The organism is Rhizobium sp. BR 249 (assembly GCF_047445895.1).
In the GTDB taxonomy this organism is placed as follows: domain Bacteria; phylum Pseudomonadota; class Alphaproteobacteria; order Rhizobiales; family Rhizobiaceae; genus Rhizobium.
Genome location: NZ_JARWKX010000007.1, coordinates 1 through 55429, shown reverse-complemented (window position 1 = coordinate 55429; position 55429 = coordinate 1). Strand labels below are relative to the sequence as shown.

The following is a 55429-nucleotide window of genomic DNA, read 5'->3' as shown; positions in this document are numbered from 1 at the left end:
GCGGTCATAGGCTTCGAAAAGCAGCCGTTCGAAGTTGGACGAAATCTGGATGTCCATCGAGGGCGACGTCGTCGCCTTGACCGCCTTCATGTCGTAGCGGCCGGTCTTCAGCGTCCGCGTCAGGATGTCGTTCTCGTTGGTGGCGATGACGAGCCGGTCGATCGGCAGGCCCATGCGCTTGGCGCAGTAACCGGCGAAGATGTCGCCGAAGTTGCCTGTGGGCACCGTGAACGAGATCTTCCGGTCCGGTCCGCCGAGCGCTACCGCCGTTGTGAAATAATAGACGATCTGGGCCATGATGCGCGCCCAGTTGATCGAGTTGACGCCGGAGAGACGGACCTTGTCGCGGAAGGTCGCGTCGTTGAACATCGCCTTCACCAGGTTCTGGCAATCGTCGAAATTGCCCTCGACGGCAAGCGCATGCACATTCGAGGACGTTGAGGTCGTCATCTGCCGCTGCTGCACCGGCGAGACCTTGCCGTGCGGGAAGAGGATGAAGATGTCGGTGCGCTCGCGTCCGGCGAATGCGTCGATGGCCGCGCCCCCGGTGTCGCCCGAGGTTGCGCCGACGATCGTCGCCCGCTCGCCGCGCTTTTCCAAAGCATAATCCATCAGCCGCGCGAGCAGCTGCATCGCCACGTCCTTGAAGGCGAGCGTCGTGCCGTGGAAGAGTTCCATGACGAAGCTGTTCGGCCCGGTCTGGACGAGCGGCGCGATCGCCGGATGGCGGAAGGTGCCGTAGGCCTCGTCGATCATTGCCCGGAAGGTTTCATCGGGGATTTCGCCATTGGTGAAGGGCGAAAGGATGGTGAAGGCGATCTCCTGATAGGTCTTCCCCCGCAGGACGCGGATTTCCTTCTTGGAGAAGCTCGGCCATTTGCGTGGAACATAGAGCCCGCCGTCGCGCGCCAGCCCTGTCAGCAGGGCGTCGCAAAAGCCGAGGGAAGGGGCCTCGCCGCGGGTCGAGATATAGTCCACGTTTGTTATCCTTGATCTATCGCTGGAAGAAATTCGGCCGGGAGCGACCATGGCCGGGGTCTACAGGAAATCGGGAAGGGGCCGCCTTCGAGACGCACGTCGCAGGTATGTTGTTGAAGTTGCCCGCGGCCGGCGTCGAAAAGTGCATCAAAACGGTGCTTACCCAATCGATTTTTCTTTGCGCCGCTGATATAGACCATCGCAAACTGTCATGAAAGGCCCTGCGAAAAAGACATGGGGCCTCCAAGAAACCAGTGCAAAGGGTGGAATATCGTGCTTGGCAAGGTCTCGCGTCTCATCGTCTCCGCTTCTTTTCTTGCCCTGCTCGCTGGTTGCAACTCGCTCGGCATAGGCGGGGACAGCAAGCCGGAACCGGCGCCGGCCCAGCCGAACGGCAACGCCCAGATCATGCCGTTGGCGCCGGCCAACCCGTCGTCGAACAATCCTTCGATCGGTACGGCCACCACGGCGCAAGGCGCGACTGCCCCGGTCGTCCAGGGCGCCTGCCCGCAGATCTTCATGCGTGACCAGGATGCCATCTTCCGCACCTATGCCAAGGGCAAGAAGGATGATCCGCAGCAGATCGTCTTCCAGGCCTCCTTCGGCGATTACACGCGCCAATGCATGCTGAACGACACGAACCTGACGATGACTGTCGTCGCTCAGCTTCGCCTCATCACCGGCCCGGCCGGCGCGCCTGGCCCGGTGACGCTGCCGGTCCGCATCTCCGTCGTCGACGGCGACACGGTGCTCTATTCCGAAGTCACCAAGTTCCCGACCGAGATCCCGCAGGGCTCGCCGGGCACGCAGGTCATCTTCCGCAAGGACGGCATCAAGCTGCCGGTCGGCTCCGGCGCGCTGGTGCGCGTCAACATCGGCTTCGACACGCAGCCGGCCAAGAGCAAGAAGAGCAGCTAAACCTCCAGCAAGCTTCGCTGTTGGATAGTGCCGGCCACCTGCGCTTTGACGCGGGAGGTTCACTGTGATGCAGTGCCTGGGCGCCCCTGGTTCAGCCTCCGGTCGAGTTCGTTTGTGCGGGATTTGGACAGCCCTGCTTTCTCAGCAAAGAGTGGCCACTGCTCGATCGATGTCCGAACCTCATCGATGATATCCTTAGCGTCCGGATCAGGGATCGACGCCTCCCTGGAGATGGTCAGCAGGTGCTGCATGCCGGGCTCTCTTCCTTCGCCTGCCACATCTGCGCTGTGTTCCCCTCCCGGCCCGGAAGAGAAGGTAAGGTCGTAAGCGGGAGAAAGCGTCCATCGCCCATCTCCCGTCATGAGGAAGGCGTGGTTCTTCGCATGGTCGTCTCGGTTGCGAGAATAGACGTTGAAGACCATGCGCCGAAACATCCTGAGAACTTCGGAACTGTCACGGGTCATCATGAGCGTCAGCTTGTGGAGCTGTCCGTAGTTCAACGACGCCTCGCGATGGCTGGCATTGAGGATGCCGCTGGCAGTATGCATATGCAGCCGGCCGGCCGGCGTTCGGTCAAATCGCTTGGTGGCGAAGAGACGGTTTCCCTTCTTTGTGTCGAATAGCCGTGTCTCGGCCATATCCAATCCTGCGGCGCGCGCCATCAGGGCATAGGCCTGCTCCTCGGCCCCTATGTCGACGGGGTCGCCAAGTCCGCGCGCCTTTATCATCCACTGCTCGAAACCAGGCTCCATGGCCTGGCCATAGTCCAGAACGAATGTATTTTGGGCCTTGCTGAAGCCGATCATGATTTTGGGACGCGCGCCCGCAGAGCCGCCCTGTGCGCCTTGCAGGGTGTCGATGTCGGCGATATCCATCTCGGATTTGACCAGATCGACCTGCTCGACGAACCAATCCAAATCGATGTCGCCGGCAAGCTTCGTTTCATCGTTGGTGAGTTCCGGAATATAGGCCAGCGCGCCCATTCCCGTCTTCCCGATCGCAGAAAGGCGATCCAGCGGAGTGAGGAGATTGTGGTCTATGCCCGCCCGTTGAAGACGGCGGTCAAGCAGGAGCCGCCCCCATCCGTCGGGCAGGCTGTCGTTGAACAAACCATGGAGCCCATCGAACGGATCGCGCGGCGCTGCAATCAGGCCAGGATTTGTTTTGACGTTGAAGGGGGACATCGGCAGGGGCGCGACGATGAATTCCGCCGAGTACTCGAAATAGGCCCGACGTTCGTCGCTGCTCCATGCAAGGGTTCCCAGATTTCTCGGCTTTCCCTCGAGATCGAGAACGACGCTCATTTTTCGGACCGGCTTGAATTTCATTTCTTGCGCACCCTCTGCCGGACGGGTCGGCCAACGACATCGTCGATCGTCTTGGGTGGGCGAGGCGGAAACAAGTGTCCGAACTCGGCTTCCGCTTCCAGAACGAATGCAATCTTCACAAGAGCTTCCAGGGAAATCTTTCCCGTCTCTTCGAACAATCGTAGAGATCCATAGGAAACGCCAGCCCTTGCGGCCAGATCTCTTTGAGTGAGGCCGGCATCGATGCGACGTCGCTTCATCTTTTCCGACAGGTCGCTGATCACCTCGGCGGGAGATGCCATACTAAATGCGAACATGGTAGCATTTATCTCGATTTTTGAGCTTAATTGCTAATATAATGGCAATTATACGAGATTTCAATGAGGGAATCAGGTGGCTCGAAACCGAGCAGCGGCTCCGGACGGGAATGCGCCAAATCAATTCACAGGAATTGCGTAAAATCAGCCAGATGGCGCATTTTGCCGACGACAGGAGACCACAGTACGTCATGCCCCGCGACGCGGGCTCAGGCTGTAAGGTGCGTCAGAGCACGCCTTCCCAGGCCGCGAGGGCGGCAACGACGCCCGGCAGGTCGTTCATGCGGGAAATCACCGTCTCGGCGCCGGCATCGGTCAATTTGTCGGCATGGGCGGGATAGCTGTGCGAGGCGCCGGTGAAGCCGATGACGCGCATGCCGGCGGCGCGCGCCGCATGTACGCCGTGCACGGAATCTTCGACCACGACGGTCTTGTCGGGCGAGACCCCCATATGGCTTGCGCCATGCAGGAAGATGTCGGGTTTCGGCTTGACGCGATCGGGGCCGAGATCTTTGGCGGAGAAAATATTGGGCGCAAACAGCGCCTTGAGGCCCACCTTGGTCAGCATCATATCGAGCCGTTTCGTGCTCGAATTCGAGCAGATGCAGCGCTTCATCGGCAGCCGGGAGATGGCGAATTCGACGCCGGGTATGGCCTTGACGTCATGCGCCAGCCTGGCATCTAGCAGCTTTTCCGACTTGTCCAGCAGCGAGGCCGAAAGCGGGATGCTTGCCTCGCGCTCGATCTGGAGCAGGATGTTGTGCCAAGTCATGCCGGCGAAGCGCTCGCCCATTTCTTCGGCGCCGATCGGATAGCCGGCCTCCGTCAGAAGTTCGGATTCGACTTCCGCCGCGATGATTTCCGAATCGACCAGAACGCCGTCACAGTCGAAGATGATGAGGTCGAAACCGTTCATATGTTCACGCCTTGCTGGAAGTCTGGGCCTTGTCCGGGAATGCTGCGGCTTTACACGATGGCCGCCCAAAGCTCAACCTGATCTCCGGCATGGCTGGGATGCGGCAGGCGATCGGCTCCGTCGCCGCTGCAGAATTGGACCGCCATTCCGGCCTCGACAAGCAGCGACCCGCTCGCTACTGAACGTACATGGCTAGGGAACCGGAAGATACAATCGCAAGCCGCATCAGCCGGGTGCTCGCGGAGCGCATCGTGCGCGGCGAGCTGCCGCCGGGCGCGCGTCTGCGGCAGGATCATATCGCCGAGGAGTTCCAGACCAGTCACGTGCCGGTACGGGAAGCCTTCCGCCGGCTGGAGGCGCAGGGGCTGGCGATCAGCGAGCCGCGCCGCGGCGTGCGCGTTGCCTCCTTCGATCTCGCCGAAGTGCGTGAAGTCGCCGAAATGCGCGCCGCTCTCGAAGTGCTGGCGTTGAAGCACGCCGTCCGGCACATGACCCCCGCCATCCTCGATGCCGCAGAAGCGGCGACGCGCGACGGCGATGCCGCCGCCGACGTCCATGCCTGGGAAGAAGCCAACCGCCGCTTCCATCGGCTGATCCTTTCCCCTTGCGCCATGCCGCGCCTGCTCGCCGCCATCGACGACCTGCATGCGGCGAGCGCCCGTTTCCTCTTTTCCGCCTGGCGTTCAGGCTGGGAGAGGCGGACGGACCACGACCATCGTGCCATCCTCGCCGCCCTTCGCCAGGGCAAGGCGGAAGAGGCTGCCGCCATCCTGCAGAAACACGTGCAATGGATCGGTCAGGCTCCGCGCGCCGCTCAAAAGGGTGGTGACGGAGAAGCCTTCGCTATCGTCGGCTGAATTTCAAAAAATTATAGATAATTTTTGAAGATAAAAATATAGAATGTAAAACAATGCTTTAAGGGCAAGTTATGCCCGCGGACTCGGGCTGGTTGATGTCGATTTGGCGTCAAAAATTGCTGAGGGCCTGCCTCTCGGGCTTGCGCTTGCGAAGAATCTTTCCCATAAAATAGATGATATGAAAAATTATCTATAATTTGAGAGGAAAGCCTCATGTCCATGTCTGAACCTTCCCACAGCCTCATCTTCGACCCTCTCCGTCTTTCCAGTCGGTCGCTGCCGATGAAGGCGGCTTTCGTCCTCTCAGGCACGTTCGTGCTGGCGCTCGCCTCGCAGATCGCCGTGCCGATGGTGCCGGTTCCCATCACCATGCAGACCTTCGCCGTCACCATGATCGGCGCGCTTTACGGCTGGCGTTTGGGCGCGCTGACCGTGCTTGCCTGGCTCGGCGAAGCCATGTTCGGTTTGCCCGTTCTCGCCAACGGCAGCGGCGGCCTGGCGCCCTTCGCCGGTCCGACTGCGGGCTACCTTGCCTCCTTCCCGGTCATCGCCGCTCTCGTCGGCTGGCTTTCCGAGCGCGGCTGGACAGGAGACCGGGTGGTGGCGAGCTTCCTGGCGCATTTTTCAGCCAATCTTCTTTGCCTTGCCATGGGCGGCCTCTACCTTGCCTCTCTGCTCGGCACGGAAAAGGCATGGGCTCTCGGCGTCGCTCCCTTCATCCTCGGCGCCGTGCTGAAATCCGCTCTCGCCGCCGCAGTGCTGAAGGGCATACGCATCTATGGCGGCCGGACGCGGCTCGATTGACCGTCCGGCTTCGCGCCCACCATCTGCTCTGCATGCTGACCTTTGTCGGTGAAGGCTATACACCTGCCTTCATCGCCAATTACCATCGCATCGCCGCGCGTCTTTCGGCCGGAGAGGAGATCGAAATCGTCTCCGGCCCCGACGATATCTGCGCGCCGCTTCTGGAAGATCCGTCGGCCCATTGTCGCAGTCCCGGTCCCGCACGCCGGGATGAGGCTGCGGCCGAAGCCATCGGCCGCCTGCTTCGCATCGCCGTAGGGCAGGGGACGCGGATTTCGCCTGACGAAAAGCTTTTGCGCCGCCTTCGCCTGCGCTTCGCCATGGAAGACATCCGCGGCGCCTGCGAAGGCTGCGAATGGAGCGAATTTTGCAGCGACGTCGCCGGCGGCGGCTTCCGAGACGTGCTCGTTGCGCCTTGTTAGCTTTCCAGCGGAAATAGCCTCAAAAACTGCCTGTCGCCTTCCGGGGAGAAGATGATGGAGCGGCTTTCGGCCGTCCGCCGCGCCCAGCCTTTGTCGAGGAAGCTTGAAAGCAAGGCCTTGCCGAGGCTGCCGGCAAGATGTGCCCGCCTTTCGCTCCAGTCGAGGCAGGAGCGGCAGAGTGGCCGCCGCGACGATTTGAGCGCGCCGACGTCGACGCCGATGCATTTGAGGTCGCTTTCGCCCTTTTCCGTCAGCGCGAGGCCCTCTCCGATAGCGTCGATCGATCCGGAGGAAATGAGGCTGTCGAGCATGCGCACGCCGTAATCGCCGGCAAGATGATCGTAGCAGATGCGCGCCTTGCGCAGCGCCGGCTCCTTCGGTCCCGGTCGGTGACGCAGATGGCCGCGTCCGGCCGCAAAGCCCATCATGCTTTCGATCAGCCGCGCGGCCGCCTCGTCGGCAAGCGTGAAATACCGATGCCGCCCTTGTTTGCGCTGGGAAAGCAGCCCGCCGGCTTCGAGCTTGGCAAGATGCGTGCTCGCCGTCTGCACGGTGATGCCGCCGACGCCGGCAAGCTCGGTCGCCGTCAGCGCCCGGCCGCCGGTCAGCGCCGCCAGCATGTTGGCGCGGGCGGGATCGCCGATGAGCGCGCCGATCTGCGCAATGTCAGGTCCTTCTTTCATACTTCGATCGTAACCGAAGCATCGCCGTCAGGCAATGTGCGAAAACGGATGGAGCGCAAAGGAGAAACCGATGATCACCTGCTTCATCCGATATGAGATCGATCCCTTCAAGAAGGAGGCCTTCGCGGAATATGCCCGCAACTGGGGCCAGGCGATCCCTCGCAACGGCGCCGACCTGATCGGCTATTTCGGCCCGCATGAGGGATCGGCAACGACGGCCTACGGCGTTTACAACATCGAAAGCCTGGCTGCCTACGAGGCCTACCGCACCCGACTCGCCGCCGACCCTCTCGGCCGCGAGAATTACGAATTTTCCAGACGCGAGCGCTTCATCCTGAAGGAGGACCGCATCTTCCTGAAGAACGTCTCCGCTCCTCACGCCAAGCTGGTGCTGTCATGATCGCCGTCATCTTCGAAGTCGTGCCCTATATGGGGGAACGCCACAAATATCTGGATCTGGCGGGCGAACTGCGCGCCGAGCTCGAAAAGATCGACGGCTTCATCTCGATCGAGCGTTTCGAGAGCCTGACGAACCGCGGCAAGCTGCTGTCGCTCTCCTTCTTCCGCGACGAGGAGGCGGTCAAGGAATGGCGCAACCGTGAAGCCCATCGGGCCGCCCAGCAGGCCGGCCGCGGCGGCATCTTCGCCGATTACCGTCTGCGGATCGCCAATGTCGTGCGCGATTACGGCATGTTCGAACGCCACGAGGCACCGGCCGACAGCCGCAAGGTTCACGATGCAGCGTGAGGATGGGAGGGTGGCCGCCACAATAAAATCCCGAAATCGGCCACCGCTTCAGGCTTTGGTAACTAAGTTGCGTAACCATAACGGAGAGTTAAGCGTAGAGCGTATGAGTGAGTATCAGAATGGCATCAGTTTTTCCGCTTGCCGACCTCAAGGCTTCCGTCAAGGCGGACTCCTGGGTTGACACGATCATCAAGGGCGACTGCGTCAGCGCCCTTGAAGCCTTGCCCAACCACTCCGTCGACGTGATCTTCGCCGACCCGCCTTATAATCTCCAGCTCGGCGGAACGCTGCATCGTCCCGACCAGTCGCTGGTCGATGCGGTCGATGACGAATGGGATCAGTTCGCCTCCTTCGAGGCCTATGACGCCTTCACCCGCGCCTGGCTGCTGGCCTGCCGCCGCGTTCTGAAGCCGACTGGCTCGATCTGGGTGATCGGCTCCTATCATAATATCTTCCGTGTCGGCGCCACGCTGCAGGATCTGAATTTCTGGATCTTGAACGACATCATCTGGCGCAAGACCAACCCGATGCCGAATTTCAAGGGCCGCCGTTTCCAGAACGCCCACGAGACGATGATCTGGGCAAGCCCGAATGCCAAGGCCAAGGGCTATACCTTCAACTACGATGCGATGAAGGCTGCCAATGACGATGTGCAGATGCGCTCCGACTGGCTCTTCCCGATCTGCAACGGTACGGAGCGTCTGAAGGGCGAGGACGGCAAGAAGGTGCATCCGACGCAGAAGCCGGAAGCGCTGCTTGCCCGCGTCATCATGGCCTCGACCAAGCCGGGCGATATCGTGCTCGATCCCTTCTTCGGCTCGGGAACGACGGGCGCCGTCGCCAAACGCCTCGGCCGCCACTTCGTCGGCATCGAGCGCGAGCAGGATTATATCGATGCGGCCTCGGCCCGCATCGCTGCCGTCGAGCCGCTCGGCAAGGCGGAACTGACCGTTATGACCGGCAAGAAGGCTGAGGTCCGCGTCGCCTTCAACGTGCTTGTCGAAAGCGGGCTGATCAAGCCCGGCCAGGTGCTGACCGATGCGAAGCGCCGCTACAGCGCCATCGTCCGCGCTGACGGCACAGTGGCCTCCGGCGGCGAGGCCGGCTCCATTCATCGTCTCGGCGCCAAGGTGCAGGGTCTCGATGCTTGCAACGGATGGACCTTCTGGCATTTCGAAGACGGGCAGTCCCTGCGCCCGATCGACGATCTCAGGTCCGTCATCCGCAGTGATCTGGCAAAGGTGGATTGAGCAGCGCCTTCGCGGGATCGAGATACCTTCTTCCGGTTTCCTCCAGTTGCGGGAGAAGGCCAAGGCGCCCGGGGCTTGAACCCCGGGCGTCTTCTATTTCTGAGGTGCTGTTTCAGAAATCCTTGTAATCGGTGACCTCGACGCGCCTGATGCGGCCGTCTTCATCGAAGGTGATGGTCTCCTCGCCCTCGCGTACCAGCGGCTTGCCTGTCTGGCTGTGGGTGGCGCGGAGCGACCAGACGGCGCGGCCGGAAAGCGGCGTCAGCCGCTCCACCAGCGAATTATCCGCCGTCTGATCGGGATAGTCGTCGAAATAGCGCCGGAAGGCGGCCATGATCTCCGCCCGCCCGGCAAGGCTGCCGACCCCGTTCGAGACATAGGTCGCATCCTCGGCGAAGTAGCCCTCGATAACGGGAAAATCGAGGGCGTTGATCGCGGCATGAAAGCGTTCGATTTCCTCTGCCGGGTCGAAGACCATGGGTCTCAGACCGTCAGGCCGTAAGCGGCGAGATCGCTGCGCAGTTTCTCCGCGCCTGAAAACAGCACCGCATTCCAGCCGAAGGCCTTGGCGCCTTCGACATTGGCCGGCGCGTCGTCGATGAAGATCGTCGCAGCCGGATCGAGGCCGAACGTTTTCGTATGGATCTCGTAGATCGCGATATCGGGTTTGATCAGGCCGACATCGCCGGAAACGGTGACGCCGCGCGGCAGGTTGAGGAAGGGAAAGCGCACTTGCGCTTCGCGGAAAGTGTCGGAAGCGAAATTGGTGAGCATCGTCACGTCGCGTCCTTCGGCGATCAGACCTTCCATGATCGCGACGCTGTCGTCATAGGCATGCGGCACCATCTCGTGCCAATATTTGCGGAAGGCGCGAATATGCTCCTCGCGGGCAGGGTGCTCCGCGATCAGCAGCGCTTCGGCATCCGCCCAGGTGCGGCCGCGGTCTTGCTCGACGTTCCAATCGTGGGTGCAGATATTGGCGAAAAACCAGTTGCGCTCGGTCTCATCAGGAATGAGGCGGCTGAAGGGAAGATGCGGATCGTAATGAATAAGGACTTTGCCGATATCGAAAACGATATGCTTTATGTCGGTGGTCATGGTCATCCTTTGGATGTTTTGAACGCGAGAGGAATAGCCGCTGCGATCGCTTTTTTCATGACGGTCGGCAAGGCCTGGGCTTCAAGATTTGTAACCGGCTCCCACCATCCGTCATTCGTGCCGACCCTGGCCACAACCGCCGTGCGGTAGATCGAAAGCCTGAGCTCGAAATGGGTGAAGACGTGGATGACGGTACCGCAGGCCTGCCAGGCGGCGTCGAAGGGAGCGGCTGAGGCCGAGGTCTCGCCGTCGATGCGCGCCGTCCAAGCCGTCGTCGGCACCTCGGTCATGCCGCCGAGCAGGCCGCTTTCGCCGCGCCGCCGCAATAGGATCTCACCCTCATCAGTCACCGCGATGAAGGCCGCCCCGTTTCGTACCGGCTTCTCCTTCTTCGCCGCCTTGACGGGAAAGAATTCGGGATCGGAAAGCCTGAGCGCTTCGCACGATCCCCTGAAGGGACAGAGCGAGCAGGCCGGCCGCTTCGGAGTGCAGATCGTGGCGCCGAGATCCATCATCGCCTGCGCAAAATCGCCGGGCCGATCGGCTGGCGTCATCATCGCCACCTTCTCCTTCATCAGCGGCTTGGCGGCTGGAAGCGCCGTCGTGATCGCATAAAGCCTGGAGATCACCCGCTCGACGTTGCCGTCCATGACAGCCGCCTGCCGGTTGAAGGCGATGGCCGCGACGGCCGCTGCCGTATAATCGCCGATGCCGGGCAGGGATTTGAGGCCTTCTTCGGTGTCGGGAAAGACGCCGCCATGCTGACGGGCTACGGCCTCGGCGCATTTCTTCAGGTTGCGGGCGCGTGCGTAATAGCCGAGCCCGGCCCAGGCGGCCATCACCTCGTCGTTTTCGGCTTCGGCAAGACCGATAACCGTGGGCCAGCGCTGGAGAAAACGCGCGAAATAGGGTTTCACCGCCTGCACGGTCGTCTGTTGCAGCATCACCTCCGAAAGCCAGACGTGATAGGGATCGGCCTTGACGCCGCGGGTCGCCATGCCGGGCGAGATGCGCCAGGGCAGGTCGCGGTGGTGCCGGTCGTACCATTCGAGGAGGGGCTTTGCCGAGGGCGTGTCGAGTGTCTTGGTCGTCATGATTTGCCGCAATGGGGGGAAGGCTCTATGCTTGGCGAAGCAACGCCGCGGGATCAAGCCGGTCGTGCGAATTGGCGGCGGCGCCTGAAGGTTTCGATGAGTTATCCACGCAAAGATGTGAAGCAGATTTCCGAGCTGGCGAACGGGCTGATCGATCCCGTCCTTGCGCGCCGCGCCGGCATCAACACGGCGCTGCTCGGCTCGTGGAGCGAAATCGCCGGCGAGGATTTCGCCGATTGTACCCGGCCGGAAAAGATCGCCTGGGCGCGCGGCGGCGATGAGGGCAGCTTCCGCCCCGGCGTTCTGACGATCGCCTGCGAAGGCGCGCGCGCTCTCTTCCTCACCCATGCCCAGGGCGAGCTCATCCAGCGCATCAACAGCTTCTTCGGCTTCGCCGCCGTCCACCAGATCCGCATCGTCCAGAAGCCGGTCTCCCAGGCCGTGCGCCGCTCCCGCGCCCCCGCGCCGCTGAAAGGCGAGGCCGCCCGCAAGCTTGAGGGTATGATGGAGGGCATCGAAGGCGACAAGCTGCGGCAGGCGATCCAGCGTTTGGGGACTGCGGTGATGGGGAAGCGGGGAAATCAACGCTAGCGTTTCATTTGCCTGCGGCGGGCCACTGGTGATCGAAGCTTCTGAGTGCTATATTTGTATAGCAAATAGGAGAAGATCATGCTGGCCTTGCGGTTGCCGCCAGAAATCGAAGCACGGCTCGATGAGCTTGCCAAGCGCACAGGTCGTAGTAAGAGCTTTTATGCGCGTCAAGCCATTCTCGAACATCTCGATGATCTCGAAGATATCTATCTCGCCGAAAAGAGGCTCGAAGAGCTTCGTCGGGGTGAGAGTGACACTGTCTCGCTGGCCGAACTGATGGCGCGTCATGGCATGGAAAATTGAGTTTCACCGAGCCGCCGAACGTGAGCTTGAGAAACTTGGACATGAGGCGGTTCGCCGGATACTCCGATTTCTCAACGATCGTGTTGCAAAGCTGGACGACCCCAGGTCCATCGGAGAGGCGCTTAAGGGGTCTGAACTCGGTGATTTCTGGAAATATCGCGTCGGGGACTATCGGGTAATCGCCAGTATCGACGATGGAGCTGTGCGAATCTTCATCGTGAGGATTGGTAACCGCCGCGATGTCTACCGATGAAATCCGCAAGCGGATCGATCGTGATTTTGTCTGGTTGTCTTCCCAAGGTCACAATTCTTTGAAGGAAGTTGGCGAACCGTGGCTTGTGGGCGGCCGCCAGCCGTTATATCGCACAGTCATGCCGCCACTCTCATTACTTATGGGGAACCCATGCAGATGTCCGAAATGCAACTGACGAAACGCCGCCTCCTGGGTGGGATCGCCATCGCCGCAGCTGCCGCAGCGCTTGCCGCCTGCAATGACAGCAAGGACGCTGCCGATGCTTCGTCCTCCGGCAAGACCATGGCCGACGGCACCAATGTCGACACCATCCAGACGGCTGCCACTTCGGGCACCGAAATCCCGCAGCCGGATGGCGATGTCGATATGGCTGAGGTGCTGAAGCCGGGTGCGCTGCCGGAAATGGCGCTGGGTAAGGCCGACGCCCCGGTCAAGATCGTCGAATACATGTCGATGACTTGCCCGCATTGCGCTCACTTCCACAACACCACTTTCGACACGATCAAGCAGAAATATGTCGACAGCGGCAAGGTGCAGTTCATCATTCGTGAATTCCCCTTCGACCCGCGTGCGGCCGCCGCCTTCATGCTCGCCCGCTGCAGCGCTTCCAATCCCGAGCAGTTGAGCACGCCGGAGCAGTATTTCCCGATGGTTTCCATGCTGTTCAAGCAGCAGCAGGTATGGGCCGCCGCCGACGATGGCCGCGCCGCACTGCTGCAGATGTCGAAGCTCGCCGGATTTACTGAGGATAGCTTCACGAAATGCTTGACGAACCAGAAGCTTCTGGATGAAGTGAACGCCACGCGGGAAAGAGGTTCCAAGGATTTCGGCGTCAACGCCACGCCGACTTTCCTCATCAATGGCAAGCGCTACTCTGGAGACATGCCGGTTGACACCATGTCGGCGCTCATCGACAGCCTCATCTGAAGCGGACCGTTTCGACATGACGGGCGACGGCGAAAGCCGTGCGCCCGTTTTTCGTTTTCAGCGCAGTTTGCGGATGAGGGGGCTTCCTGCCGTGGATATTTCCGCATGAAGTTCAACAAGCTGCGCCTGGTCGGCTTCAAATCCTTCGTCGAGCCGACGGAATTCATCATCGAGCGCGGTCTGACCGGCGTCGTCGGGCCGAACGGCTGCGGCAAGTCCAATCTCGTCGAAGCCCTGCGCTGGGTGATGGGCGAGAATTCCTATAAGAACATGCGCGCCTCCGGCATGGACGACGTGATCTTTTCCGGTTCGGGCAACCGTCCGGCGCGCAACACCGCCGAAGTAGCGCTCTATCTCGACAATTCGACGCGGACCGCACCCGCCGCCTTCAACGACAGCGACGAGATCCAGGTGACCCGCCGCATCGAGCGCGAGCAGGGCTCGCTCTATCGCATCAACGGCAAGGAAAGCCGCGCCAAGGATGTGCAGCTGCTCTTTGCCGATGCCTCCACCGGTGCGCGCTCGCCCTCGATGGTCGGGCAGGGCCGTATCGGCGAGCTGATCGCCGCAAAGCCGCAGGCCCGCCGCCAGCTACTGGAAGAGGCGGCCGGCATATCGGGCCTGCATTCCCGCCGCCACGAGGCTGAGCTTCGCCTGCGCGCCGCCGAGAGCAATCTGGAGCGTCTCGATGACGTCACCTCGCAGCTCGAAAGCCAGATCGAGAGCCTGAAACGCCAGGCCCGCCAGGCCAACCGCTTCAAGACGCTGTCGGCCGATATTCGCGCCCGCGAGGCGATGCTCCTGCATATCCGCTGGGTGCAGGCGAAAGAGGCCGAGGCCGAGGCCGACAGCGCGCTGAACCAGGCGACATCAGTCGTCGCCGAGAAGGCGCAGATCCAGATGGAGGCGGCGAAGCAGCAGGGTATCGCCAGCCTGAAGCTGCCGGAACTGCGCGAGGGCGAGGCCCGCGCCGCCGCCGCCCTGCAGCGCCTGCAGATCGCCAGAAGCCAGCTGGAGGAAGACGCCGGCCGCATCCTGCGCCGCCGCGACGAACTGACCCGCCGTCTCGCCCAGCTTGCCGAGGATATCCGCCGTGAGGAACGGCTGGTGGCCGACAATGCCGTCATCCTCGCCAGGCTCGATGCCGAAGAGGCTGAGATCGTGGAGATACTCGCCGATTCCGGTCGTTATGCCGAGGAAACCCGCGAGGCCTTCGAGGGGACGGCGGCAAAACTCGCGGACAGCGAGCGCATCTTCACTGCGCTGACCGCCGAGCGTGCCGAAGCCGCTGCCGGCCGCAACCAGCTGGAGCGCGCCATCCGCGATCTCGCCGACCGCCGGATGCGCCTCGAACGCCAGATGGACGAAGCGAACCAGGAATTATCGGCCATCAGCGAGAAGATATCAGGCCTGCCCGATCCCGAGGAGAAGCGTGCAATGGTCGAGGCCGGTGAAATCGCCGTTGCCGACGCCGAGGCTGCAGTCCAGGCGGTCGAACAGACGCTTGCTGCTGCCCGCCAGGCCGAGGCGCTGTCGCGCACGCCGGTCGAGCAGGCCCGTTCCGGTTTGAATGCGCTGGAAACCGAAGCGAAGACCATCACCCGCATGCTCGCTGCCGGTGCGGCGGCCGGGAAATTTCCGCCCGTCGCCGAAGAGCTGAAGGTCGACCGCGGCTTCGAAACCGCGCTCGGCGCAGCACTCGGCGACGATCTGGAATCGCCGCTCGATGCCGAGGCACCCGCCCATTGGTCTGAGAACGGCGACGGCGCCGCCGATCCCTCCCTTCCATCAGGCGTCACGCCGCTGCTCGACCATGTTCGCGCCCCCGCGGCGCTGACCCGCCGCCTGCGCCAGATCGGCCTCGTCACCCCAGGCGATGCGCAGCCGTTGATGGCGGCGCTGAAGCCCGGACAGCGGCTGGTGACGAAAGAGGGCGCTGTCTATCGCTGGGACGGCCATGTGACGGGAGCGGATGCCCCGAGCGCTGCGGCATTGCGCTTGGCCCAGAAGAACCGCCTGGCCGAACTCGAAGGCGAGGTGGCGCTTGCCCGGGACGTGCTTGTGGAAGCCGAGGAACGGCAGGCCGCCGCCGCCGAAGCGATCCGCGAACAGGAGCGGAAGCTTGCCGAAGCGCGCGACATGAGCCGTCTTTCGGTGCGCCATCTCGGCGAAGCGCGCGAAGCGCTGGCCGCGGCCGAGCGCGCCTCCGGGGACCTCATCCGCCGCCGTGACGTCGTCAGCGAGGCGGCCAGCCAGCTGCGGTCGCAGTTGGAGGAGATCGCCGTTCAGGAGGAAAATGCCCGCATCGAGTTGGAAGACGCGCCTGATCTCACGATGATCGACGAGCGGCTGCGCTTCCAGCAGGCGGAAGTCGCGACCGATCGCGGCGCGCTGGCCGAGGCGCGCGCCCGCCATGAAAGTCTTGCCAGGGAAAATGAGGCCAGGCAGCGCCGTATCGTCGCGATCGGGCAGGAGCGCGAGACCTGGCGCCAGCGGGCGGCAAGCGGCGAAGATCATGTCGCGACACTGCGCGAGCGTGAGGAAGAGGCGCGCGAAGAGGCGGCCGAGCTCGAAATGGCGCCTGATGAATTCGACGACAAGCGCCGCGCCTTGCTCACCGAATTGCAAAAGGCCGAGGAGGCGCGCCGCAACGCCGGCGATCTTCTGGCCGAAGCCGAACGTATTCAGCGCGAGGCCGACCACAAGGCTGCGACCGCGTTGTCCGAGCTTGCCGAATGCCGGGAACGGCGCGGCCGCGCCGAGGAGCGCCTCGTTTCCGCCCGTGAGAAGCGGCAGGAAAGCGAAAGCCGCATTCGCGAAGTCCTGAACGTGCCCCCGCACGAGGCGCTGCGTCTGACCGGCCGGCCGGCCATGCAGGCTCTTCCCGATTCACACGAAGTCGAGCGCGAGCTCGAACGCCTGAGGATCGAGCGCGAACGCCTCGGCGCCGTCAACCTGCGCGCCGACGAGGAGCAGAAGGAGCTGAGCGAGAAGCTCGAAGCCCTGATCAAGGAGCGTGACGACGTCATCGATGCGATCCGCAAGCTGCGCGGCGCCATCCAGAGCCTCAACCGCGAGGGCCGCGAGCGCCTGATCGCCGCCTTCGACGTCGTCAACGCTCAGTTCCAGCGGCTGTTCACCCATCTTTTCGGCGGCGGCACGGCCGAACTGCAATTGATCGAATCCGATGATCCGCTCGAAGCCGGCCTCGAAATCCTGGCACGGCCGCCCGGCAAGAAGCCCCAGACCATGACACTGCTGTCAGGCGGCGAGCAGGCGCTGACGGCGATGGCGCTGATCTTCGCCGTCTTCCTCACCAATCCGGCGCCGATCTGCGTGCTCGACGAGGTGGACGCGCCGCTGGACGACCACAATGTCGAGCGCTATTGCAACCTGATGGACGAAATGGCGGCCTCCACCGAAACCCGCTTCGTCATCATCACGCACAATCCCATTACCATGGCTCGCATGAATCGTCTTTTCGGCGTCACCATGGCCGAGCAGGGCGTCTCCCAACTCGTCTCCGTCGATCTGCAGACGGCCGAGCGCTTGCGTGAGATCGCCTGAGCAGGGCAGGCAAGCAAGTCGCGTCTTCCGCCGGAAATGGGCGAGCGACGGACGCAATTTCAGCAAACATCCGAGCGGTTTTGCGCCCGGAAATTGCGCAAAATCAAATGCCAAGCAATAAACACCAAAAAAGGTCGGCTCTCTTGCCCTCTGTACCCCATTTGGGTGATGCTCTTTTCGCTGACTTGCATTAGAAGTTGTTTCAACGCAACCTAATTACTTTGCTGGGAAGCAGGCAATCAAACGTTGCGCACTGTCGAATTTGCATGCGGTTTTCAGGGCGAGGGCAAGGCCGAAAACCGAAAGATAAGGTCAGGGCGGTTTCCATGAACCGCTTATGGGTTGAGGGACCCCCCGTCCGGTTTTCCTGGCCGGACGGAAACAAGGCTTTGCGGGACATGTTGCAGTCCCGCAAAGCTTTTTTTATGCCTTGCCATGTTTCAATCGTTTCGACCGTTCGCTGCACCCACATTTATTGTGCGTCGCAACATTTTGCCGCATTTGTCGATTTTCATTTCAACACCAAGGGATTAAGTTAACCCCGGTTTGGTGTTGGGGGGAAGATGACCAAGTGGGTCTATACGTTCGGCGACGGGCAGGCTGAGGGCCGGGCGCGCGACCAGGAGATTCTGGGCGGCAAGGGTGCCAATCTCGCGGAGATGTGCAGCCTCGGGCTTCCGGTGCCGCCGGGGCTGACGATCGTCAGCGATGCCTGTCACACCTATTACAAGAACGGCCGGCATATCGATGACGGCCTGAAGCAGCAGGTGCGTGCCGGCATATCAGGGATCGAGGCGATCACCGGCCGCCATTTCGGCTCCACCAGCCAGCCGCTCTTGCTTTCGGTGCGCTCCGGCGCTCGCGTTTCGATGCCCGGCATGATGGACACGGTGCTCAATCTCGGCCTCAATGACGAGACGGTGCAGGCGCTCGGCCACGATGCCGGCGACGCCCGCTTCGCTTGGGACAGCTACCGTCGCTTCATCCAGATGTATGCCGATGTCGTCATGGGCCTCGGCAACGACGCCTTCGAGGAGATCCTGGAAGACGAGAAGGCCAAGCTCGGCTACGAATTCGATACCGAACTCAGCGCCTCCGAATGGCAGCATATCGTCTCGCTCTACAAGAGGCTGATCGAGGAGGAACTAGAGCAGGAATTCCCGCAGGATCCCGAGGTCCAGCTCTGGGGCGCCGTTGGCGCCGTCTTTTCCAGCTGGATGAGCGCGCGCGCCGTCACCTACCGCCACCTGCACAATATTCCGGAAGGCTGGGGCACGGCCGTCAATATCCAGGCGATGGTCTTCGGCAATCTCGGCAATGCTTCGGCCACAGGCGTGGCCTTCACCCGCAATCCATCGACCGGGGAGAGGGCGCTTTACGGCGAATTCCTCGTCAATGCCCAGGGTGAGGATGTCGTGGCCGGCATCCGCACGCCGCACAGCATCACCGAGGAGGGGCGGCTGTCGTCCGGCTCCGACAAGCCCTCGATGGAAAAGCTGATGCCGGAGGCGTTCCGCGAACTTGGCCGTATCTGCACCGAGCTCGAGATCCATTACCGCGACATGCAGGATATCGAATTCACCATAGAACGCGGCAGGCTGTGGATGCTGCAGACCCGCGCTGGCAAGCGCTCGACCCGCGCGGCGATGAAGATCGCCGTCGATATGGTCGATGAGAAAGTGATCACCGAGGAGGAGGCGGTGCTGCGCATCGAGCCTTCGAGCCTCGACCAGCTCCTGCATCCGACGATCGATCCGCGCGTCAACCGCCAGGTGATCGGCACCGGGCTGCCGGCTTCGCCGGGTGCCGCGACCGGCGCTATCGTCTTCACCGCGGAAGAGGCGGTGGAGGCGGAAGCCGAGGGCCGCAAGGTCATTCTGCTGAGGGTCGAGACCAGCCCCGAGGATATTCACGGCATGCATGCGGCCGAAGGCATCCTGACGACGCGCGGCGGCATGACCAGCCATGCGGCGGTCGTCGCCCGCGGCATGGGCATCCCCTGCGTCGTCGGCGCCGGCACCATGCGCATCGATCAGCGCAACGAGCGGCTGCTCGGCATCGGCGTAACGCTCAAAAAGGGCGATGTCATCACCATCGATGGCTCGGCCGGCCAGGTGCTGAAGGGTGAGGTGCCGATGATCCAGCCGGAACTGTCAGGCGATTTCGGCCGCATCATGGGCTGGGCCGACCGCGCCCGGCGCATGACGGTGCGCACCAATGCCGATACGCCGGCCGATGCGCGCGCCGCCCGCTCCTTTGGCGCCGAGGGCATCGGCCTTTGCCGCACCGAGCACATGTTCTTCGAGGGCGAGCGCATCCATGTCATGCGCGAGATGATCCTCGCCGAGGATGAGAAGGGCAGGCGGCTGGCGCTCGACAAGTTGCTGCCGATGCAGCGTTCCGATTTCACCGGCCTCTTCACCGTCATGCACGGCCTGCCGGTGACGATACGCCTGCTCGATCCGCCGCTGCACGAATTCCTGCCGAAGACCGACGACGAGGTGGCCGAGGTCGCCTTCGCCATGGGCATGGAGGCTTTGGCACTGCGCCAGCGTGTCGATGCGCTGCACGAGTTCAACCCGATGCTTGGCCATCGCGGCTGCCGGCTGGCGATCTCCTATCCCGAGATCGTCGAGATGCAGGCCCGCGCCATTTTCGAGGCGGCGGTGGCTGCCGCGCACGAGACCGGGGCGGCTGTCGTGCCCGAGATCATGGTGCCGCTCGTCGGCCTGCGCTCCGAGCTCGATTACGTCAAGGCGCGCATCGATGCCGTCGCCGGCGATGTCATGCGCGAGGCCGGCATGAAGATCGATTATCTCGTCGGCACTATGATCGAGCTGCCGCGTGCAGCACTCCGCGCCCATATTATCGCCGAGGCCGCCGAATTCTTCTCCTTCGGCACCAACGATCTGACGCAGACGACATTCGGCATCTCGCGCGACGACGCCTCCGCCTTCATCCCCACCTATCAGCGCAAGGGCATCATCGAGCACGATCCCTTCATCTCGCTCGATTTCGACGGTGTCGGCGAATTGATCAGCATCGCCGCCGAACGCGGCAGACGCACCCGCAACGACATGAAGCTCGGCATCTGCGGCGAACATGGCGGCGATCCGGCCTCGATCCGCTTCTGCGAAACGATCGGGCTGGACTACGTCTCCTGCTCGCCCTTCCGCGTGCCGATCGCAAGATTGGCGGCGGCGCAGGCGGTGATCTCGGAAAGCAAGTGAGAGACGGCGGGCGCTCGGCCCGTCAATGATGATGCCGCCAGCGATCGCGGTAGATATAAGGCCCGTTCAGATCCCAGGCCATGCTCTGCATCAGCTCGGCACTCTGAGCCCGTGATTCCGCCCGCCGGTCGAGATCGATGCGCTGCAGGCAGGTGGCAAAACTATCTGTGCCGCGGCGGAAGCCATAGCTCAAACACTGCCGCTCATCCGCTGCCCGCCGCTCCTCCGGCGTCATCGTCTGGCAGGCGGCGAGGCCGGCCGTCACGGCGAGGAGGGTGATGAGAAGGGGGATGCGCATTGGGTTGGTCCTTGCTTTTCCAGAAGGAAATGCCATTCGGGCGAGGGCGTCAAGCCGAGATATCCGGCGGTCGCCGAGAATGCGTGACGACGTGAATAGTGTGCCGTGTGGCCCCCTCATCCGCCCTACGGGCACCTTCTCCCCGCTGGGGAGAAGAGGGGATCGAGACCTCGCGACACATCCCCTTCGCCCCAGCGGGGAGAAGGTGCCGGCAGGCGGATGAGGGGGCCGGCGACGCCGAGGCTAACCTCAAAAGGTCACCGGTCTCAACCCGTCCTTCGGCCCCCGCTGGGGAGAAGGGAAGATGGTTCCACTTTCGCCGCCCACCTTCCTATGCACAAGGGGCATTCCTCTGTATGAGGGGGCTTCAAACATTGGAACGAGCATGGCCATCCGCGATCGATTTTCGAAGAAACTGAACTGCCCGCAATGTGGCAATGCAGGCTTTGCCGAAGCCTCGGAGATCGACGATCCCAAGCGCAAGCACCCGGATTTCAAGGTCGATCAGCTGCCGCGCGGTTTTGGCGTGCAGCGCCCGTCCAATCACCAGGAAAGCTTCATGATCAAATGCGAATGCGGGCGCAAGTTTCCCTTCCGCAGCCTGTCTGAAGCCGCGGCGGAACGGGGCTGAAACTCAGGACCACACTCAGATCCGCTCCAGCACTTCGATGAAGGCATCGGCGAAGCGCATGAGATGGGCTGTCTCCTCATCGGGCGCCTGCATGCGGATTTCGGTGCCGTTGTGATCGAGCAGCGCCAGCACGACGCGCATCTCGTTGCCGTCATCGGGAATGCGCAGCACGGCGATGCGGCGGCAATCCTCGATCAGCCCGCCGGCCGGCAGATCGAACAGCAGCTCGCCGCCGGAACGGCCGGCCGCCTGGCGCACCGCCTCGCAGAAGCCGGCATCGCCGCCGGCATAACCTTCGAGTGAAAGTTCGAGCTCGAGCAGCTCCATCGGCAGCATCGGCTCGGTATGATCGATCCCGCCAAGCGCAGACGCCTGCGGTCTTGCTGCCATCTCGGGTGAAATCATCCCGTCTCTCCTGTCCACGACTTTGGAGATAAAACCGCGGCAGAATGGCCTTTTTTTGACATATCAGCAAGGGCTTATGTAGTGGCGCTCCACCTCCACCGTAGATTCCAGCGGATATGCTTGCGACAACAGTTTCAATTCAGCCGAATCTTGCCCCAGATCCGGATGATTTTAGGCCGGGCCGGCCTAAAATCTGAATCCGGATCTAAATCAAAGAAATAGAGCATGATGTCGTCCGAAAACCGCTTCACACTTTTCGGCATCATGCTCTAAACAGGGTTGTGGCGATTTGCGTGGTCCATGGCGCGGCGCTCACGAGCAACCGGTAAGTTTGATGGCCATCCGTTTCGACCGTCCCGTTTCCAGCGCCGCCCGCTTTTCGCGGCTGCTCGGGGCATTTTCGCTGGTTCTGGCGCTGGCGGTCCTCATCGCCCATCGCTTCGGCGGGCTGGCCACTCCTTATCTCGTGCTGCTGCTGATCGCCGCCGCCGGCTGCGCGCTGCTTGCGGCAATGCTCGCCGCGCTCGGCTTGCGCAGCCTCTGGGTATCAGGCGCCGAAGGCGGGCTCGCCGCGCTGGCGGCGCTGATCTATGCCGCTTTTCCGCTCTCGATCGGCGCGATGGCCGCCGAGCGTTATCTCAGCCTGCCTGATATCTACGACGTCTCCACCGATCCCGTCTCCGCCCCGGACTGGTTGTCGCCCCCGAAATCCGATCAGATCTGGCTGAAGCGCAATCCTGAAGTGACGCCGGAGGATCGCGAAAAGCAGATGGCCGCCTATCCCGAGTTGACCGGCCGGCGCTATGAGGGCGCGCTCGACCGCGTGCTGGAAGCGGTGCGCAAGGTCGCCAAGCAGAGCGGCTTTGTGATCGTCAGGAGCAGCGGCACGACCGAGCCGGACCGCGACCCCGAGGACAGGCCGGCAAAGCCTGCGCCCGGCGGCGACGAGGACGCCGTGGCTGACGCGCCCGGCATCGTCCCCGTGCCGACCCCGCGCCCCTATGACGACGATGTCGCCAAGCTGATCCGCGGCGCCAACGGCGTGACGCTGCAGGCGACCAACCGCACGCTGATCCTCGGCCTGCGCTTCGATATCCTCATTCGGCTCCGCGAAGAGGCCGAAACCACCTTCGTCGACATCCGCGTCGCCTCCCGCTACGGCCAACACGACCTCGGCTTCAGCGCCGCAATCGCCGGCGATTATCTGAAGGCGCTGGACGCCGAATTGCTTGGGATTGCGGGTGGGTGAGCCGCGGTGCCGCCAAAGGCGGCAGCAATCGATCCGGCGAATCGATTGCAGCGGCGAACGCCCTGAGCCCAAAGCGAAGGGCCGGGATAGGGTGCGGCAGGTTCGACGCTCTTACGCCGCTGCAAACCCGACGGTCCGGCGAGGCTTCCACCCCAACCTCCGTCATTCCTGTGCTCGTCACAGGAATCCAGTGCGCCCAGGTCCCTGGGCGCGGGAGACACCTTGCCTGGTAAGAATCATTCACCGCGCCGACGCGCGGTGGCTGGATTCCTGTGACAGGCACAGGAATGAGGGAGGAGAGGTGAATGCCCGTCAGCAATTATCAGTGGAGGGCTCCAAGGCAACGCGGGCAAACGCCACCCCTCACTCCACCACCAACCACCCCGTATACCGCACCACCAGCCCCGTCAGCCGCCCGCCGATCTCCACATGGAAATGGAACCGCCCATCGCGCTCCTCCTCATAGGTATCGCCGCCCGGCGCCAGGAACAGCGGCAAGGGAATGCCGCAGAACCGCCAGCCGCGCACCACGAGCCGCAGCTTCTGCCCCTCCGGCACCAGCGCCAGCAGCACCCGGAACGGGCCGAAGACCTCGGCGAGCAGGTGGCGGTCGCGGCCGGTGCCCTCGGCCTGCCAGCTTTGGAAGCTTCTGTTCCCGAAGGTACGCGTCCAGACCTCCCGATCGCCATCGGTGGCGAAGTGCACCGTGACCGGCACATCCTCTCCGGCTGGAGGAAAACCGATGACGCTCGCGATCAGCCGGGCAAGCAGCCCGCCGCCGCGCTCGATCCGCGCCCGGCCGGAGGCGAGGCGGGTGCCGCCTCCGTGGATCGCGGCAAGGGCCGGCGGCAGGCTCTCCCAGGCGCTGCCGAGGGCTCGCCGATAAAGCGGTTGGGTCTCTTCCTCGCGGTCCAGCCGGATGCCTGATGTGATTGAAAAACGCCGGAAGGCCGCTTCGAAATCCGCAAGCCGCAATTCCCCCGCCGCCGGCCGCGCACCGCTTTCCGGCCGCTGGCCTTCGAGCAGCCGGCGCACCAGCGCCTCCACGCCGATCACCGGAATGAACGGCCCGTCATCGCCTTCGGCAATCAGATGCCAGCCGGCGGTCAGCCGCCGCCCCTCGCGATCGAGCCCGCCGGCGCGGACGAACATGCCGCCGCGATGGGCGCCGAGGGCGAAGCGATGGCTGGCGGCCTGCAGCGCCCGCGAAAAAGGCTTCAGCGAGGGCAGCAGTCGAAGGTTTACCAGCCGGGCGGCAAAGCTCAGCAGCCGCTGCAGCGCCTGCGGCTCGGTGCCGACGCCGGTGAAGGTGGATTGCAGGCCGGCAATGTGCTGCGGCAGCAGCGCAAGGTCGGGTGCATCGACCAGCAGGAAAGTCCGGCTGGCGAGCGGCGCCACGTCAGGCGGGGCGATCGTCACCCGCATTGCATCGATCAGCCCGCGCCCCTCGGCCGGCCGCCCCCCGGGCAGCACCGCCACCGGCTTGCCGGCATAGCTCGCGATGGCTCTCACGACATTGAGGCCGATCTTCACATGCGCCGACGGGGCAATGCCCGCCGCTACGCTTTCGATGCGGGAGAAATGCGGCGCCATCGCCTGCAGCGCCGCGAAGGAGAGGGCAGGCAGGCTGCTGAGCCCCGAGAGTACGAAGGTGCCCTTGGCCTTCGCCTGCGCATCGAGCCCGCCGATGCCGGCGACGAAACCGGTACTGTCGGCGATATCGGCATAATCGATGCCGAGGTCGATGCAGGCCTGCACCACCTTATAGGCATCCCCAGTGAAGCTCTGGAACGGCCCCGAGGCATCGACGACGAGATCGGGCTTGAGCCGCGTCAGCTGTTCGGCGAGATCACCGTCGCGATCGAAAGCGACCGCGTGCAGCGTCGCCCCAAGATCGTTGCCGCCCAGCCGTCCCGCTCCACCTTTCGGCGATCTCATATCGGCGACGAAATCATCGGCCTTTTCAAGCGAGCGCCCGGCGATCAAGAGCCGGATCCGGGGTTCTTCGCCAAGCAGCCGGGCCAGCCGGCCGCCGAAGGTGCCGTAGCCGCCGATGATCAGCAGGGAAAATCTCTGGCCGCTCATGCGATGAAACGGCTGCGCTGCTCCGGCGTCGGCACCATGCAGCTTTGGCGGCCGGCGATTTTCAGCCGGTTGCGGGCGATGAATTCATAAAGCACATCGGCGGCGCGCCGCGGCAGCAGCCGGAACAGTCTGACCAGCGAATAGGGAAAGCCGAGCCCCGCCACCATGCGGATCGAGCCATCGGATTTGAAGAAGGCGCGGCCCCCTTCGATGAGGATATTGGTTTCGTAATCGCGGGAATCGAGCCCGTAGTGCCGGTAGAGCGCTTCGCCGAGTGGCGTCTGCGCCGCCAAGAAGCGGTAGCGCTGCCGCTTGTCGTGCTTCAGCGCGAACTTCACCCAGCCGGAGCAGAACACGCATTCGCCATCGAAGACGATGAGCGGTCGGTCGTCGGCAAAGGCGGGGACCGCGGGATCGTTGCGATAGCTGTAATCGGCGCGCGCCATGCTCATTTTCCCATCATTTTCCTGTCGCCGGCCGGTAGCTGGCGGCAAGCGAAGGCGGCCCATCCGCGGCAATCTCGCCGCGCTCCAAGAGATGCTCAATATGGGCGAGCACGGAAAGCGCCGCCGCCCCATGCAGCTTCGGATCGGTATCGCGATAGATCGCCTTCACCATCTCCGATATCTCGCGATCGCCGGCCACGATCCGCGCCAGCACCGCCCGCTCACGCCCCAGCCGATGCGCCTTCAGCGCCGGCAGGAAGGTCTTGGGCTCCCTGACCGGCCCGCCATGGCCAGGAAGCAACAGCCCGTCCTCACGCCCGATCAGCTTGTCGAGCGAAGCCATATAATCCGCCATCGAACCATCCGGGGGCGCGACGATCGAGGTCGACCAGGCCATGACATGATCGCCTGAGAACAGGATCTCGCGGCCTTCGAGCGCGAAGGCGGCATGATTGGCCGTATGCCCCGGCGTCAGCACCGATGTCAGCGCCCAGCCATCGCCCGCAATCGTCTCGCCGTCGCCGAGCGCGAGATCCGGCACGAAATCCAGATCCGAGCTTTCGGCAAAGGGATTGACCTCGCCCTCCCTCAGCCGCCGCGCCGGCCGATGCGGCCCTTGCCCCACCGTCACCGCCCCGGTCGCCGCCTGCAGCCGGCGGGCAAGCGGCGAGTGATCGCGATGGGTATGGCTGACGAAGATATGCGTCACCTCCCGCCCGCCGATCGCCGCCATCAACGCGGCAAAATGCGCCTCATCCTCCGGCCCGGGATCGATGACGCCAAGCGAAGAAGAGCCGACGAGATAGCTGTTGGTGCCGAAAAAGGTGAACGGCCCGGGATTTTCCGCCGTGACCCGCGCGATACCGGAAACAACCGGCACGGCCCGCCCATAGGCCGGCTCGAAAGCAAGGTCGAATGCGGGACTTTCCATGCGGGGCGATGATCTCGAGGGCGACAATAACACCTCATGCTAGCACGCCGCCCGGCACTTCGCGCGCATAAATCTGCCTGAGGCTTAAACTTAGTCATTGTGACGGGCAAAGAGCTTTGCTAATCAGGCGCGATCCGAGCAAGCGGTTCGCCGCTCAAGGCTCTGGTGGGGCGTCGCCAAGCGGTAAGGCAACGGTTTTTGGTACCGTCATCCCTGGTTCGAATCCAGGCGCCCCAGCCAATATTCTTTCGATTCTTCTATTGGTTAGTGGCGCTGACTTCGATGTCCGTTGGAGTATACTTCTGCGGACAACTGCCCATACCCGCCTTATACCCTTTATGCTATCGCGGAGGCTTGCGCTGGAAGATCGTATACACCACCGGCGGAAAGTTTGGATGTGCCAAATCGACAGCGCTGTATGGTGGAAAAGGCTGCACGAAAGAACTCGAATCCCCTCGGTAAAACTTCCCAATATGATGAAGTCGTCGCGACGCTGTTGGCGGGCGCCCAACTTATAAGCAACGGCGAGACGCAGCTGTCGCACGTCTCAATGGAAGCGGGCCAAGTTCGTTACACCGCGCAATCGGCAAAGTGCAGACAGCGTTGGAAGCTGTGTTAAATGGTCAGCTGTCAAGCCGGTGAGTACTGAGCCTAGCCGGGTTGTGTGCGGGCCGCGAATATGGTCTCACAAAACGAGCGTCTATATACATCTAGGATTTCGTAGTGGCACTTATTGGCGACTTTTACATTATTCCACCGGACCAGTGGTTGTTTCCCACACATGGCGACGTAATGGACGCCAAACGCCGTGCAAATGCTAGTTTTGAAGCAACTGGGTCCTACGAGACAGCAGCCTCGCAGATAGAAGAGTTTGTCCGGCAATGGGCGCTCGCCCGCATTATCGATGTGTACAAATATCCAAAGGAGTGGCTCGGCGAACGTCTGATAATTGAAGAGCCTGTGAAAATGGGCTCCACAGAGAAAGAGGCCGATATATCAATCAAAAATATCAATCGCCGGACCTTTCTGTACGTAGAAGCGAAAAGATTAAGTGGCAGCGATGATGAATTTGTCGAGGCCGAGAGGCAGCTTGAGACGTATCTCGCGTCAACACATACCGCAACTATTGGATTGGTAACCAATGGAATGCGAACCAAGGTGATCCGCAAAAAGATCGATCCCAATGATTTCGAATACATAGTTGATCTCCCGTCATACGGGGCAGACGTGGCATCCCGCGTTCAGCTTGTGCGCGAAGCTCCCGATGTTGGGAAAAAGCGCTCGACCGGTTTGCGCCCTATATCGGAAGACTACGAGCGCGTACTATTTGATTGCCATAGTACCGCACGAGACGTTGACGGTCTCCATGCAGATGAGGCGTTGGACGAAATATGCAAAGTTCTCTACGCAAAAATATTCGATGAACGGCAAGTAACGAAGCAAGCCGTTGGCACACCCTTCAAATTCCAGACTTTTGGTGCGAGCAACGCGTCTGAAGTAGCGTCGAACATACGAACGCTATATGAAGAAGCGAAAAATACAGATGTCGAAATATATTCGAAACGTATTCCCGGTTACGAGCGTTCGCGCGGGGTATTTAAACAGCAAGTTCGCCTCAGCGACATTGCTTTATATCGAGTTGTAGAACGGTTGCAGGAATTTTCACTGATCGACAGCTCTGAAGATATAAAAGGGAGAGCGTTCCAGAAGATACTAGGTAGTGCAATCCGTGCGGGAATGGGCCAATACTTCACGCCAGATCCAATTGTTGAATTAGCAATTGAGGTGATTGACCCCCAAGCCGACCACTTGATACTGGACCCATTCTGCGGCTCAGGCCATTTTCTTACAAAGGCTTTGCAGCATGTTGTGCGGGAGCAAGGTGAGATCATGCCGCCACATGCATTGCACGAGTTCAAATTTTTCCATCTTCATGGCATCGAGAAATCTGATCGAATGGTCCGTATTGCTATGACGGACATGATGCTTCATGACGACGGCCATACCAACATCCGCAATCAGGATGCTCTACTGAGTTTTGAGAACTACCCTGATATTACCGCACTCAACGAAGTGAATGAGGAGAATGCGGCGCAGCAGAATTTGAACCCCGCGGTGTTCGACGTAGTCCTGACAAACCCTCCCTTCGGCAGCATAATGCGGCAAGAAGTGATGGAGATGATTGGGCGCTTTCATCTTGGCCATAAGAAAAAGTCCCTTCCACTCGAAATTATAGGTTTGGAGCGCAGCCTGCAGTTTTTGAAGCCAGGAGGACGACTTGCGATCGTGCTCCCTGAGCATTTGATGAAGGGCAAAATGCAGCCTTTGTTCGTGAATGGCTACGCAACGTTGCACACGTTAAGGCTATATTCTTCTTCCCCGAGGAAGCTTTTACGCCATTTGGGGCCATGGTGAAAACGTGCCTTCTAATCCTACAAAAATTCAAAGCTGGCGAGGTAATGCAACCCGATGCGCCAACATTCCTGTGTGAGGTGGAGAACTTAGGATACGAGGCGACCGGAAAACCTAAAGCTGGTACGGAAGTTCCGTCGGCCATCGAAGCATTCAAGCAAAACGTGAGGTGGAATTGAAAACTTTGATTCGCACGCAAAACCATTTTAAAGCCGCCGGGCGTTGGGACATCGATTTTCACCTCCCGCCTGTTGAGATTGAGCGGTTTCACAAAAAGCTGATCAAGAAAGTTGAGGATGTCGCGTTTGTCGCAACAGAGAAACGCGATCCGACTGCGACGCCAGAGGATGTGTTCAAATACGTTGATATCGCTAGTATTGACGTGCAAACCGGGGAGGTCATAAATCCCCAAGACCTTTCTGGTGAAGAAGCACCTTCGCGGGCCCGTAAGGTCATTCGCGCTTTCGACGTGCTGATTTCGACCTGCCGTCCTACCCGTGGTGCTATAAGCGTGGTACCTGTAGAGCTACACAACCAGATTGCTTCCACCGCTTTTACAGTGTTGCGTGCTAAGCCGGGAATCAATCCATATTACCTTCACTACGCAATCAGGTTAACGAGTACACTCGAACAATTTCGCAAATGGAGCACCGGTTCTAGTTATCCAGCGATCCTTGATGGGGACGTGTTGAAGACTCGTATCCCGGTGCCGGATCTAAAAGAACAAGAGGAAATTGCAGCTCAGATCATGCGTGCTTTTGTCGTGCGCGATCAAGCTATCAAGGATGCAAACGCAAACTGGCTTAGCAAGCTCGATGGCATTACAGGCGCGCTTGGTAAAGGTGGTGCCAAGACAGTTGTGGGCGATACGTCACTAGAAACAATCGAAGCCACGTTGAACGATCTTCCTCCACTGAAGTTCGATCCACCGGGCAGACGTGGTCGCAACCGCTCCGATGATGAACCGCTTCTCGACCTCATTGCTGAAGCCGCGTAGTCAGATTATCGGCATACACAAAGGTGGACATTGTGTCCCCTTAGCCACCCGAGAACGTCCGGTTTCCAAGAGTCTTGAGCAACGGTGGGCGCTCCCTCCTGCGCCACCGATTGTATTCACGGCGGATGCGGGGCAAGGGTCGAGGGTGTGGTGATCCTTGCGGGCGCGAAACATTCCCCGTTCAAATGGGCTCGAATAGCGCCTACGCAAATAGATGACCGGGGACAGTCCATCTAGCGTCTCTTGGAGGAGTGCGGCGATCTCGATAATCGGCGGGTATTACCCCTTGCCGGCTGCTTCAAACAACCGCACACCCGTCAACCCCGCCAGCTTCTCTACCAGCGCCTCCTGAAACCCAACATCATTCGCCTCCGCCGCCGCCTCCAGCTGCTGGCGGTGATACCAATACCCACCGCTCACCTTTGCCGCGCCATCAGCGCTCGTTGCCAGCCAAGTTTGCGTGAGATGCCCCATCTCCAGATCATCCGGCGCGCCGGCGCCGCCCATTTTTGTCGGCACCCAGCCGGGGTCGACGGCGTTGCTCAGCACATCGGGCCAGCGGCGGGCGATGGCGGCGGCGAGGGTGGCGATGTAGAGTTTGCTTTCCGAATAGGCCTGGCTGGCGCTCCATGGCCGCTTCTTCCAGTCGATATCGTCGAGCGTGCTGCCGCCGCTGCGGTGCATGCCGCTCGTGAGATAGATCAGGCGGTGGGGCCTCGTGATCCAGGCAGTGAGGAGATAGGGCGCGAGCGTATTGACGGCGAGCGTCTTGGCATGACCTTCCGGGGTTTCGCCGCGGCTGCGCTCGAGGTAGATGCCGGCATTGTGGATGACGGCGTCCATGCGGCCGATAGCGTTGAGCTGTTCGGCGATGGAGCGGGTTTGTTCGGCGCTGGCGAGATCGCCGATGACGAGGCCGAAGGCGGCGGAGGAGGTCCCTGATATGGCGGCGGCGCGCTCGCGGGAGCGGGCGACCTCGTGGCCTTCGCGGATGAGGGTGCGGGCGGCGGCGAAGCCGAGGCCATCGGTGGAACCGGTGATGAAGATGCGGCTCATGGTGTCTCCGTTGACCGTGAGTGGGTTAGGGAGAGTCAAGCAGGTTTTGGTTGGTGGCTCAACGCGGGAGTTGGGGTGGGGCCGCAGGGTGGTGGTTGCCCCGCGCCTCGCCACTCCACCCACCACCGCCTCACATCCCCTGCCGCCGCTGCTCCGCCCCCACCGCAATCGTCTGCACCAACTCATCCACCTCCCGCGCCAGCCGCTCCAGCGGCAAGCCCACGAAGCGGCCCTCCAGGCTGATGCTCACCACCCCATGCACCGCGCCGAACAGCGTTCGCGCGCGGATGGCCCTGTCCTCCGCCGGCATGTCGGGCTGCAGTTCGGCGAGCGGTTCGGCGATCACGTCCATCAGGAAGAGGTGTTCGTCGAGGTGCCATTGCGGCGTCGGGCTGGTGTCCGGGGGGGAGTGCTCGAACAGCGCCTTCCAGAGATTGCGGTGTTCGACGGCGAAGGCGAGGTAGCCCTGGGCGAGGTTGCGGAGCCGATCGGTCGGGCTTTTTTCCTTGGCCTCGGCAAGTGTCAGGCGCGCCTCCAGCGCCTTCAGCGTCGCGGAATTGACGTGGATGACGAGTTCGGCGAGGTCTGAGAAGACGGTGTAAAGGCCGCCGAGCGCGCAGCCGGCATCCTGGGTAATGTCGCGGGCTCTGAGGCTGGAGAGGCCGTCGCGGGCAATGCGCTCGCGCGCCGCCTCGATCAGCCGGGCCTTTAAATCCTCGCGTTTTTCTTCCCGTCGACCGGCCATTAACCATTCCCTTTCGAATTTTTGAACGTCGTTCAAAATTATTCTTGAACAGCGTTCATGATTCTGCCATAACTCATCTCGTGAACAACGTTCATAAACCGGAGGAAGGAAATGTTCAAATTGATTTCCATTTTGGTGCGGGGCAGGGCGCATGATGCCGAGCAGGCCTTTGCCGATCGCAACGCCGTGCCGCTGCTTTCCCAGCAGATCCGCGATGCGGCCCAGGCGATCCAGCAGGCGCGCCGCAGCGTCGCCGTCGCCATCGCCCAGAACGAGCAGGAGAAGGGCCAGCACGCGACGATCCTCGCCCGCATCGCCGATCTCGAAAGCCGCGCCACCGCAGCGCTTTCCAAGGGCAATGAGCCGCTCGCCCGCGAAGCCGCCGAGGCGATCGCCTTTCTCGAAGCCGAGCGCGATGCGTCTGAGAAGGCGCAGAGCCACTTCGTCAGCGCGATCGACAAGCTGAAGGCGATCGTGCGCGCCTCCGAAGCCAGGCTGCAGGAGTTGCAGCGCGGCGAGCGGCTGGCCCGCGCCACCGAGCAGGCGCAGAAGCTCGATGTATCGGTCGCCGGCCCCGGCTTCGCCACGCTCGACGATGCCGAGGAGACGCTCGCCCGCCTTCGCCTGCGCCAGAGCCAGAACGAGCTGACATCAGCAGCGCTGAAGGACATGGAAGGCGCGACAAGGCCCGCCGGCATCATCGAGAAGCTTGCCAATGCCGGCTTCGGCCCGCCGCTGCGCACATCAGCCGATGACGTGCTTGCCCGCCTGAAGAGCCGGGTCAGCCCGGCCGCCTGAGCCTTATCCAGTGCCAATCCCATTCATCGAACACAAGGATTACGACAATGAACGACAGTTTCCAGAAACACTCCGCAAGCTGGGTCAGCTTCTCCTACATCTCTTTCGGCTCGGCCGCCTTCATGCTGGCGCTCGGTCTTTACATGATGCCGCTCGATCTCTGGGGCAAGGGCTATCTCGCCATGGGCATCCTGATGCTGGTGCAGACGACGGTGAATATCACCAAGACGCTGCGCGACAACGCCGAATCCGAGAAGCTGATTCGCAAGGTCGAGGATGCCCGCACCGAAAAGCTGCTGGTCAAATTCAATCGTAGCGATGAAGATTGATCTTCCTTAACCACATCGCAGAGTTGTTAACGCACTCAACTTTTGCGTAACAACTCTGTGGCCTTCTCTGCCGATCGAAAGAGGGTCCCGCCGTGCAAACCAATCTGATGACATCGAGGAAATTCGCGCCACTGTTCTGGACGCAGTTTCTGACCGCCTTCAACGACAATTTCCTCAAGAATACCCTGGTCTTCCTCATCCTCTACAAAATGTCGGCGAGCGAGGGCGCGGCACTGGTGACGCTGGCCGGCGTCATCCTCATCGTGCCCTTCCTGCTGCTCTCCGCACTCGGCGGCGAAATCGCCGACAAGCACGACAAGGCTGAGGTGGCCGAGCTCTTGAAACGCTGCGAGATCGGCATTGCCGCCCTTGCCGTTGTCGGCCTCGGCTTCTCCTCGATTTTTGTGTTGATGGCCGCACTCTTCGGCTTTGGCGTCATCTCGGCGCTGTTCGGGCCGATCAAATACGGCATCCTGCCCGATCATCTCGAACGCCGCGACCTGCCGAAGGCCAATGCCTGGATCGAGGGCGGCACCTTCATCGCCATCCTCGGCGGCACGATCATCGCAGCTCTTGCCTTTTCCAGCGGCGACAACGTCGTCCTCTTCGGCTCGATGATGATGGGGCTGTCGGTGCTCTGCTGGCTGTCAGCCCGCATGATCCCGGCGACCGGCTCCAAGGCGCCCGATCTTCAGATCGACCGCAACGTCATCCGCTCCAGCTTCACGCTGGTCATGGAAATCCGTCAGGACAAGCGGCTGTGGCGCTCGGCGCTGATGAATTGCTGGTTCTGGCTGGTCGGCGCCTTCATTCTCTCCATCCTGCCGACCATGGTGACCGAGCTGCTCGGCGGCTCCGAGCTCGTCGTGCCGGCCTATCTCACGGTCTTTGCCATCGCTGTCGCCGTCGGTTCGGGCATTGCCGCCTGGATGTCGTCGGGCCGCATCGTGCTCTTGCCGGCGCCTGTCGGCACCGCGCTGCTCGGCCTCTTCAGCCTCGATCTCGCCTGGAACCTCTGGGGCCTCACGTCGACGTCGCACGCGACGACGATCCTCGATTTCTTCGCCGGCCCAAATACCATCCGCGTCGCCATCGATCTCGCCGGCATGGCGATATCAGGCGCCTTCATCGCCGTGCCGACTTTCGCCGGCCTGCAGACTTGGGCGCATGAGGATCGCCGCGCCCGCGTCATCGGTGCGGCCAACGTGCTCTCGGCGCTGTTCATCACCGTCGGCCTCGGCCTCGTCGCCGTTATCCAGGCGCTCGGCGCCTCTATCCCTCAGATCTTGATCGGCCTCGGCATCATCAATTTCGCTGTCGCCTGGCTGATGCTGAAGACGCTGCCGACCAATGCCTTCCGCGATTTCATCTCGATCCTGTTCCGCGCCTTCATGCGGCTCGAGGTCGAGGGGCTGGAAAATATCAAGAAGGCCGGCCCGGCGCCGATCATTGCGCTCAACCATGTCAGCCTGCTCGATGGGGCCTTGGCGCTTGCCATCACCGAGGAAGAGCCGGTCTTCGCCGTCGACTACAAGATCGCCCAGGCTTGGTGGGTGCGGCCCTTCCTGAAAATGTGCAAATTCCTGCCGCTCGACCCGACCAAGCCGATGGCGACGCGCTCGCTGATCAAGGTTGCGCAGGAAGGCAACCCGATCGGCATCTTCCCCGAAGGCCGCCTGACGGTGACCGGCACGCTGATGAAAGTCTATGACGGCGCGGCCATGGTCGCCGACAAGACCGGCTCGATGGTGGTGCCGGTGAAGATCGACGGGCTGGAGAAGACCTATTTCTCCTATCTCGACGACGGCAAGATCCGCCGCCGGCTGTTTCCCAAGGTCAAAGTCACCATTCTCGAACCGGTGAAGCTCGAAGTGCCGCCGGAGCTGAAAGGCCGCAAGCGCCGCACGGCGGCGGGTGCCGCGCTCTACCAGGTGATGTCGAACCTGTTGTTCCGCACCGCCGATACCTCGTCGACCGTGCTCGATCGTGTCATTGAGGCCGGCCACGAATTCGGCATGAAAAAGCTTGCCGTCGAAGATCCGGTCACCGGCCGGCTGACCTATGGCAAGCTCTTGACCGGGGCTGCCGTGCTCGGCGCGAAATTCCGCGCCCGTTTCCCGGAACAGAACCTCGGCGTCATGCTGCCGAATGCCAATGGCGCCGCCGCCACCATTCTCGGCGTCATGAGTGCGGGCAAGGTGCCGGCCATGCTGAATTTTACCGCCGGTGCCGCCAACATCCTCTCGGCCTGCAAGGCGGCCGAGGTCAAACACGTGCTGACCTCGCGCGCCTTCGTCACCCAGGCCAAGCTCGGCCCTGTCATCGAGGAGCTGGAAAAGCAGCTGACCATCGTCTGGCTCGATGATCTCAGGGCCGAAATCGGCTTCAAGGACAAGATCATCGGGCTTCTCCGCAAGGCGCGGCCGCTGGTCAAGCGCCAGGCCGACGATCCGGCGGTCATTCTCTTCACCTCAGGCTCGGAAGGCACGCCGAAGGGCGTGGTGCTGACCCACCGCAACGTGCTGTCGAACGCCGCCCAGGCCGCCGCCCGCATCGATTTCCACAGCGGCGACAAGGTGTTCAACATCCTGCCGGTCTTCCATTCCTTCGGGCTGACGGCCGGCACCGTGCTGCCGCTGATCTCGGGCGTGCCGGTCTATTTCTATCCTTCGCCGCTGCATTACCGCATCGTGCCGGAGCTGATCTATGTTTCCAACGCCACGATCATCTTCGGCACCGATACCTTCCTCAACGGTTATGCGAGAACGGCGCATCCCTACGACTTCCGCTCGATCCGCTATATCTTCGCCGGCGCCGAGCCGGTGAAGGCCGCAACCCGCCACACCTATATGGAAAAATTCGGCCTGCGCATCCTCGAAGGCTACGGCGTCACCGAGACGGCGCCTGTGATTTCGATCAACACGCCGATGTACAACCGCTCCGGCACGGTCGGCAAAATCCTGCCGGGCATAGAATGGAAGCTCGAACCGGTGCCCGGCATCGATGAGGGCGGAAGGCTGCATGTGCGCGGCGCCAATGTCATGGCCGGCTACCTCCGCGCCGAAAAGCCCGGCGTGCTCGAACCGCTTGCCGATGGCTGGCACGACACCGGCGACATCGTCACCATCGACGAGGACGGCTTCGTCAAGATCCGCGGCCGCGCCAAGCGCTTTGCCAAGATCGGCGGCGAAATGGTGTCGCTCGCAGCCATCGAAGCGCTCGCCGCCGAGCTCTGGCCCGGCGCTCTCTCGGTCGTCTCTTCGCTGCCCGACTCCAAGAAGGGCGAGCGCCTGGTGCTGCTCACCGACGCCGAAACCGCCACCCGCACCGAATTCCTCGCCTTCGCCAAATCGAAGGGCGCCATGGACATGATGGTCCCGGCCGAAGTCACGATCGGCAAGGTGCCGGTGCTGGGTTCGGGCAAGGTCGATTTCGTCGCGGCGCGCAAGCTGGCGGAGGGTGCGGCTGAGAAAGAGGAGGCCGCGTAGGCGGGCGCCTCGTTCGGGTGGCACCTGATGACTATACAGGCAATCTACCGCCATGCCACCGAGCAAACGTTGATCCGTTTCGTCATGCCGGGTGGTCGAGTTTCGAAGCATCTAGGAGAGAATTCCTATGGCATTTGGCCGTGATACAGCGAAGGAGGGCTGGAGATGGGCGCTGATCCTGCTCCACGTCTTGCTATGGGGAGCGTTCGCTTTGCAGGCATACCGGACGGCCAGTACCGACAAATATGCTAGCTGCTGGGGGCTCATTCTACTGTATTTCCCGCCGCTGAACATGCTGTTCTGGGCGATTGCGACCCCCAGCCTCGCCGTGGTGGTGGCAGCGATTTTTCGTCCGTCAATATGTCGACATTCGTTCTTTCGGGCAGCCTGCCATGGCATGATCCTCATTATCGGATTGCTGTTTTGCAATTATTCCGCTTATGCGGCAGCCGGTCAGGTTAAATGCCTGTAGCGCGGACTAACCTCGCTTTCGCGAAATCAAAGGGCCGAGCCACTCGTCTTGTCTTTCGGAACTCGTCTGGCGGGGAGAAGCGACGTACCTTACGAGCAGAGGGATCGCGGCATATCTCTTCTCCCCGCAGGCGGGAAGAAGGCGGCGGCAGCCACCTTCTCCTCGTTCACTAAAGGGCGGCCTTTATTTTCTCGGCGACACCAGCCGGAATCCATTGCGACCAGATGGCCTCGTCTTGTTCGAGGAAGCGCTTAGCGCCGTCTTCGCCGGTGCCCTGGTTTTCCGTTTCCCACGCCATGATCTTGCCGACGGTGTCGTTGCTCCAGCCGCGCTTGTTGAAATAGGCCATGACTTCGGGGCTGGTGCGGTCGGCAAATTTCTTAGTGAGGACAGTCATCACCTTGTCGACCGGCCAGTCGGCGACCTTCGGATCGGGGCAGGCGAGGTTGGTGATGCAGCGCTTCCATTCGACGGGATCAGCCGGAGCATTCTGCTTGAGCATCACCAGTTGATATTTCCCGAGCAGCGCCGTCGGCGCCCAGTAATAGGTGACGAAGCCTTCCTTGCGTTCATAGGCCTTGGCGATTGCACCGTCGAGCCCGGCTGCCGAGCCCGGGTTCATCAGATTGAAGCCCTTGTCGGCGGCTTTGTACGCCTTGAACAACTGCGTCGTGACGACAGTCGCCCCCCAGCCTTCGGCGCCGTTGAAGATCACGCCCTTGCTCGGGTCTTCCTGGTCGGGAAAGAGCTCGGGATGGGCAAGAGCATCCGCGACGGTCTTGATGTCGGGATGGGCGTCGGCCAGATATTTCGGGATCCACCAGCCCTGAATGCCGCCATCGGGAAGGGCCGGGGCGCCGAAGACGATTTGCCTTCCTGAACACCGCGCGGAACGATCTCGGGCAGCAGGTCGATCCAGGTTTCGGATGAGACGTCGGGTTCGCTCTTCTCCACCATCGATGTCGTGGTCGGCACCGTGTCGCCGGGAACGGTTTCGACGTTGCAGCCGTAACCATTCTCAAGAATGAATTTGTCGACGAAGGTCAGGAGTTCGGCGCTCTGCGCATTGTGGACGGCCAAGACCACGTCTCCGCATTCGGCCGCATGAGAAAGCGATGCGCCGCCGGCAAGGCCGGCCAGCAGACATGTGGATGCAAGCAATTTTTTCATTTTTTGTTCCCTCTGTTCTGCGGCCTCAAGAAGTCAGAGTGCCGCGACGATCGCTATGAAAGCGGCAGGCAGGCCTTGAAGACAAGGCACATAAAAATCCGGCATGTGTTGAGTTAAACTCAAGACAGGGCGGAATAGCTGGGTTACTGTGCGGCAATATCAACGCTGCTATCGGCATGCAGCCAGGGATGGATGGGAGAAATCGATGGTTCGCCGTTTCTATGGTCTGCCGTCCCTGACAGCTCTTGCCACCTTCGAGGCCTCCGCCCGGCACGGCAATTTCACCTTGGCGGCGGCCGAGCTCAACGTCACCACCGGGGCGGTCAGCCGGCAGATCAAGTCGATGGAGCAGGAAATCGGCGCCGCTCTTTTCGTGCGCACCGGCAAGGGGGTGATGCTGACCGCACCTGCCGAGGAATTGTACCGGGCCTTGGCAAGCGGCTTCTCCAAGGCTTCCGATGTCGTCAATTCGATCAAGCAGGGAAACAGCGCGCGCAACGTGACCATTGCCTGCAGCGACGTGTTCGGGACGATGTGGCTGATCCCCAGGATGCCAGATTTCTGGCGGCGTTTCCCCGATATATCGGTCGATCACCTGATCGGTGACAGCTTCAAGATCTTCCACCGCTCCCAGCTGGAGCTTCGCATCCGCTACGGATCGGGCAAATGGATCAACGAGACGGCGGAATTTCTCTTTGAAGACTGTCTCTATCCGGTCTGCAGTCCGGGTTTTGCGGAGAGGCATGCCGGCGCCTCGGCCGCAGATCTTGCCGATCTGCCGCTGTTGAATGTCGAGTGGGTCGAGCCCGGCTGGACCGGTTGGGAAGAGGTGCTGGCGCGCGGCGGCGTGCCCTATCACGCCTCCAGCGGAAGACGTTTCGGCAAGTTCAGCGTGGCGCTCCAGGCTGCCATGGCCGACCAGGGGCTGGTCGTCGGATGGCACCGTATGGTCGCCCCCCTCATCGAAAAGGGGGATCTGGTGCGCTTCACCGATCTGGTCGTTCCCGATCCCGGGGCCTATTACCTCACCTGGAACAGCACCCGCGCGCTGCCTCCCGCTGCCGCGTCGCTGCGCGACTGGATCAGGGGGATCGCCGAGGAGGAAAGACGAGTGCCGATGCCCTGCGGTAAAGCGCCCTCCTGAGACCGTCAGGAAGTGCTGCACGCCACCTCCGGCTTCTTCAGCCTGAGGTCAAGAACGGGCGGCGCGGCGAGCGGATAGACGGCGACGACAAACGAAAACAGGCGGCAATTGCGGCCGCCTGTGAGGTGTCTCGAATAAAGCGCCCGTTACTTCTGTTCGGGCGCCAGGAACTCGGCGCAATAGGACGGGCCGTTGACGCCGGGGATGTCGGCGACGGTGCGGATGTCGCGGATCGTGTAGTCGGAGCTGGTGGTGATTTCGGCTTGGCAGCGCAGATAGGCGGTGCGGGCGGCGGAAATCTGCTTGCCGCGCTTGCCGTCGGCGCCTTCGGCGTATTTCGCCGGAATGCGCACGGTCTTGTAGCCGCCGCGCCATGTATAGATGGTGGAGGCGCCTTCCTCGCGGTCGCTGATCGGCGGGCCGAAGGCGGCAAAGAAGATGCCGGCCGACTTGCCGACCCAGCGGGCCTCGATCGGATTGCCGGCGGAAGGAATGGTCGTGCATCCGGCGAGCGCAATCGCAAGCCCGGCCGCGGTCATAGTGCGGAGTTTCATCGTGTCGTCCCTGATCTCTAGCGCATTGGCTGCGAGGCCGCCATCACGGCGGTTTCGCCTGTCCCGCCGAGCCCTTTAGCGCGGAACCCGGCAAAAGAAAATTGGCCCTTTTACACTTCCGTTCGATTTGCTTCGGGTGTGTCTTTTTGCAGCAGCAGCTGCCGTTCGAGGCCTGTCACGCCCCCGTCAAAAATTCCACCGATTTTTTGGAATTTGGTGCTTGTGCAACCAGATAGGCTGTTCTATAGAAGCGCCGCTGGTCACGGAGTGTAGCGCAGTCTGGTAGCGCACCACGTTCGGGACGTGGGGGTCGAGTGTTCGAATCACTCCACTCCGACCAGCTAGAAACCCCGCTTCGGCGGGGTTTTTCATTCTTGGGCATTGCTGTATAAAAGCATGGGAACGCGCGTGTCGTCCTGTAGTTCGGAGCGGCGACGTTGCCGCAAAAGTGAGCCTTAGATGCTCACTTGGTCTGAGCCAACTTGGCGGGCTCAGGCAGTTCGACTTCAGCAACCGTCCGAAGGCGAGCCGCGTAATCTCCGGATGAGTCGAACTCGTCAGGGATTTTGGTCAGATACACCTCAAACTCGGCCAGTGTGCGAGGCCGATTATCGGGAATACGCTTCCACCAATCCACGAGATCGTCCAGATCCTGCGATGTCCATTGGCGCCAGGTGTCCTCGCGCTTGCTGCGGATCTCATTGATATAGCTCGCGGTCAAGGGAGTGCCATACAAGCCCTTCTCACCGGGATCGACGTACCTGAAGTAAACGGGCAACGCCTTTACGCTGGCGACCCGCGAGAAGTTGTCCTGATCAACCTGGTTGCTGGCGAGAAGTGTTTCAAAAAAGCCGCGTCCCTGCGTGTGTTCTCTTGCGATCAGAACATTGAAATTTGCGTCCAGCATATATGCGGTATCTTCTTCCGGATCGTAGACGTCAGCAAAGACGTGACCCGGCAGCGATGGCGTGTTGGCAGAAATCAGGGCGGCTTTCAGCCCTAGTGCTTCGGCAACCATCATGACCCGGATCGTGAAATCGCTACAATTTCCGCTGGTGCCCAAAAGCATGCTCTTGAAATCGTTCGGGACTGTGTCCCTGACCTCATAAGTCGGCATCGACCCATTCACTCGCAGCATGGCAAACGTGATGAACGCCCTCCGCTTCGTTTCTGCCAGGGTCAAGTTTCTCGGATCGCGCTCGAATTCTGCCAGCAAGCTAGAGTGAAGAAGCTTTTTGATATCGCGGGGGGATGTCGTTTCGAAGTTCGTCTTCAGATCGAGGAGAGGTCCTCTGAAGCGCTTGACGAAATCAAGGTCGTCCTTTGTCACACCATGTTCGGCGGGAACGAGTTTCAAGCCTTCCGGCGTCTCTGCATAAGCCAGGGGCAAATTGCCTAGTTGTTTCAGATTCTCCGCCACCGCGGTCAGCTGCTTCAGATTTTCCGACATGGCGGCGAGCTGCTTGTTGATCTGCTTATTCTCGGCTCTCAGCTTTGTTGTGGCCTTGTAGTTCTGAACGGCGACGCCCACAATGAACGCCGCCCCAAGACAGATTGCAACTGCAAGAACTCGCTTCCCGCCCAAACGCGACACGATCATTCATTGATCTCCCATTCATCCAAGGGGTGTATATATAGCGGAGACCATTTCTGGGCTATCTTATATTTTGCCTTTTCCCGATTGATACGGCGCCGCACTGCACAGCAGTGCTCCTACCCGATCGACCCCGATACTCGCGGCCATCTGAGGCGATGCCGCGTCATTTGCATGGACACCAGGAAAACTGCCAGCCGAATTTCCGACAAACGGCCCCGATAGCCAACGCGTTGCCGTCCGCAATCTCGCCAAAGGCGGCTCTGATGGGTGCTCGGCAGCTTTCGATCGGGATCGCCAGGTTCGCGTTCGTCCGGATCAACATGATCACCGATGCGGCAATCCCGATTCGCAGCTCGTAGATTCTGTCGAAGCGCCTGAAGGTCTAGATTTAGAGATCGCTAACGAACAAATCGGCGGCGTGGTAGTTCTTCTTCCAGGAGGAAGTAGCCATGAAGACCATGAACAATCGCCAAGTTCGTATCCCCGGTCCTCGCGAACACGATATTGCCGAGCATTGCCGCAAGTTCGGGATCGGCCCGGCGGAGGAGAAGAAGCTGAAGAAACTCCTCGGCCATCGGGCGCCGCTCCATGAAATCCAGGCCAATGCTCCACCGCGGCAGCCAAGGTGGCGTTAGGTTGAGAAGGCGTCCGGAATACGCATCAGTGCCGTGGTTGCCGCGACAGCATGAGAATGTAGTCGTCAGCGATATCGGCAACCACCATGGCTGCTTCAGCGGGCGAATATCCCTTGCTGACAGCGTCACTGACGATCTTCATCACGGCCGATTCAAGCGCCCCCCGGCAATCGGAAAGAGTGTCGGCATGTGAGCATTTTGCCCGAAATTCCAATACGTTGTTCATGGCATACCCTCCGTCTGACATTGCTGAGCCATGCGCAGAAGCCCGCCTTCCACGAAGGGTCGAGCCGTGATCCCCATGGCGTGTCGCTCTTGGAGACCAAATGATTATCGCAAGGCTACGATGGCACAGGGGCTGCGGTATTCAAGCGGATGCTGATATTAAGGTAAGCCAGTAGGGTTAATTCACCCAGAGATTGTGCATCGACGTTCAGGCGAGGCTGTCAGGCTACGGTGCAACCGTTGTTTGTCTGTCATTTTCCTGGACAGAAGCGCGGTCTTTCTGCACCGAGGCTGAACATTCCACGCTCCGGCCTCGGCGCCGGCATTAACGCTTGCCCCGATCGGCCAAAAGCCCGCTTCCAGGCTCACGGCCGGCTCTGCCGGCTTCCGCGGCCACGGCTTTGATGTCGCTCGCGCTCGTTCAGAAGTTGAGCTTGCTCTTTTGCCGGCCGTCGGCATCGAAATTGCCTGGCGAAAGCCATGCTTCGTATCCTGCCTTGAGCTTCGGCCAATCCGCATCCGTCATGGCAAACCAGGCGGTGTCGCGATTGCGGCCCTTCTGCACCATATGCTGGCGGAAGATGCCTTCGAAGGAGAAGCCGAAACGCTCGGCGGCGCGTTTCGACGGTTCGTTGAGATTGTTGCACTTCCATTCGAAACGGCGATAACCGAGCGTGTCGAAGACGTAAGCGGCGCAGAGATAAAGCGCTTCCGTTGCTACGCGCGTGCGGGCAATCGCCGGTCCCCAGAGGATGTTGCCGATCTCGATGACACCGTTGGCGGTATCGATGCGCATCAGTCCCTGCCGGCCTTCCGCGCGTCCCGTCGCCTTGTCGATGACGGCGAGGAATAGCGGATCTTCGCTGGCCGCAGCCTTCGTCAGCCAGGGGGTGAGGGCTGCCATGTCGGCAGGTGCGTCTTCAAAGAGATAGCGGAAGCGGTCATCGGCGCCGGGCTGCTGCGCCGAGCGAAGAAGATCGGCGCCATGCTTTGCGGCCTCGAGCGGTTCCAGGCGGGTATAGCGGCCGTCAATCGGGGCGCGGGCGGGGCGGGCCACAGCCTTCCAGTCGGAGAGATCCATCGTCGTCATGTCCATTGTTGCATCGAACCTTGCTGGTCTTGCCTCGCAAATGGACTGGAGTAAAAGTCCAGTTGTGATCTTTTGAGAAGACCAGTGATAAAATGACGTCAGCACCCACATGGCTCGAGCTCGATCGCGGCGCAGGCGATCTTGCGGGCCAGATCTATCGAAGCCTCCGAGACCGCATTCTGCTCGGCCAGCTCCCGGCCGGCCAAAAGCTGCCCTCGACGCGCGCTTTTGCGGCCTCGCTGGGTGTCGCGCGCTCCACCGCAGTCGAGGCTTATGACCGCTTGAAATCCGAGGGCTATCTCGAAGCCGCCGCCGGTGCGGCGACACGCATTGCCGCCCTTGCGCGGATGCAGGTCGAACGGCGGGTGGATGACCGTTCTCTCATCGAGGAGATGCGGCCGGACAAGCCGCCCTATCACGCCCTGTTCAGGCCGGCCGTGCCCGACGTATCGAACTTTCCGCACGCCGTCTGGAGCCGTTGTCTTGCTGCCCGCAGCCGCTCCTTCCGCATCCAGCATCTCGGTTATGAGAATGCGACCGGCATTTTCGAGCTGCGCCAGGCCATTCTCGAACATATTTCGACGACGCGCGGCGTGGTGGCCGTTCCCGAGCAGATCCTGATCGTGCCTTCCACGCGTGCAGCGATCGATATGCTGGCGAGAACGATGTTGAGACGGAGCGCCAGCACCGTCGCTTGGATGGAAGACCCCGGTTATCCCACCGCCCGCGCGTTGCTCGGCGATGCCGGCGCTGAAATTGTGCCGGTCCCGTGCGATGAGCAGGGTATCGACGTTTCCAGGGCGCAAGGCCCGCAACCGGTGCTGGTCTACGTAACCCCGTCCCATCAATACCCGACGGGAGTTACCCTCAGCCTGCCGCGTCGGCTGGCGCTGCTGGAGACAGCACGACGGTATGGAAGCCTCATCGTCGAAGATGATTACGACAGTGACTTTCAATACGGCTCGCGCCAGATCGCTGCCTTGCAGGGAATCGACCGGGCAGACGTCGTGGCCTATGTCGGCACCTTCTCAAAGATTCTGGCGCCCGGCCTGCGTGTCGCCTATGCGGTCGTGCCGCGCTGGCTCGTGGCCGAAGCGTCGGAAGCGCTGCAGCGCAAGGGCGTTGCCGTCTCCAGCCATATTCAGGCGGCCCTTGCCGATTTCATCAACGAGGGCAGGCTGCGCGCCTATGTCAGGCGCATGAACCTGCAATATGCCGATCGTATGGCCCGCACGATCGAGATGCTGAATTCGCATTTTTCAGACCATCTTGCCGTATCGGGTGGCGATGGCGGCTTGCAGCTTGCGGCTTGGTTTCGCGACGGGGCGACCGATGACCGGGCAATCGTCACGAGGATGAATTCTTCAGGATATGGGCTGATGCCGATGTCGGATTTCTTTATCGGCAAATCCGCCAGCGGCGTTCTCTTCGGCATCTCGCAGGCCGAACCTGCTGCCGTTCAAAAGCTGGCAACTGACCTCAAAACGGTACTCGGCTGAAAATGACTGAGCCCGGGGAGAAGCCCGGGCGCAGTGGCTTATCGATGCGGTTCAGGCAGCGGCGAAAGGCACGGCCACGAAGGTCTTGTTGCCGTCGCGCTCGATGAGCAGCAGCACCGACTTGCGGCCGGCCTTGCCGGCTTCCGCAACCGCAGCCTTGACGTCACGGGCGTTGTGGACCGGCTTGTCGTTCACCGAGACGATGACGTCGCCCGACTGGATGCCGGCGGCGGCGGCCGCCTTGTCGGGGTTGACGCTGGCGACGACTGCGCCGCTGACGGAGCGCGGCAGGTCGAGCTGCTGACGCACGTCCGGCGTCAGGTCGGCGAGCCCGATGCCGAGGCTCGGTTGGCCGGTGTTCTGGCCCTGGCTGTCGGAGTTCTCGGCTGCTGCCTGTTTCTGGCTGTTTTCATTGCCGCCGACGGTGACGCCGAGATCGATCGTCTTGCCGTCGCGCCAGACGCTGACGGATTCTTTCGCACCCGGCGAAAGATCGGCGACGAGGCGAGACAGGTCTTTCGGGGTCTTCACCGTTTCGCTGCCGACAGCGGTAATGATATCACCCGGCTTCAGGCCGGCGCGCGCTGCCGCCGTATCGGCAGTGACGGCGGCAACCAGCGCGCCGCCGGTCTTGGCGAGGCCGACGGCATCGGCAACGTCCTTCGTCACAGGCTGGATTTGCACGCCGAGATAGCCGTGATCGATCGAGCCGTCCTTCTGCAGCTTGGCGACGATCGCCTTGGCCTCGTCGGAGGGGATGGCGAAGCCGACGCCGACGCTGCCGCCGTTCGGCGAATAAATGGCGGTATTGATGCCGACGACATTGCCGTCACGATCGACCAGCGGCCCGCCGGAATTGCCATGGTTGATCGGCGCGTCGATCTGGATGAAATCGTCATAGGGCCCGCTGTGCAGGTCGCGGCCGCGCGCCGAGACGATGCCAGCCGTCACCGTGGTGCCGATGCCGAAAGGATTGCCGATCGCAAGGATCTGGTCGCCGAGTTTCAGCTTGTCGGAATCGCCCCAGGCGATGGTTTGAAGCGGCTTCGGCGCCTGGATCTTCAAAACGGCGATATCGGATTTCGGGTCGGTGCCAATGAGCTTGGCCGGAAGCTCCGTGCCGTCGTCGAGCGTCACCTTGATGTCGACGGCATTGTCGATGACATGATTGTTGGTCACGATCACGCCGTCAGAATTGATGATGAAGCCGGAGCCGAGGGCCATCGCGTGCTGGGACCCCCGATGTTGCGGCGCCGGGCGCGGCAGCGGGATGCCCTGGTCCTCGAAGAACTGACGGAACTGCTCGTCCATCGGCGATTCCTGGTCGGCGCTGACGTCGGTCGCCTTCATCGTCGTGGTGATGGTGACGACGGCAGGCTTGTCCGCGTCGACGACGGAGGCGAAGGAGCCGCTGGCGGCAAGAACACCACCGGTATCCGAAGGTGCGGCAAAGGCGCTGGACGAGTTGACCGCGAAGGGCAGGCATGCAGCGCCGGCGATGATGGCGGCCCCGACAAGCGCTGCGGCGCGATGTTTGCTGAGAATATGTGACATGGGGATGGTCCCTTGCGAGAGCGTTGGCTTTGATGGCGTCGTGGTTCCATGTCATGGACCTGGCGTCGGATGGCGTTTGGCGCCAATTCCTCTGTTCGGAAGCGGTTGTGCGACGACGGGAATAGAAGAATTCGCGTTGAGGATTCATATGATCTCGCGCGGCAGCTTTACAAATTAAATATTGATCATGTTTATATTGCCGATTTGTAAGATATTTCCGGAATTTAATCTTTGTCCCGACGCTGCCGGCGCGCGTCAGCAATTTCGGCCCGCCTCGCGTTCCCGGCAACGGTTTCATCCTGAAATAATGAACTTATTCCCCGCCGAGAGTAATCCGATCGCTCCCGCCGCCCGTAATCCGGATAGACGATGCCGCTGCCCTCTCTTCGCATTTCAATCCGGGATTCCGTTGCGAATATAAAATGTTAGTAGACTCTAAATTATTTCTTCTTCAGAAAGTGAAGGCTGCGAATCGAGGGCAGGCGAGTCTCGCGGCGGCTTACGAGGGGTAATGAGAAAGTCAGTGGAGCCGGGGCAAAAGCCTACGCGCGGGGCGCATGTGAAGCTGAGCGATGTGGCGAAGAAGGTGGGCGTCAGTCCCATCACGATTTCGCGTGCGCTTCGCAATCCTGAAATCGTCTCTGAGGATCTGCGTGAGACCATCCTGCGCGTGGTGGAGGAGATGGGTTATATCCCCAATCTCGCGGCGCGCGCGCTGGCCGGCCGCCACAACGGCATCGTCGGCGTCCTCACGCCTGCCCTGCACCAGTACGGTTTCACCGGCCTGATGACCGGTATCGAGGACCGCTTTCGCAGCACCGAGTTCACCGTGCAATATTCCAGCACGCTGCATCATGTCGAAGGGGAGGCCGGTCTGCTGAAATCCTTCCTGACGCAAAAGCCGGCCGGCGTCATCATCGCCGGCGCCGAATCCTATCGCAATCTCCTGCCGCTTATCGAGGGCGCCCCCTGTCCGATCGCCCATATCACCGATCTCAGCCAGGAGCCGCAAAAGCTGGTTGTCGGTCTCGATCATTATGCAGCAGGCGTCGAACCCACCCGCTTTCTGTTGTCGCGGGGCTATGGCAGGATCGGCTTCGTCGGCCGCGGTGGCGACGTCCGCTCGCGCCGTCGCCTAGAGGGTTATCAGGCTGCGATGCGGGAGGCCGGGCGTTTCGACGAGGATCTCGTCATCGGCGGGGACGCGGCAAGCCGGATCGGCCTCGGCAGGGAACTGTTTTCCCGTTTGTTGCAGCGCGTGCCCGATGTCGATGCCGTCTATGCCCAGAGCGACGAACTGGCGCTCGGCGTCCTCATCGAATGCAAAGAGCGCGGCATCCGCGTGCCGGAGGATTTTGGCATTTGCGGTTTCAACAATCTGGAATTTTCGGCCTTCACCCAGCCGACGCTGACGACGGTGTATATCCCGCGCCACGATATCGGTTATCGCGTGGCCGACATGCTGCTGCGCGCCATCCGCGACGAACCGCTTGATGAAGACAAGGTCAATATTGGCTTCTCCATCATTCCACGCGGCTCGACGCGATAATTCGCCATGAAAAAAGGGGCCGCTTGGCCCCTTTTCAATCTCAGATATCGCTTGCCGCGCTCGACCAGAGCTCGGCCGCTTCCGACGCCGTCATCCGGCGAACCTCTGCCTCATGACTGCGGTTGGCGAACAGTTCGCTTGCCATGATCTGCTCGGCAAGATCGGCCGGGAGCGACAGGATCACGCGCGCGTCGCTGCCATGCAGGCCGCTGACATCGGCACGCTTGCCGGTCACCATGCCGCCGGCGATGGTGTTGTTGGTTTCCGGGTCGATCAGGATGAAGGAGCCGGTGGCGCGGTTCTGCTCATAGGGATCGAAGATCGCGGCTTCGTCGAACACGAGGCGCACCTTGCCGATGGCGTTCATGTAAAGCCGCTGGGCGGCGTTCCACGTGCCGGTCTTCAACTCGAGCTGGCTGACCGGTTCCACCTGAACACGCTGGCGGCGCGAACCGCTCTTCAGCCAGTAACGCTTGCCGGCTTCGATGCCTTCCGGCTGCAGGGCAACGACCTGCGCGTCGAAGGCAAGGCCGGTCTGCGGCTGGCTGTCGATCGAAACGATCATATCGCCGCGCGCCACGTCCACCTGGCGGTCGAGCACGAGCGTGATCGCATCGCCTGTAACCGCGGCATTGCGCACCAAATCGAAGGTGACGATCTTGGTGACGTTGGCGACCATGCCGGACGGCAGGATCATGACGCTGTCGCCCGGCTTCACCGAGCCGCCCGCAACCGTGCCCTGATAGCCGCGGAAGCTTTCGCCGGGGCGCGAGACGCGCTGTACCGAGAGGCGGAAACCGGTGGTCTGGCCGGATCGCACGGTGGCATGCTCCAGCGTCTCGACCAGCGTCGGGCCGTTATACCAGGGCATGGCAGCCTGGCCGGAGTAAACGACGTTTTCGCCCTTCAGTGCCGACATCGGGATCGCGGTGATCTGCTTGACGCCAAGCGACAGCGCGAATTCCTTGAACTCATGGGTGATCTTGTCGAAACCGGCGCGGTCGTAGTTCGTCAGGTCGATCTTGTTGACGGCAAGCACGAACTGCTTGATGCCGAGCAGAGAAGCGATCGTCGCATGACGGCGCGTCTGTTCGAGGATGCCGGCACGGGCATCGACCAGCAGCACGGCGAGATCGGCTGTGGATGCGCCGGTCGCCATGTTGCGAGTGTACTGCTCGTGTCCGGGCGTGTCGGCGACGATGAAGGAACGCTTGTCGGTCGAGAAGTAGCGATAGGCGACATCGATGGTGATGCCCTGTTCGCGCTCGGCCTGCAGGCCATCGAGCAGCAGCGCGAAATCGGGCAGGCCGAGATCGTTCTGCTTGCCGGTGGAATCGCGGCGAAGCGTTGCCGCCTGATCTTCCTTGACCGCTTTGGTATCCCAGAGCAGGCGACCGATCAGGGTGGACTTGCCGTCATCGACGCTGCCGCAGGTGATGAGGCGCAACGGGCGCGAGTCGCGCACGGCCTTGAGAGGCTCGGCGGCGGGCACGGCGACGACGTTTGCGGGAATTGCTGCGGTCATCTCAGAAATATCCTTCACGCTTCTTCTTTTCCATGGAACCGGACTGGTCGCGGTCGATGGCGCGGCCCTGGCGCTCGGAAACCGTAGCGATCTCAAGCTCCGCGATGATGTCTTCGAGGGTGGTGGCCGTCGAGCGGATCGCGCCCGTCAGCGGGAAGCAGCCGAGCGTGCGGAAGCGGATGAAGTCTTCCTGCTTCGTTTCGCCGGGCAGCAGTTCGAGGCGCGGATCGGATGCCGCGATCATCATGCCGTCGCGCTCGACATAGGGGCGCTTGGCGGCGAAATAGAGCGGCACGATCGGGATCTCTTCGGCCTGGATGTAGCGCCAGATATCGACCTCGGTCCAGTTCGACAGCGGGAAGACGCGAACGCTTTCGCCCTTGCGGATCTGGCCGTTATAGACGTTCCACAGCTCAGGGCGCTGGTTGCGCGGATCCCAGCGATGGTCGGGCGTGCGGAAGGAGTAGATGCGCTCCTTGGCGCGCGAGGCTTCCTCGTCGCGCCGCGCGCCGCCGAAAGCCGCGTCGTACTGGCCGGCGTCAAGCGCGTTGCGCAGCGCTTCCGTCTTCATGACGTCGGTATAGCGGGCCGAGCCGTAGGTGAACGGCGTGATGTTTTCGGCCGCACCGCGCGGATTGATGTGCTCGATCAGGTCGAGATCGTATTTCTTCACGATCTCGTCGCGGAAGGTGATCATCTCCGCGAACTTCCAGCCCGTGTTGACGTGCAGCAGCGGGAAGGGCACGCGGCCGGGATAAAAGGCCTTGCGGGCAAGGTGCAGCAGCACGGAGGAATCCTTGCCGATCGAATAGAGCATCACGGGACGCTCGAATTCGGCGGCAACTTCGCGGAAGATGTGGATCGCTTCGTTTTCCAGCGCTTTCAGATGCGGGTCGAGCGGCGGCTTGGCACTTTGCGGATTGGTCAGTTCAGTATCCTGACGGGTATCGGGCATTTCGTACTCCAGACTTCTTATTGCTGCACGGCGATCGGAGTCGCCTCTTCGGCGACATGCAGGCCGCATTCGCGCTTCTCATCCTGTTCCCACCACCAGCGGCCGGCGCGTTCCGGCTCGCCCGGCTTGATGGCGCGGGTGCAGGGCTCGCAGCCGATCGAGGGATAGCCGCGGGCATGCATCGGATTGATAGGCACGCCATTGTCGGTGACGAAGGCCTTGATCTTGTCGATGTCCCAATCGGCGAGCGGGTTGACCTTCAAAAGGTGGCGTTCGGCGTCATATTCGGCAAACGGCGTTTCGGCGCGGTTGGCCGACTGGCCGCGGCGCAGGCCGGTGATCCAGATCGCAGCACCTTCGAGTGCGCGCGCAAGCGGCTTCAGCTTGCGCACGCCGCAACAGGCATGCCTGGCTTCGACGCTTTCGTAGAAACCGTTCATGCCGTACTTCGCCGCGTAGGCGTCGATATCGGCCTGTTCGGGTTCGTAGCGATGGATATGGATGTCGTACTGGCTCTCGGTCTCGTCGATCAGCGAAAGCGTTTCGGGAAACAGCCGGCCGGTCTGTAACGTCGCGACATCGATCGGCAGGCGGTGCGTGCCGATCTCGGCTGATATGACCTGGTCCTCGATGCCGAGCGAGGTGGTGAACACCACGCGGCCGCCAAGGCCGGAGACCAGCGACAGACGTCCGGCGAGGTCGAGGCCTGCCAGCTTGTCGTTCAGCGCCTCGGCTTCTGCAATAGGATTGGTAGCAGTCATGAGAATCCTGTCCGTTGTTACCGGGAGTATCGCAGTTCGATCATGGATCGGACAGAAAAAGGGATTTCGAAAGCTGCGGCCGGAGGAGCAAATATCTCTCCGAAGCTGCCGCAATGCAGAAAAGCAGCCGCCCGCGGACAGAAATCCACGTCGGCGGCTTGAATGTCTATAAAAATAGTAGAGTTACACGCAGCCTGTCAATCGGAAATCTGAATTGATGCCGAAAAAGGTGCAGGACCCGCTGTTTTGGCATAGATTGTTTGGGCTTGGCCAAGAATGAAAAACAAGGCCGAAGTGCTTGTCTCTCAAGTCTTTCTCCGGCGCGTTCAAATTCCGTTCATGCTGACTGTGCAATAGAGGCAAAAGTAATCTTGAAGCAGTGCGAAGATTCGCGCTGCCTGTGTGTGTCGATGGTCTGAGATGATTACGCAAAAGGCGAAATATGCGCTGCGGGCGCTCACGGTTTTGGCTGATGCCGATGCCGACGAACCGGTGATGATTTCCGATATCGCAGCGCAGCAGAAGATCCCGAAGAAGTTTCTCGAACAGATCCTGCTCGACCTGAAGCATCACGGCATCGTCGTCAGCCGTCGCGGCAAGCAGGGCGGTTATCTCTTGCTCAAGCCGGCCCACGCCATCACCTTCGGCGAGATCCTGCGCATCATCGACGGCCCGATCGCCCCGCTTCCCTGCCTGTCGATCACCGCCTACCGGAAGTGCGACGATTGCGACGGCGAACAGAGCTGCCAGATCCGCCATGTCTTCGCCAAGGTGGCCGATGCCACCCGCAAGGTGCTGTTCTCGACGACCATCGCCGATGCCGCCCAGCCCGCCCATAGCGCCGAGGTCACCCGGCTTCTTGCCTAAGCCATCCGGCTTGAGGAAAACGCGTAACTGCGCCCGTCTTTCTTCAAGATTTGGTGAAACGCCTTTTCTTAGCGTCGCGATGCTCCACCTGCCTGTCCATTCGGGTAGGGAGAACATCAATGTCTGCACGTTCATGGAAGCGTATGCTCGCTGCTGTCGGGCTGACGGCCGCGTTTGCAACGGGTGCGGCCGCTCATCATGGCTGGTCCTGGGCCGAGGCGGACCAGATCGAGCTGCGCGGCACCATCCAGACGATAACCATGGGTGGGCCGCATCCGACGCTCGACGTCGCGACCGCCGATGACGGCGTGTGGCGGGTCGAACTCGGCAATCCGCGCCAGACGGAACGCTCCGGTTTCGTGGAGGGCGTTGCAAAGCCCGGCGACCAGGTCGTGGCCCTCGGAAACCGTTCGCAGGACCCGAAGGAGAAGCGGATGAAGGCCGTGCGCATCACGATCGGCGAGAAGCGCTACGATATTTATCCCGATCGCATCCGGACGAACTGACCTGCCGTCATGGACGTTCTCGAATGGCTGGCGGCGACGGCGCCCGCAGTCGCGCTCCGGCGCTCTGCGACACTCTATATGTTCGTCAATGCCGCGCATATTCTGGCGATCGGCCTGCTGGTCGGCGCCATTCTGCCGCTCGATCTGAGACTCGCCGGCTTCTTCCGCAAGGTGCCCGTCGAGGCCGTCGCTCCGTTCCTGTCGCGCTCCGCCGGTGTCGGCCTCATCCTGGCGATCGCGACCGGCTTCTGCCTCTTCAGCGTCCGCCCGCTCGAATATGCCGCAAATCCCGCCTTCCTCGCCAAGCTCTGCCTGATCGGCCTCGGCCTTCTCAACCTCCTGGCGGTTCATGTCGGGCGGGGGTGGAAAGGGCTCCTCGCCACCGGCCTCATCCATCCTGGCCTGCGCTTCTCTGCAGCCCTGTCGGCCGCAATTTGGATCGCTGCCGTATTGGCCGGGCGGTGGATCGGATTTCTCTGAAACATCACCAATCACAGACGGTCTATAGCAACTTGCTATGAGGAGGCAGTTGCGTTAAATTTCACATAGCAAAATGCGATGAACGCTTCCGGATTATGCACATCATCACGCAGAAAAAGATTTGGGAAGCGAAAGACCGATGGCCTCAAACGGCCAATGCTCTGGATACCTGGTATCGGTTGATGAAGTCGGCGGAGCCGACGGATTTCGCTGACATGAAATCACTGTTTCCAGCGACAGATAAGGTCGGGCGGCACCACGTATTCGACATTGGCGGCAATAAGCTCCGCTTGGTCGCGGTGGTGCATTACAGATTCAGAAAGGTCTATATTCAGCGGATCATGGACCACGCGGAATATGACAAGGGAGCATGGAAGGGTTAAGCCGATGAGCGCACTTGTAAGACTGGTAAGCGAGCACTGGACGCACGTTGCCCCTCTTCTTGCCATGCCGGCCAATGAGGCTGAGTATGATCGTCTCGTGGAGCAGCTTGACGAGATCCTCGCTGAAGTGGGTGACGATGAGGATCATCCCTTGGCGTTGCTTGCATCGCGCATGGCGGATCTTGTCGAGGCCTATGACGAGAAAACCCGGCCAATGCCTCCCGCGACCGGAGCCGATGCGTTGCGTTATATCATGGCAGAGCGGGGGCTTGGCCAGTCCGAGATGCCGGAACTCGGCGCTCAGTCCGTCGTATCCGAAATTCTGAGTGGAAAACGGCAAATCAATCTTCGGCAAGCGCGCGCGCTGAGCGAGCGATTTCTCATTCCGGCATCAGTATTTCTCTCGCTTTGACGACGGGGTTCACAGCAGAAGAGGCGGCATGACGACAGCGGCTGATGAGGAAAGGCTCCAACGCTCAGCCATCATCGATCACTGACCGCCGCCCTTGGATTGCTCCACGGCTCCTGGTTCGAGCGTGCCAGCGGCTGTTTGCTGAGAATGTGATCCGCCGCCTTCTCGCCGGTCATGATCGACGGGCCGTTGAGGTTGCCGTAGGTGACGTGCGGGAAGATCGAGCTGTCGGCGACGCGTAAGCCGTCGACGCCGATCACACGCGTCTGCGGATCGACTACCGCCATCGGATCGTCCTTGGCCCCCATCTTGCAGGTGCCGCAGGGATGATAGGCGCTTTCCAGATGTTCGCGCAGGAAGGCATCGATCTCATCGTCGCTCCGGACGCCTTCGCCCGGCTGGATTTCCGGCCCGCGATAGTGATCGAAGGCTGACTGCCCGAAGATCTCGCGGGTCAGCCGCACGCAATGGCGGAATTTTTCCCAATCTTCCGGATGGCTCATATAGTTGAAGCGCAGCACCGGGTCTGCCTTGGGATCGGCGGAGCGCAGCGTCACGCTGCCGCGCGATTTCGACAGGTTGTAGCCGACATGAACCTGGAAGCCGTGGCTTTTCGCCGCCGCCTTGCCGTCATAGCTGATCGCAACGGGGAGGAAATGATACTGGATGTCGGGCTGCTTCAGCCCCGGCGCCGAGCGCAGGAAGGCGCAGGCTTCGAACTGGTTGGAAGCGCCGAGCCCGCCCTTGGAGAGCAGCCATTGGGCGCCTGCCACACCCTGCCAGAACCACGGCAGCCAGGAATAGAGCGACACCGGCTTGGTGCTGACCTGCTGGAAGTAGAACTCCATATGGTCCTGCAGGTTGGCGCCGACGCCCGGCCTGTCCACCTTCACCTCGATGCCCATCTCCTTGAGATGCTCGGCCGGTCCGATGCCCGACAGCATCAAGAGCTTCGGCGAGTTGAAGGAGGAGGCAGAGACGATCACCTCGCGGTTCGCCTTCACCACTTCGATCTTGCCGCCACGTTCGATCTCGACGCCTGTCGCCCGTCCGTCCTCGATCACGATCTTGCGCGCGAGCCCATAGACGATCTCGACATTTTGCCGCTTCAGCGCCGGTTTCAGATAGGCATTGGCGGCAGACCAGCGGCGGCCGCGGAAGATGGTCTGCTCCATCAGTCCGAAACCTTCCTGCTTGCTGCCGTTATAGTCCTCCGTCGTTTCGAAACCCGCCTGTTTGCCGGCCTCGACGAAGGCGCGGAACAGCGGATTGGTGAAGCCGCCGCGCTGGACGTGCAGCGGCCCGTCCGCGCCGCGCCAGCCATCCTCGCCGCCGTGCGAATGTTCCATCCGCTTGAAATAAGGGAGGACGTCAGCATAGGCCCAGCCGCTGGCTCCGAGCTCTTCCCAGCGGTTGAAGTCCTCGGCATGGCCGCGCACATAGACCATGCCGTTGATCGAGGAGGAGCCGCCGATCACCTTGCCGCGCGGCGCGGTGATGCGCCGATTGTTGAGGTTCGGCTCCGGCTCGGAAAGATAGCCCCAGTTATAGCGCTTCATGCTCATCGGCCAGGCAAGCGCTGCCGGCATCTGGATGAACGGCCCGAAATCGCTGCCGCCCGCCTCGATGACGAGCACACTGTTCTTGCCGTCTTCGGACAAGCGGTAGGCGAGGGCCGAACCGGCGGAGCCGGAGCCGATGATGATGAAATCTGCTTGTTGCATGACGTTCCCTTGGATTCTTTTGTAACGATCCCGAAGACCCCGCCCCAAACCCCTCCCCACAAGGGGGAGGGGCTTAACTTGCGGAACTGTCTCGCTACAAAATCAACGCTGCAAGTGCTGAGATCGAAGGAGGGAAAGCCGGTGCCGCATATTAGCCCCTCCCCCTTGTGGGGAGGGGTTGGGGAGGGGTTTTGG

General features: G+C 61.5%; 54 protein-coding genes, 2 tRNA genes and 2 pseudogenes (1 of these 58 cut by a window edge). 32 read left to right on the top strand and 26 right to left on the bottom strand.

What is annotated here, in order from left to right:
* Positions 1–987, bottom strand: the 5' portion of a protein-coding gene (gene thrC / locus QD408_RS08755; protein WP_190237371.1) for a threonine synthase. It extends 438 nt beyond the left edge of the window; only the first 987 of its 1425 coding nucleotides appear in the window; it begins with the start codon at positions 985–987; the stop codon falls past the left edge of the window.
* 261 nt (positions 988–1248) lie between these two features.
* Here thrC and QD408_RS08750 point away from each other — a divergent pair, with 261 nt between their 5' ends.
* A complete protein-coding gene (locus QD408_RS08750; protein WP_190237372.1) occupies positions 1249–1896 on the top strand; it encodes a hypothetical protein in 648 nt (215 codons plus the stop codon).
* A 59-nt stretch (positions 1897–1955) separates the two neighbouring features.
* Here the strand turns inward: QD408_RS08750 and QD408_RS08745 are convergent, their stop codons facing one another.
* The 3 genes from QD408_RS08745 to QD408_RS08735 form a co-directional block, all read right to left on the bottom strand.
* Positions 1956–3224 (bottom strand): type II toxin-antitoxin system HipA family toxin, encoded by a 1269-nt coding sequence (locus tag QD408_RS08745; protein WP_088680720.1) that lies wholly within the window; start codon positions 3222–3224, stop codon positions 1956–1958.
* On the bottom strand, positions 3221–3520 hold the full coding sequence (locus QD408_RS08740; RefSeq protein WP_414139041.1) for a helix-turn-helix domain-containing protein: 300 nt from the start codon (positions 3518–3520) through the stop codon (positions 3221–3223). Before QD408_RS08740 ends, QD408_RS08745 begins: the two co-directional genes overlap by 4 nt.
* A 226-nt stretch (positions 3521–3746) precedes the next feature.
* Positions 3747–4436, bottom strand: coding sequence for an HAD family hydrolase (locus tag QD408_RS08735; protein WP_088680721.1), 690 nt, complete (start codon positions 4434–4436; stop codon positions 3747–3749).
* A gap of 188 nt (positions 4437–4624) precedes the next feature.
* Here QD408_RS08735 and QD408_RS08730 point away from each other — a divergent pair, with 188 nt between their 5' ends.
* From QD408_RS08730 to QD408_RS08720, 3 genes are all read left to right on the top strand, one after another.
* Entirely contained in the window at positions 4625–5293 is a 669-nt protein-coding gene (locus QD408_RS08730) for a GntR family transcriptional regulator (protein WP_414139040.1), read from the top strand.
* Between the two features lie 213 nt (positions 5294–5506).
* Positions 5507–6097: a biotin transporter BioY gene (locus QD408_RS08725; RefSeq protein ID WP_414139039.1), complete on the top strand. Its 591-nt coding sequence runs from the start codon at positions 5507–5509 to the stop codon at positions 6095–6097.
* Positions 6094–6519: a DUF1284 domain-containing protein gene (locus QD408_RS08720; RefSeq protein WP_414139038.1), complete on the top strand. Its 426-nt coding sequence runs from the start codon at positions 6094–6096 to the stop codon at positions 6517–6519. Before QD408_RS08725 ends, QD408_RS08720 begins: the two co-directional genes overlap by 4 nt.
* Here the strand turns inward: QD408_RS08720 and QD408_RS08715 are convergent.
* On the bottom strand, positions 6516–7202 hold the full coding sequence (locus QD408_RS08715; protein ID WP_414139037.1) for an ArsR/SmtB family transcription factor: 687 nt from the start codon (positions 7200–7202) through the stop codon (positions 6516–6518). The genes QD408_RS08720 and QD408_RS08715 overlap by 4 nt on opposite strands.
* 70 nt (positions 7203–7272) lie before the next feature.
* Here QD408_RS08715 and QD408_RS08710 point away from each other — a divergent pair, with 70 nt between their 5' ends.
* From QD408_RS08710 to QD408_RS08700, 3 genes are all read left to right on the top strand, one after another.
* Positions 7273–7602 (top strand): NIPSNAP family protein, encoded by a 330-nt coding sequence (locus tag QD408_RS08710; protein ID WP_414139036.1) that lies wholly within the window; start codon positions 7273–7275, stop codon positions 7600–7602.
* Positions 7599–7949 carry an antibiotic biosynthesis monooxygenase family protein gene (locus QD408_RS08705; RefSeq protein WP_414139035.1) on the top strand — a complete coding sequence of 117 codons (351 nt, stop codon included), beginning with the start codon at positions 7599–7601 and terminating at the stop codon, positions 7947–7949. Before QD408_RS08710 ends, QD408_RS08705 begins: the two co-directional genes overlap by 4 nt.
* Before the next feature lie 119 nt (positions 7950–8068).
* A complete protein-coding gene (locus tag QD408_RS08700) occupies positions 8069–9199 on the top strand; it encodes a site-specific DNA-methyltransferase (protein ID WP_414139034.1) in 1131 nt (376 codons plus the stop codon).
* 112 nt (positions 9200–9311) lie between these two features.
* Here the strand turns inward: QD408_RS08700 and QD408_RS08695 are convergent, their stop codons facing one another.
* The 3 genes from QD408_RS08695 to mutY are packed head-to-tail and all read right to left on the bottom strand — an operon-like array spanning position 9312 to position 11391.
* Positions 9312–9677, bottom strand: coding sequence for a nuclear transport factor 2 family protein (locus QD408_RS08695; RefSeq protein WP_414139033.1), 366 nt, complete (start codon positions 9675–9677; stop codon positions 9312–9314).
* A 5-nt stretch (positions 9678–9682) separates the two neighbouring features.
* On the bottom strand, positions 9683–10297 hold the full coding sequence (locus tag QD408_RS08690; protein ID WP_414139032.1) for an HAD family hydrolase: 615 nt from the start codon (positions 10295–10297) through the stop codon (positions 9683–9685).
* Positions 10298–10299: 2 nt separating this feature from the next.
* Entirely contained in the window at positions 10300–11391 is a 1092-nt protein-coding gene (gene mutY / locus QD408_RS08685; RefSeq protein WP_414139031.1) for an A/G-specific adenine glycosylase, read from the bottom strand.
* A 96-nt stretch (positions 11392–11487) separates the two neighbouring features.
* Between mutY and QD408_RS08680 the strand changes: the two genes are divergently transcribed.
* From QD408_RS08680 to ppdK, 6 genes are all read left to right on the top strand, one after another.
* Entirely contained in the window at positions 11488–11982 is a 495-nt protein-coding gene (locus QD408_RS08680; RefSeq protein ID WP_088680731.1) for a DUF721 domain-containing protein, read from the top strand.
* A 78-nt stretch (positions 11983–12060) separates the two neighbouring features.
* A complete protein-coding gene (locus QD408_RS08675; RefSeq protein ID WP_088680732.1) occupies positions 12061–12285 on the top strand; it encodes a DUF6290 family protein in 225 nt (74 codons plus the stop codon).
* Positions 12269–12538 (top strand): type II toxin-antitoxin system RelE family toxin, encoded by a 270-nt coding sequence (locus tag QD408_RS08670; protein ID WP_088680733.1) that lies wholly within the window; start codon positions 12269–12271, stop codon positions 12536–12538. Before QD408_RS08675 ends, QD408_RS08670 begins: the two co-directional genes overlap by 17 nt.
* 156 nt (positions 12539–12694) lie before the next feature.
* Complete coding sequence (locus QD408_RS08665) at positions 12695–13465, top strand: DsbA family protein (RefSeq protein WP_414139030.1); 771 nt, start codon at positions 12695–12697, stop codon at positions 13463–13465.
* A 105-nt stretch (positions 13466–13570) separates the two neighbouring features.
* The gene (smc, locus tag QD408_RS08660) at positions 13571–17032 is read left to right on the top strand and encodes a chromosome segregation protein SMC (RefSeq protein WP_414139029.1); all 3462 of its coding nucleotides are present in this window, start codon (positions 13571–13573) and stop codon (positions 17030–17032) included.
* A 563-nt stretch (positions 17033–17595) separates the two neighbouring features.
* Positions 17596–20262: a pyruvate, phosphate dikinase gene (ppdK, locus tag QD408_RS08655; RefSeq protein WP_088680736.1), complete on the top strand. Its 2667-nt coding sequence runs from the start codon at positions 17596–17598 to the stop codon at positions 20260–20262.
* Between the two features lie 22 nt (positions 20263–20284).
* Here ppdK and QD408_RS08650 read toward each other — a convergent pair whose 3' ends face one another.
* Entirely contained in the window at positions 20285–20560 is a 276-nt protein-coding gene (locus QD408_RS08650; protein WP_088680737.1) for a hypothetical protein, read from the bottom strand.
* 385 nt (positions 20561–20945) lie between these two features.
* Between QD408_RS08650 and QD408_RS08645 the strand changes: the two genes are divergently transcribed.
* Positions 20946–21191, top strand: coding sequence for a hypothetical protein (locus QD408_RS08645; RefSeq protein ID WP_088680739.1), 246 nt, complete (start codon positions 20946–20948; stop codon positions 21189–21191).
* Positions 21192–21206: 15 nt separating this feature from the next.
* On the opposite strand, the gene QD408_RS08640 is transcribed toward QD408_RS08645, so the two are convergent.
* Positions 21207–21596 (bottom strand): hypothetical protein, encoded by a 390-nt coding sequence (locus QD408_RS08640; protein ID WP_088680740.1) that lies wholly within the window; start codon positions 21594–21596, stop codon positions 21207–21209.
* 334 nt (positions 21597–21930) lie between these two features.
* Between QD408_RS08640 and QD408_RS08635 the strand changes: the two genes are divergently transcribed.
* Positions 21931–22845, top strand: coding sequence for a DUF1499 domain-containing protein (locus tag QD408_RS08635; RefSeq protein WP_088680741.1), 915 nt, complete (start codon positions 21931–21933; stop codon positions 22843–22845).
* A 140-nt stretch (positions 22846–22985) separates the two neighbouring features.
* On the opposite strand, the pseudogene QD408_RS08630 reads toward QD408_RS08635, so the two are convergent.
* The 4 genes and pseudogenes from QD408_RS08630 to QD408_RS08615 all read right to left on the bottom strand — a co-directional run.
* Positions 22986–23143, bottom strand: a pseudogene (locus tag QD408_RS08630) (tRNA lysidine(34) synthetase TilS); the annotation flags it as partial.
* Between the two features lie 65 nt (positions 23144–23208).
* Positions 23209–24930, bottom strand: coding sequence for a DUF4166 domain-containing protein (locus QD408_RS08625; RefSeq protein WP_414139028.1), 1722 nt, complete (start codon positions 24928–24930; stop codon positions 23209–23211).
* Positions 24927–25376: a thiol-disulfide oxidoreductase DCC family protein gene (locus QD408_RS08620; protein WP_414139118.1), complete on the bottom strand. Its 450-nt coding sequence runs from the start codon at positions 25374–25376 to the stop codon at positions 24927–24929. The genes QD408_RS08625 and QD408_RS08620 overlap by 4 nt, the downstream gene beginning before the upstream one ends.
* Before the next feature lie 13 nt (positions 25377–25389).
* Positions 25390–26307 (bottom strand): MBL fold metallo-hydrolase, encoded by a 918-nt coding sequence (locus QD408_RS08615; RefSeq protein ID WP_414139027.1) that lies wholly within the window; start codon positions 26305–26307, stop codon positions 25390–25392.
* Between the two features lie 166 nt (positions 26308–26473).
* Here QD408_RS08615 and QD408_RS08610 point away from each other — a divergent pair.
* The 3 genes from QD408_RS08610 (at position 26474) to QD408_RS08600 (ending at position 29716) form a co-directional block, all read left to right on the top strand.
* A tRNA-Gln gene (locus QD408_RS08610) sits at positions 26474–26547 on the top strand.
* Between the two features lie 483 nt (positions 26548–27030).
* Positions 27031–28722 (top strand): restriction endonuclease subunit M, encoded by a 1692-nt coding sequence (locus QD408_RS08605; protein ID WP_414139026.1) that lies wholly within the window; start codon positions 27031–27033, stop codon positions 28720–28722.
* A 172-nt stretch (positions 28723–28894) separates the two neighbouring features.
* Positions 28895–29716, top strand: coding sequence for a restriction endonuclease subunit S (locus tag QD408_RS08600; RefSeq protein WP_190237368.1), 822 nt, complete (start codon positions 28895–28897; stop codon positions 29714–29716).
* Positions 29717–29995: 279 nt separating this feature from the next.
* Here QD408_RS08600 and QD408_RS08595 read toward each other — a convergent pair whose 3' ends face one another.
* Complete coding sequence (locus QD408_RS08595) at positions 29996–30772, bottom strand: SDR family NAD(P)-dependent oxidoreductase (protein ID WP_414139025.1); 777 nt, start codon at positions 30770–30772, stop codon at positions 29996–29998.
* Between the two features lie 130 nt (positions 30773–30902).
* Positions 30903–31517 (bottom strand): TetR/AcrR family transcriptional regulator, encoded by a 615-nt coding sequence (locus tag QD408_RS08590; protein WP_088680748.1) that lies wholly within the window; start codon positions 31515–31517, stop codon positions 30903–30905.
* A 111-nt stretch (positions 31518–31628) separates the two neighbouring features.
* Between QD408_RS08590 and QD408_RS08585 the strand changes: the two genes are divergently transcribed.
* From QD408_RS08585 to QD408_RS08570, 4 genes are all read left to right on the top strand, one after another.
* Positions 31629–32315, top strand: coding sequence for a PspA/IM30 family protein (locus tag QD408_RS08585; protein WP_088680749.1), 687 nt, complete (start codon positions 31629–31631; stop codon positions 32313–32315).
* Positions 32316–32362: 47 nt separating this feature from the next.
* On the top strand, positions 32363–32644 hold the full coding sequence (locus QD408_RS08580; protein WP_003569708.1) for a YiaA/YiaB family inner membrane protein: 282 nt from the start codon (positions 32363–32365) through the stop codon (positions 32642–32644).
* Positions 32645–32736: 92 nt separating this feature from the next.
* A complete protein-coding gene (locus QD408_RS08575) occupies positions 32737–36132 on the top strand; it encodes an acyl-[ACP]--phospholipid O-acyltransferase (RefSeq protein WP_414139024.1) in 3396 nt (1131 codons plus the stop codon).
* Between the two features lie 127 nt (positions 36133–36259).
* Positions 36260–36604, top strand: a complete 345-nt coding sequence (locus QD408_RS08570) for a hypothetical protein (protein ID WP_414139023.1) — start codon at positions 36260–36262, stop codon at positions 36602–36604.
* A gap of 169 nt (positions 36605–36773) precedes the next feature.
* Here QD408_RS08570 and QD408_RS08565 read toward each other — a convergent pair.
* A pseudogene (locus tag QD408_RS08565) lies at positions 36774–37774 on the bottom strand (glycine betaine ABC transporter substrate-binding protein).
* Positions 37775–37979: 205 nt separating this feature from the next.
* On the opposite strand from QD408_RS08565, the gene QD408_RS08560 reads away from it, so the two are divergent.
* A complete protein-coding gene (locus tag QD408_RS08560; RefSeq protein WP_414139022.1) occupies positions 37980–38918 on the top strand; it encodes a LysR substrate-binding domain-containing protein in 939 nt (312 codons plus the stop codon).
* Positions 38919–39064: 146 nt separating this feature from the next.
* Here QD408_RS08560 and QD408_RS08555 read toward each other — a convergent pair whose 3' ends face one another.
* On the bottom strand, positions 39065–39472 hold the full coding sequence (locus QD408_RS08555; protein WP_088680754.1) for a hypothetical protein: 408 nt from the start codon (positions 39470–39472) through the stop codon (positions 39065–39067).
* A 263-nt stretch (positions 39473–39735) separates the two neighbouring features.
* On the opposite strand from QD408_RS08555, the gene QD408_RS08550 reads away from it, so the two are divergent.
* A tRNA-Pro gene (locus QD408_RS08550) sits at positions 39736–39812 on the top strand.
* Positions 39813–39935: 123 nt separating this feature from the next.
* On the opposite strand, the gene QD408_RS08545 is transcribed toward QD408_RS08550, so the two are convergent.
* Complete coding sequence (locus tag QD408_RS08545; protein ID WP_414139021.1) at positions 39936–41072, bottom strand: hypothetical protein; 1137 nt, start codon at positions 41070–41072, stop codon at positions 39936–39938.
* A gap of 446 nt (positions 41073–41518) precedes the next feature.
* Between QD408_RS08545 and QD408_RS08540 the strand changes: the two genes are divergently transcribed.
* On the top strand, positions 41519–41704 hold the full coding sequence (locus QD408_RS08540; RefSeq protein WP_088680756.1) for a hypothetical protein: 186 nt from the start codon (positions 41519–41521) through the stop codon (positions 41702–41704).
* 25 nt (positions 41705–41729) lie between these two features.
* Here the strand turns inward: QD408_RS08540 and QD408_RS08535 are convergent, their stop codons facing one another.
* Positions 41730–41930 (bottom strand): hypothetical protein, encoded by a 201-nt coding sequence (locus QD408_RS08535; RefSeq protein WP_088680757.1) that lies wholly within the window; start codon positions 41928–41930, stop codon positions 41730–41732.
* Between the two features lie 420 nt (positions 41931–42350).
* The gene (locus QD408_RS08530; protein ID WP_414139117.1) at positions 42351–43010 is read right to left on the bottom strand and encodes a GNAT family N-acetyltransferase; all 660 of its coding nucleotides are present in this window, start codon (positions 43008–43010) and stop codon (positions 42351–42353) included.
* Between the two features lie 101 nt (positions 43011–43111).
* Between QD408_RS08530 and QD408_RS08525 the strand changes: the two genes are divergently transcribed.
* A complete protein-coding gene (locus QD408_RS08525; RefSeq protein ID WP_414139020.1) occupies positions 43112–44518 on the top strand; it encodes a PLP-dependent aminotransferase family protein in 1407 nt (468 codons plus the stop codon).
* A gap of 51 nt (positions 44519–44569) precedes the next feature.
* On the opposite strand, the gene QD408_RS08520 is transcribed toward QD408_RS08525, so the two are convergent.
* Positions 44570–46072, bottom strand: coding sequence for a DegQ family serine endoprotease (locus QD408_RS08520; protein ID WP_414139019.1), 1503 nt, complete (start codon positions 46070–46072; stop codon positions 44570–44572).
* A 511-nt stretch (positions 46073–46583) separates the two neighbouring features.
* On the opposite strand from QD408_RS08520, the gene QD408_RS08515 reads away from it, so the two are divergent.
* Positions 46584–47621 (top strand): LacI family DNA-binding transcriptional regulator, encoded by a 1038-nt coding sequence (locus QD408_RS08515; RefSeq protein WP_414139018.1) that lies wholly within the window; start codon positions 46584–46586, stop codon positions 47619–47621.
* A gap of 40 nt (positions 47622–47661) precedes the next feature.
* On the opposite strand, the gene cysN is transcribed toward QD408_RS08515, so the two are convergent.
* Genes cysN through QD408_RS08500 form a run of 3 tightly spaced genes read right to left on the bottom strand, consistent with a single transcriptional unit; the run spans position 47662 to position 50862 of the window.
* A complete protein-coding gene (gene cysN, locus QD408_RS08510; RefSeq protein WP_088680761.1) occupies positions 47662–49146 on the bottom strand; it encodes a sulfate adenylyltransferase subunit CysN in 1485 nt (494 codons plus the stop codon).
* A 1-nt stretch (position 49147) separates the two neighbouring features.
* A complete protein-coding gene (cysD, locus tag QD408_RS08505) occupies positions 49148–50101 on the bottom strand; it encodes a sulfate adenylyltransferase subunit CysD (RefSeq protein WP_088680762.1) in 954 nt (317 codons plus the stop codon).
* A 17-nt stretch (positions 50102–50118) separates the two neighbouring features.
* Positions 50119–50862, bottom strand: coding sequence for a phosphoadenylyl-sulfate reductase (locus QD408_RS08500; RefSeq protein WP_088680763.1), 744 nt, complete (start codon positions 50860–50862; stop codon positions 50119–50121).
* 420 nt (positions 50863–51282) lie between these two features.
* Between QD408_RS08500 and QD408_RS08495 the strand changes: the two genes are divergently transcribed.
* The 5 genes from QD408_RS08495 (at position 51283) to QD408_RS08475 (ending at position 53510) form a co-directional block, all read left to right on the top strand.
* Positions 51283–51729 carry an RrF2 family transcriptional regulator gene (locus QD408_RS08495; RefSeq protein WP_088680764.1) on the top strand — a complete coding sequence of 149 codons (447 nt, stop codon included), beginning with the start codon at positions 51283–51285 and terminating at the stop codon, positions 51727–51729.
* 119 nt (positions 51730–51848) lie between these two features.
* Positions 51849–52235, top strand: a complete 387-nt coding sequence (locus tag QD408_RS08490; protein WP_088680765.1) for a DUF6152 family protein — start codon at positions 51849–51851, stop codon at positions 52233–52235.
* Positions 52236–52244: 9 nt separating this feature from the next.
* On the top strand, positions 52245–52715 hold the full coding sequence (locus QD408_RS08485) for a DUF6644 family protein (RefSeq protein WP_088680766.1): 471 nt from the start codon (positions 52245–52247) through the stop codon (positions 52713–52715).
* Positions 52716–52810: 95 nt separating this feature from the next.
* Entirely contained in the window at positions 52811–53098 is a 288-nt protein-coding gene (locus QD408_RS08480) for a type II toxin-antitoxin system HigB family toxin (protein ID WP_088680767.1), read from the top strand.
* Between the two features lie 4 nt (positions 53099–53102).
* Positions 53103–53510: a helix-turn-helix domain-containing protein gene (locus QD408_RS08475; RefSeq protein WP_088680768.1), complete on the top strand. Its 408-nt coding sequence runs from the start codon at positions 53103–53105 to the stop codon at positions 53508–53510.
* Positions 53511–53581: 71 nt separating this feature from the next.
* Here QD408_RS08475 and betA read toward each other — a convergent pair whose 3' ends face one another.
* On the bottom strand, positions 53582–55234 hold the full coding sequence (gene betA, locus QD408_RS08470) for a choline dehydrogenase (RefSeq protein ID WP_414139017.1): 1653 nt from the start codon (positions 55232–55234) through the stop codon (positions 53582–53584).
* Positions 55235–55429: the final 195 nt, after the last annotated feature.

Excerpts from the sequence above, each read along its gene's own strand:
- QD408_RS08745 (WP_088680720.1), bottom strand. The coding sequence starts at position 3,224 with ATGAAATTCAAGCCGGTCCGAAAAATGAGCGTCGTTCTCGATCTCGAG.
- QD408_RS08740 (WP_414139041.1), bottom strand. The coding sequence starts at position 3,520 with ATGTTCGCATTTAGTATGGCATCTCCCGCCGAGGTGATCAGCGACCTG.
- QD408_RS08735 (WP_088680721.1), bottom strand. The coding sequence starts at position 4,436 with ATGAACGGTTTCGACCTCATCATCTTCGACTGTGACGGCGTTCTGGTC.
- QD408_RS08730 (WP_414139040.1), top strand. The coding sequence starts at position 4,625 with ATGGCTAGGGAACCGGAAGATACAATCGCAAGCCGCATCAGCCGGGTG.
- QD408_RS08725 (WP_414139039.1), top strand. The coding sequence starts at position 5,507 with ATGTCCATGTCTGAACCTTCCCACAGCCTCATCTTCGACCCTCTCCGT.
- QD408_RS08715 (WP_414139037.1), bottom strand. The coding sequence starts at position 7,202 with ATGAAAGAAGGACCTGACATTGCGCAGATCGGCGCGCTCATCGGCGAT.
- QD408_RS08710 (WP_414139036.1), top strand. The coding sequence starts at position 7,273 with ATGATCACCTGCTTCATCCGATATGAGATCGATCCCTTCAAGAAGGAG.
- QD408_RS08705 (WP_414139035.1), top strand. The coding sequence starts at position 7,599 with ATGATCGCCGTCATCTTCGAAGTCGTGCCCTATATGGGGGAACGCCAC.
- QD408_RS08700 (WP_414139034.1), top strand. The coding sequence starts at position 8,069 with ATGGCATCAGTTTTTCCGCTTGCCGACCTCAAGGCTTCCGTCAAGGCG.
- QD408_RS08695 (WP_414139033.1), bottom strand. The coding sequence starts at position 9,677 with ATGGTCTTCGACCCGGCAGAGGAAATCGAACGCTTTCATGCCGCGATC.
- QD408_RS08690 (WP_414139032.1), bottom strand. The coding sequence starts at position 10,297 with ATGACCACCGACATAAAGCATATCGTTTTCGATATCGGCAAAGTCCTT.
- mutY (WP_414139031.1), bottom strand. The coding sequence starts at position 11,391 with ATGACGACCAAGACACTCGACACGCCCTCGGCAAAGCCCCTCCTCGAA.
- QD408_RS08680 (WP_088680731.1), top strand. The coding sequence starts at position 11,488 with ATGAGTTATCCACGCAAAGATGTGAAGCAGATTTCCGAGCTGGCGAAC.
- QD408_RS08675 (WP_088680732.1), top strand. The coding sequence starts at position 12,061 with ATGCTGGCCTTGCGGTTGCCGCCAGAAATCGAAGCACGGCTCGATGAG.
- QD408_RS08670 (WP_088680733.1), top strand. The coding sequence starts at position 12,269 with ATGGCATGGAAAATTGAGTTTCACCGAGCCGCCGAACGTGAGCTTGAG.
- QD408_RS08665 (WP_414139030.1), top strand. The coding sequence starts at position 12,695 with ATGTCCGAAATGCAACTGACGAAACGCCGCCTCCTGGGTGGGATCGCC.
- smc (WP_414139029.1), top strand. The coding sequence starts at position 13,571 with ATGAAGTTCAACAAGCTGCGCCTGGTCGGCTTCAAATCCTTCGTCGAG.
- ppdK (WP_088680736.1), top strand. The coding sequence starts at position 17,596 with ATGACCAAGTGGGTCTATACGTTCGGCGACGGGCAGGCTGAGGGCCGG.
- QD408_RS08650 (WP_088680737.1), bottom strand. The coding sequence starts at position 20,560 with ATGCGCATCCCCCTTCTCATCACCCTCCTCGCCGTGACGGCCGGCCTC.
- QD408_RS08645 (WP_088680739.1), top strand. The coding sequence starts at position 20,946 with ATGGCCATCCGCGATCGATTTTCGAAGAAACTGAACTGCCCGCAATGT.
- QD408_RS08640 (WP_088680740.1), bottom strand. The coding sequence starts at position 21,596 with ATGATTTCACCCGAGATGGCAGCAAGACCGCAGGCGTCTGCGCTTGGC.
- QD408_RS08635 (WP_088680741.1), top strand. The coding sequence starts at position 21,931 with ATGGCCATCCGTTTCGACCGTCCCGTTTCCAGCGCCGCCCGCTTTTCG.
- QD408_RS08625 (WP_414139028.1), bottom strand. The coding sequence starts at position 24,930 with ATGAGCGGCCAGAGATTTTCCCTGCTGATCATCGGCGGCTACGGCACC.
- QD408_RS08620 (WP_414139118.1), bottom strand. The coding sequence starts at position 25,376 with ATGGCGCGCGCCGATTACAGCTATCGCAACGATCCCGCGGTCCCCGCC.
- QD408_RS08615 (WP_414139027.1), bottom strand. The coding sequence starts at position 26,307 with ATGGAAAGTCCCGCATTCGACCTTGCTTTCGAGCCGGCCTATGGGCGG.
- QD408_RS08595 (WP_414139025.1), bottom strand. The coding sequence starts at position 30,772 with ATGAGCCGCATCTTCATCACCGGTTCCACCGATGGCCTCGGCTTCGCC.
- QD408_RS08590 (WP_088680748.1), bottom strand. The coding sequence starts at position 31,517 with ATGGCCGGTCGACGGGAAGAAAAACGCGAGGATTTAAAGGCCCGGCTG.
- QD408_RS08585 (WP_088680749.1), top strand. The coding sequence starts at position 31,629 with ATGTTCAAATTGATTTCCATTTTGGTGCGGGGCAGGGCGCATGATGCC.
- QD408_RS08580 (WP_003569708.1), top strand. The coding sequence starts at position 32,363 with ATGAACGACAGTTTCCAGAAACACTCCGCAAGCTGGGTCAGCTTCTCC.
- QD408_RS08570 (WP_414139023.1), top strand. The coding sequence starts at position 36,260 with ATGGCATTTGGCCGTGATACAGCGAAGGAGGGCTGGAGATGGGCGCTG.
- QD408_RS08560 (WP_414139022.1), top strand. The coding sequence starts at position 37,980 with ATGGTTCGCCGTTTCTATGGTCTGCCGTCCCTGACAGCTCTTGCCACC.
- QD408_RS08555 (WP_088680754.1), bottom strand. The coding sequence starts at position 39,472 with ATGAAACTCCGCACTATGACCGCGGCCGGGCTTGCGATTGCGCTCGCC.
- QD408_RS08545 (WP_414139021.1), bottom strand. The coding sequence starts at position 41,072 with ATGATCGTGTCGCGTTTGGGCGGGAAGCGAGTTCTTGCAGTTGCAATC.
- QD408_RS08540 (WP_088680756.1), top strand. The coding sequence starts at position 41,519 with ATGAAGACCATGAACAATCGCCAAGTTCGTATCCCCGGTCCTCGCGAA.
- QD408_RS08535 (WP_088680757.1), bottom strand. The coding sequence starts at position 41,930 with ATGAACAACGTATTGGAATTTCGGGCAAAATGCTCACATGCCGACACT.
- QD408_RS08530 (WP_414139117.1), bottom strand. The coding sequence starts at position 43,010 with ATGGATCTCTCCGACTGGAAGGCTGTGGCCCGCCCCGCCCGCGCCCCG.
- QD408_RS08525 (WP_414139020.1), top strand. The coding sequence starts at position 43,112 with ATGACGTCAGCACCCACATGGCTCGAGCTCGATCGCGGCGCAGGCGAT.
- QD408_RS08520 (WP_414139019.1), bottom strand. The coding sequence starts at position 46,072 with ATGTCACATATTCTCAGCAAACATCGCGCCGCAGCGCTTGTCGGGGCC.
- QD408_RS08515 (WP_414139018.1), top strand. The coding sequence starts at position 46,584 with ATGAGAAAGTCAGTGGAGCCGGGGCAAAAGCCTACGCGCGGGGCGCAT.
- cysN (WP_088680761.1), bottom strand. The coding sequence starts at position 49,146 with ATGACCGCAGCAATTCCCGCAAACGTCGTCGCCGTGCCCGCCGCCGAG.
- cysD (WP_088680762.1), bottom strand. The coding sequence starts at position 50,101 with ATGCCCGATACCCGTCAGGATACTGAACTGACCAATCCGCAAAGTGCC.
- QD408_RS08500 (WP_088680763.1), bottom strand. The coding sequence starts at position 50,862 with ATGACTGCTACCAATCCTATTGCAGAAGCCGAGGCGCTGAACGACAAG.
- QD408_RS08495 (WP_088680764.1), top strand. The coding sequence starts at position 51,283 with ATGATTACGCAAAAGGCGAAATATGCGCTGCGGGCGCTCACGGTTTTG.
- QD408_RS08490 (WP_088680765.1), top strand. The coding sequence starts at position 51,849 with ATGTCTGCACGTTCATGGAAGCGTATGCTCGCTGCTGTCGGGCTGACG.
- QD408_RS08485 (WP_088680766.1), top strand. The coding sequence starts at position 52,245 with ATGGACGTTCTCGAATGGCTGGCGGCGACGGCGCCCGCAGTCGCGCTC.
- QD408_RS08480 (WP_088680767.1), top strand. The coding sequence starts at position 52,811 with ATGCACATCATCACGCAGAAAAAGATTTGGGAAGCGAAAGACCGATGG.
- QD408_RS08475 (WP_088680768.1), top strand. The coding sequence starts at position 53,103 with ATGAGCGCACTTGTAAGACTGGTAAGCGAGCACTGGACGCACGTTGCC.
- betA (WP_414139017.1), bottom strand. The coding sequence starts at position 55,234 with ATGCAACAAGCAGATTTCATCATCATCGGCTCCGGCTCCGCCGGTTCG.